This window comes from Amycolatopsis sp. CFH S0740, assembly GCF_004522315.1.
Taxonomy (GTDB): Bacteria; Actinomycetota; Actinomycetes; order Mycobacteriales; family Pseudonocardiaceae; genus Amycolatopsis; species Amycolatopsis nivea.
On record NZ_SDLS01000007.1, the window covers coordinates 286,768 to 344,120 of the forward strand.

A 57,353-nucleotide genomic window follows, 5' to 3' on the forward strand; every position below is an offset into this window, starting at 1 on the left:
TCCTCGCGGGCGATGCGCATGTCGTTGGTGACCCCGCGGAAGATCGTCGGCGCGACGTAGTACCCGCGGTCGAACGGGCGGCTGCCGCCGATCACCAGTTCCGCGCCCTCAGCGCGGCCGAGTTCGATGTAGGACTCCACTCGCTCCCGCTGAGCCGCGTTCACCAGCGGGCCGAAGAACACCGCCGGGTCGAGCGGATCCCCCTGCGGGATCCCGGTCATCGTCGCCGCGAGCATCTCCACGACCTCGTCGTAGCGCGAGGCCGGAGCCAGCACCCGGGTCAGCGCCCGGCAGGTCTGCCCGGTGTTCGGCGCGCAGGCGGAAAGCACCAGCGGCCGGAACGCCTCGAGGTCGACGTCGTCGAGCAGGATGCCCGCCGACTTGCCGCCCAGCTCCAGCGTGACGTGCTTCAGCTGCTTCGCGCATTCGGCGGCGATCGCTTTGCCCGCCACGGTCGAGCCAGTGAATGCTACCTTGTGCACGCCGGGATGCGCGACCAGCGCAGCGCCGGTCTCGCGTCCGCCGGTCACGATGTTCACCACGCCGTCCGGAATGCCCGCCGCCGCAACGATTTCCGCGAAGACGAACGCGTCCAGCGACGTCTCGGGAGCCGGTTTGATCACCGCGGTGCAACCCGCCGCCAGCGCGGGGCCGAGCTTCCACGCGATGAGCGGCTGCGGGCCGTTCCACGGAGTGACGGCCGCGACCACGCCGACCGGTTCGCGCAGCACGATCGCGTCGCCGCTCGCGGTTTCGACGTGTTCCTCGACCGAGAGTTTCTCCGCCAGCGAAGCGAAGTACCGGTAGCAGACCGGCACCTGGCTCTGCATCGCGCGGGTGATGCTGATCGGCGTGCCGTTCTGCCGGGTGACCAGTTCCGAGATCTCGTCGGACCGCTTTTCGGACTCATCCGCCAGCGCGCGCAGGTAACCGGCGCGGGTCGCGGGCGACAACGCCGACCACGGGCCGAGCGCCTCGGCCGCGGCGGACACCGCCGCGTCGACGGCTGCCGGGCCGCTGTCCACAATGGACCCGATCACCTCTTCGGTGGCCGGGTTGATCACCTCGATCATGCCCGCACCTCCGGCTTCAGCTGGTTCAGCAGCTCCGAGACGTCCTGCACGTTCCGCAGGTCGAAAACGGCTTGGACGATCGCATCCGGGTCCACTACCACGCCTTCCACGTTGTGCCGGAACTTGGCGACCAGTTCGTCATCGGTCATATAGCTGGCCGGATCGGGTGACGGGCTGCCCTTCGGATAAGCCCGCTCGCCGCGGTATGTCGTGCCGCGCGCCTGAACCTCGACCCTCGATCGCCGAGCAGCCGGATTGCTCTTCAGCGCCTCGGTGTAGTCCGGGTGGGCCTCGAACGACGCCTTCTTGGTCAGGTCGAGCACTGAGGGGTCCAAGACCGTCTCCGGGGTCTGCCAGTCCTTGCCCGGCGGGACCCGGTGCGCCGCGAGGGCGAGGCCGTGGGTCATGCTGAACTGCGCGTCGCGCGGGTTGCGGATGATTTCGTTCTGCCACACCGGCTGCAGCACGAAACTCTCGCCCCAGGCGGTGATCGCGTCGATCTCGTCCGGCCGGATGTCGTGGGTTTCGACGATCTCGGTCAGCGCGTCGAAGAGCGCGTGCATGACGCGGCAGTGCGGGTACGGCTTGAAGGACTGGAACGGCGTGAACGTCCACTCCGTGCCCAGCCCGGCGGTGATCGGCGCCGGTTCCCAGCGAGAGGTGCCGATGAAGCGCGGGAACCCGTATTCGCGGTCGTCGAGCATCTGCCGGTCGCCCGTGTGGCCGCGTTCGGCGAGGTTCGCGGCCGTGACCGCCGACAGCGCCAGCCCGCCGGCCAGCTGGTATTTGATCGTCGTCGACGGCGCGTGCATCATCCACGCGCGCTGCGTGTTCGTCGGCACCGTCGAACCCATGATGCCGAGTGCGTCGGCGAGGGTTTCCCGCTCCAGTCCTTTCACGACTCCGACCGCGGCGGCCGCGCCGAAGAGCGTGCTGCTGTAGCCGATGACATCCGGGATGGTGACGACACCGTCCTTGATGTCGCGCAGGTAGTCGGTCGCTTTCCCGATCCGGTAAGACATTTCGTGCGCGACCGCGATCGCCTCGAGCAGCTTCGTGCCGGACACCCGCAACGACTCCGCGGTGGCGAGCGCGCCGGGCAGCACGTACGGCGTGACGTGCCCGGGCGGCAGGACCGCGTCCTGGTCGAGCGCGTTGATCAGTTCGGCGTTCGCGAACGCGGCGGCGGGGACCGAAGTCTTCGTGCCGGTGCCGAGGATCGACGCCGGACCTTCAGTACCGCCCATGTATCGCGCGTAGTCGACGCCGCGCTGCGCGCCTTCGTCACCGAGGGACGCCACCGCGCAGCCGAGCGAGTCGAGCAGGATGCGCTGGGATTCGCGGATCACCTCGTCGGGGAATTCCCGGGCGTCCGCGCCCGCGGCGAATCCCGCGAGCTGCTCGATGATCGTCGCCATTCCTGCTCCTCGTCGATGCTGAATCGGCCGCGCATCCGGCAGCGCGCATGAAATATATAATATCTAGATGACAGGCAGGGTCAAGCGCCCGGAGCGCGGGTCCGCGGTCAGCGGATGCGCAAGGCTTTCATCCGGTTGTACAACGTCGAACGGCTGATCCCCAGCGCACGGGCAGCTTCGAGCTTGTTGCCGCCCGCCTCCGCGATCGCCGCGACGATCACCTCGCGCTCGGCCCGGTCGAACGGCGAAGCGAGCGCCGATCCGTTCCGATGCGAAGGCGGAAGGTCGGCCGGGACGACGTCGCCCGCCGAACGCAGCTCCGCCACCGCGCGGACCACCCGGCGCAGTTCGGCCAGATTCCCCGGCCACGGCTGAGCCGCCAGCAACCGCAAAGACTCCGGCGTGAACCGGGCGGCGCACTCCTCGGCGAGCATTCGCTGTGCCAGCGGCGGGATCTCGTGGCGGCGGGACCGCAACGGAGCCAAGTCCCGCCGCTCGCCGCAGCACGCTGTGATCGGCGGGTGCGGTTCGCCCGGGGCGGAGGTCAGCACGAGGTTCCGCCTCGACGTCCGCGCCCGTGCCGCGACCAACGCGGCCAGCCGCCCCGACAGCAGCTGGACGTTCTCGACGATCACGACCGGTCCGTCGCCGTCCAGCAGACGGCTGGCCTGCTCGGCCCATTCCGCCTCGCCGATCCGGACCGTTTCGACCCCGTCCAGTACCACCGCACCCTCACCAGCGGCCTCCCGCGCAAGGGTCGTCTTGCCGGTGCCCGGCTCCCCCACCAGCAGCAACGGCCAGCGCACCGGGGTCGCGGCGCGCGGACGGCGGGGCCGCGTCTCGACAACGAGGTCGACCATGGTCCCGTCAGTGCGGTCCACTGGCGTCCAGGCAAGCCGCACCGACTCGCCGGACGCCAACGTGATCCGCGCGTTGCCGCCGCCGTCTTCGATGCAGGCTTGGACCGCGGCGTGATCGGCCGGCGCCAACAGGTCGAGAGCGGGCTGAGTCGCCAGCACGAGGCCGTGCCCGACCACCAGCACCCGCCGGTCCCGCCTGCGGGCCGCGGATTGGAACGCGGCGAGCAGCCGTTGCTGAGCCTCCGCCGCGTCCGTCCGCAGCCTGCTTTCGATCTCCGCGACCAGATGACGCACCAGCGCCGGGGCGAGCCGTTCGTCCCGGCTGACCGGCACCGCGAAGTCGAGCACCCCGGCGACCCGCCGGGTCCCGGGATGGACGATCGGCTGCCCGAAGCACGTGAACCCGTGGAAGGCGGGCATCGCGTGCTCGGCGCCGCGCAACAGGAGGCTCTTGCGCGTTTCCAGCGGCGTGCCGATCGCGTTCACGCCGACGTCGTCCTCCCCCAGCCGCACCCCCGGCAGCACGCCGAGCGAGGCGACCTCCCTGCCGAAGGAACGCTCGCCGTAGCGGATGTCCACCACCCGGGCCCGGTGGTCGGCCAGCAGCACCGCGACCGGGCTGCCCCGCAGCTCGGCCTGCACGCGGTCGAGCACCGGCCCCGCGGCGCGGGCCAGCGCGCCGCGGGTCGGCACCGCACTCATAGCACATAATATTTCATGCGGCCGTCTGCTGGTCAATGAAACGGCGCCGCTCAGTACAGGGTGTAGCCGCCGTCGACCGGGACCGTCACGCCGGTGACGAACGACGCCGCGTCCGACAGCAGCCACATCGCCGCCTGCGCCTGTTCGGCCGGTTCGCTGCCGCGCCGCAGCGCGTGCGTGGCCGCGACGGTCTTCTCGTACTCCGGATTGAGCTTCAGATATTCCAGGTACATCGGCGTGCGCGCGGTGGACGGGCCGATGGCGTTGACCCGGATGCCGTGCTCGCCGTACTCGGCCGCCGCCGCTTTGGTCAGGCCCATCAGCGCGTGTTTGGACGCGGTGTACTCGGCGGCGAGCGGAATGTAGATGAACGAGCCGACCGACGCGGTGTTGACGATCGACCCGCCGCCCGCCCGCAGCATGGCGGGCACCTCGTGCTTCATGCAGAGGAACGGGCCTGTCACGTTGATCGCGAAGACCCGGTCGAACTCCGCGCGGGTGAGATCGGCCAGCTTCTTGCCGTTGTTCGGCACGCCCGCGTTGTTGAACGCGCCGTCCAGCCTGCCGTACGCGGATTCCGCCGCCGCCACCATCGCCGCCACCTGCGCCTCGTCGGTGACGTCGGTGGCGACGAACTGGGCCTCGTAGCCCTTGCCCGACAGTTCCTCGGCCAGCGCCTCGCCTGCTTCGGTGCTGATGTCCGCGATCGTCACCAGCGCGTCGTTCTCGGCGAAGAGCCGTGCGGCCGTTTCGCCGATCCCGCTGGCGCCGCCGGTGACGATGATCGAGCGTCCTGCGATTGCACTCATCGAAAGTCCGTTTCCCGCCTAGACGGCGATGTCCATCTCGGGGCCGATGTACTCCTCGGCCGAGACCGCCTTGCCGTCCTGCACCGTCACCACCTGGATCAAGTGCACTCGCGCGGCCGCCAGCGTGGCCGAGGTCTGCACGAAGAAACCCTTGTCCGTCAGGGTGTAACGGGAGTTTTCGAACTGCGGCAGGCCACCGCGTTCCTTGACCGCGTCGACCGCTTCCTTGACCGTCATCCACTTGTCGTCGGCGCTGTGCCAGACCTTGCAGTCGTCGGTGCACAGCGAGTAGAAGACGTCGACGTCCGAGAGCGCGCGGATCCAGCCCTTGGCCAGTTCTTCATGAGTCGTCGTTGACATGCGGAGAACGCTAAGCGCGCGCCGGCCGCGCGACTGTCCGGATACTTGGACACTTCAGCTGTCGAAAGCCACCGTCGAGGCGTCCACCGCCGCGCCGCCGCCGTCGGCGACCAGCACGTGCCCGGTGACCATCGAGGCGTCGCCCGAAGCCAGGAACGCACAGCAGGCGGCGATTTCCTCCGGCTCCGCGACCCGGCGCAGCGGAACGTGCGCCGCGCTCAGCGCATAAGCCTCGTCCAGGCTGATGCCTTCGCGCTCGGCGAGGTGCGCCATGCTGCCCGCGGCGAGCGCGGTCCGCACGAAGCCCGGGCACACCGCGTTGACGCGCACGCCTTTCGGCCCGTAATCCCGGGCGAGCCACCGGGTGAGGCCGATGATCGCCGCCTTCGCCGCGGTGTAGCCCGCCGCTCCGGGCGGGCCGGCGATCAGCCCCGCGGTCGAGGCGAACAGGACCAGGGAGCCTTCGGCGGCCGCCAGATGCGGGAGCACTTCCCCGGCCAGGTAGAAGGAGCCGTGCAGGTTGACGTCGAGCGCGCGGTGGTAGGAGTCCACGTGTTTGGGGTTCGCTCCCCCGCCGATCGCCGCGCCCTGTGTCGCGATCACCGTGTCCAGGCCGCCGAGTTCCTCGACCGTTCGCGCGACCACCGCGCGGATCGCTTCGCGGTCGGTGCCGTCAGCCGGGAGCGCGATCGCGCCCGTGTCGTTCGCGACTTTCGCCAGCCGTTCTTCGTCGATGTCGGTGACGACGAGCTTGGCGCCGCCCTCGGCGAGCCGCCGCGCGGTCGCGGAGCCGACGCCGCCCGCCGCGCCGGTGATCAGCGCCAACTCGGGCTTGGCGCGCCGTGGTGGATAGCTCATGAGCAGTTCCCTCTCAGTTCGTGGCCGGGAAGAACAGGCTGACCGGCTTCAGGAACATCGCCGCGAACGGCGGGATCAGGAGGTCCGGCAGCACCATCTCCCCGGACATCAGCTGGCGTTTGACCTCCGCGCGGAATCCCTCCAGGCTCCCGGCGATCTCGTAGATCGCCAGATGACCGAGATCCGGGGTTTCGACGCCGGGCAGCGGCTTGAGCGCCGAGACCTCGAACCGTTGCGCGCGCAGCATTCCCGGCGCGGACATGATCTGCGGAATGTGCTCCTCGTCGTACCACCTCGCGAACGTCGCGTCGTCGCCGGTGTGGCGGCTCCACGCGAAGAACAGGTGCCGGTCGTCCAGGTTCTCCGCCTTCGCGAACTGCTCGGACAGGAACGGTTCGCTCACCGCGTCGAGGAACAACGCCTGGAACGGGCGGTTCATGAAGTCCGGGAGCACCATTTCCCCGGAGATCAGCTTCCGCTTGACCTCCTCGCGGAACGGCTGCGCCGAGCCTTCCATCTCGTAGATCGCGAGGTGCCCGAAATCGAGCGCGCGCACCCCCGGCAGCGGTTTGGTCTCCGAGAGCAGGAACCGTTGCGCGCCCACCATTCCGGGCACGTCCATCACCTGCGGGATGTGCTCGTCGTCGTACCACTTCGCGTAGGTGTCGTAGTCCGTGGTGTAGGTGCTCCACGCGAAGAACAGACTCCGGCTGTCGAAAGTCGGCGCCGCCATGTGTTTTCTCCTTCGGTTCACGCTGAATTCAGACGCGGCGCTGCAGGCCGGTCCACAATTTCTCGCGCAGGATCTGTTTCTGGATCTTGCCGGTGCCGGTCTTCGGCAGGTCCTCGACGAAGACGACCTTCTTCGGCACCTTGTAGCCGCCGAGCCGGGCCCGGCAGTGCGCGAGCACCCCGTCGGCGGACACGGCGTTCCCGGGTTCGGCCGAGACGAACGCGGTGATCGCCTCGCCCCACCGCTCGTCCGGAGCGCCGACGACGGCGACCTCCCGGATCCCGGGCAGTTCGGAGACGACGTTCTCGATCTCCCGGGGATAGACGTTGAACCCGCCGGTGATGATCATGTCCTTGCGCCGGTCGAGGATGAACAAGTACCCGTGCTCGTCGAGGCAGCCGACGTCGCCGGTGTGCACCCAGCCGTCCGAAAAGGTTTCGGCCGTCGCTTCCGGTTTCCGCCAGTACCCGGCGCTCACGTGCGCGCCGCGAGTCCGGATCTCGCCTGTCTCCCCCGGTGGCACCGGACGGCGGTCCGCGTCCACGATCTCGACCTCGACGTGCGCGGTCACCTTGCCCGCCGACGCCAGCCGGGGCAATCCGCGCTCGTTGAGGGTTTCGACGTGGTCCTCCGGGCGGAGCGTCGCGATCGGGAGCTGGGCTTCGCTCGCGCCGTACAACTGCTGCATCGCCTCGCCGAAGTACGCGCGCGCCTTGGCCGCCCGGTCCGGCTGGATGGCCGAACCCGCGTACGGGAGGACGCGCACGGTGCCGACCCGGCCTGCGGGAGCTCCGCGCCGGGCTAGCTCCTCCAGCAGCATCGTGATCATCGTCGGGACCAGCGGAAGCACCGTCACCTCACCGCCCGCGGCGGCGTCCGCGACCTCCGCCGCGTCGAACTTCGGCGCGTAGATGTTCAGGCCGCCGCTCGCCGTGAGCACGTCCGCGATGCCGCCGCTGAAGTGGCTGATCGGCGCAGTGTGCAGGGCGGCGTCGCCCGGGCCGAGCCGAGGCAGTACTTCGCGGGCGTTGCGCACGAGCGCACCGACCGTCCGGTGCGGCACTCGCACGCCCTTGGGCAGCCCGGTCGAGCCGGAGGTGTAGAGCAGCCACGCGTCGTCCTCGGCGTCCGGCAGCGGCAGTTCATCTTCCGAGCCCGACGCGACGAACTCCTCGAACGGGATGCCGCCCTGGGCGCTCTCGCCGAGCACGATGATTTCCTTGACCCGCGGCGGGATCCACGCCGTGCCGTGCTCGGCGAGCCACGCGCCGTCGACGAGCACGAAGGCCGGATCCGCGTCCGCGGCGATCTGGGCCAGTTCGGCGGGGTGCAGCCGGGGCAGCAGCCCGACGCGAACCCCGCCGCCGAGCACGAGCCCGTGGTACGCCTCGGCCCATTCGCAACTGTTCGCGCCGAGCAGCACCGCGCGGGTGCCGCGTTCCGCGCCCAGCGCCCGGAACGCCTGGGCGACGCGCCGGGCCCGGCGGCCGAGTTCGCCGTAGGTCAGCTCGCGCCGGGAGTCCCGGATCGCGGGCCGGTCGGCGAACTCGGCGTACGCCCGCGTGTACAGCCGGGCCAATGGGGTCGGGGACATCCGCGTCACCCCAGCCGCGAGGGCGCCCAGTCGCGCGTCGGCGAACGCCACGCGGGCCAGTTGTCCTCGGGCTCCGGACGGGTCACCGACAGATGCGTGAAACAGTCCTGACACTTCACGACCATGCGCGGGCCGAGGTAGTTGGCCACCGGGTACCGCGCGACGTCGGTGCTTCCGCACGACGGGCAGACGGCATCCACCGGCGTGCGCTCGACGGACACGCGCGGGGTTTCCGGACGGGGGAAGAGAAGTCGGTCGACAGACATGGGTGCTCCTATCCCAGGATCCAGTTGACGGGCGTGGCGACCGGCACCGACCAGGTGCCCGCGGCGCGCCGGGCGGCGAGTTCGGCGCGCCGCTCGGCGGTCGCGGCCTCGTCGATCCGGCCGTCGCGCAAAACGGCGCCGAACGCCTTGGCGGCGAATTCCTCGCTGTACAGACCGTCGGCGAGGTCGCGGCCGAGCCGGTCGAGGTCGCGGGCGAGCGGGTCGCCCCAGCCGCCGCCTCCGCCGATCAGGAAGCGGATCGCGTCGCCCGCCTTGAGCACCAGCCCGGAGAACTTGCCGGTCTGGTACCGGGCGCCGCGGCAGAAGCCGCCGTTGTTCGGGTCCGGGCGGCCGTCGTCGTCGAACATGCCGAAGAGCGGTTCAGTACCGCGCAGATCGAGCGGATCCGCGTGCGTGGCCAGGTCGAAGTTCTCGATGTACCAACCGAAAGCGGGCGCGCCCGGGCCTGCCCCGGCGGCACCCGGTGCACCGACGCGTACCCGGTCGCAGGTGACGGTGACCATCGTGTCCGACTGTGCGGTGAGCGTATACACCGAGCCAAGCCCGCCACGGTATTCGCCCGCGCCCGCGGTGTCGAGCACCATCTCGTGCTGCGCCACGATCAACGGGCTTTCGATCTCGACGTGTTCCTGCACCGAGGTCCGGCAGTTGCCGATCGGCGTGACGCAGAAGGAAATCCCGTCTTCCTTCCACGTTCCGCCCCAGCCTCCGCCGGTGAGCGCGAACGCGCCCCACGGCATGCCCTCGTGCCCGGGCCGGGTGTCGATGCCGCCGAGACTGATCACCAGGGCGGTCCCGGTGTCGCACGCGATCGCGCGATCTCCGACGGCCTGGCTCAGCGCGCTCGCGACGGCGTTGATGCCGCGGGCCCCGATGTCGGCGTGGTTGGAGCAGCTCGACGGCGGCAGCACGCACACCACGCTGCCCTGCGGCAGGAGTGTCTCAATAGGACGGAGGGTGCCGCTGTTGACCGGCGTGCCCGGATCGACCATCAGCTTGACCGCTTCGATGCACCGGACCGCCTCGCACCACGCCGTGCCGCAGTTGCCCAGCGGCTGCCTGCCGGAACCGGAGAAGTCGATCTCCATGCTGTCGCCGCGCACCTTGACCGTCACGCGCACCGGGATCGGTTCGTCGGTGACGCCGTCCTCGTCGAGGAAGTCCTCCACGGTGTAGTCGCCGTCCGGGATGCCCGCGATGCCGCGGCGCATGCTCGCTTCGGTGGCCTCGATCGCGTACCGCCCGGCCGCCTTCACCTTGTCCAGCCCGCCGCGGGCGACGAGCGCCTGCAACTGCCGCTCCCCCACGACCAGGCAGCCGTGCAACGCGCGCAGGTCGCCGAGGACGAGGTGCGGCACCCGGTTGTTCTCCAGGATGAAGTTGAACAGCGGCCGCACCGGCACGTCGTTGGCGTACAGCAGCGACGGCGGCAGCTTGATCTGCTCCTCGAACGACGTCTGCGTGCCGTTGGAGAACCCGCCGGGGATCGGGCCGCCGAGGTCGACCAGGTGCGAGGTCGAGTGCAGCATGAACTCGACCCGGCCGTCCACGAACACCGGCCGGAGCAGGTTCACGTCGGACTGGTGGATGGTGCCGCGCCACGGGTCGTTGACGAAGATGACGTCGCCGGGCTGCAGTGAATCCAGGTCGAACTCGTCCATCACGAAGTTCACGATGTGCGGCGAGGTGAACGCGTGCTGCATGCAGCCTTCCCACTGCGCCGCGGTTTCCCATCCGTCGCCGCTGCGGACGTGGATGGCGGTGGTGCAGTCGAGGATGTCGCGGCACACCGGGGAGAACGCGCTGCGCATCAGCGCCTCGTTCATCTCGCGGGCGACCTCGATCAGGCCGTAGCGCAGGATGTCGAGCTCGAACTCGGCCGTCCCGGCGGCGGGTTCCGCGGAAATAGTCATGGCGGCGCTCCTCAGTCCTGGTTCCCGATGATGTTTTCGATGATCAGGAGACGGTCGGCGTCCACCCGGGCCCGGCGGCCCGGGAGCACCACCGTGGTGGCGAACTTCTCCGAGACGATCGCCGGTCCGTCGACGACCGCGCCCGCGGCGAGCCGTTCCCGGACGTGCACCGGGACCCTCGTGGTTTCCCCGGATCCGGGGACGCGCAGATCGCGTTCGCCGAGCAGGGATTCGCCTCGTTCGGCCGCGGTGGACGGCACCTTGTTCGGCCTCGGGATCACCGCGGTCACTTCGATCGTCGAGACGACGACCGGGATCTCCGCCGCGGAGAAACCGTAGGATTCCTGGTAGAACGCGTGGAAATCGGCGACCACGTCCGGCACGCGTTCCGCGGTCATCGGGCCGGGCGCCAGCGGCAGCCGGTTGTCCCAGGTCTGCCCGCGGTACATGGCGAAGACCGCGCGGTCGAAGGCCAGGCCGTCCAGTTCGACGCCCTGGGCGGCCAGCTCCCGGGTCAGGCTCTGTTCCATCGCGGCGAATTCCGCTTCGACGGTCTCGGCGTTGCCGGCGGCGAGCGGGACCATCAGCGACTGCGCCCGGGTGGTCCGCAGGTCGCTTCGCAGCAGCCCGAGCGCGGAGAACTGGCCCGGTGTCGACGGAACCACGACCGTGTCGAGTCCCAGGATCCGCGCGACGCGGTCGGCGAGCATCGGACCGGCCGAACCGAACGGGAGCAGGGCGAACTCGCGGACGTCCAGCCCCCGGTAGACCGAGATGGTGCGGATCTTCGCCGCGATGTCCTCGCACGCGATCTGGTAGGCGGCCTCGGCCAGCTCGATCGCGGAAAGCCCCCACTGCTCGCCGGTCCGGGCCAGCGCGGTGCGCGCGGCCTCGACGTCCAGGGAGATCCGGCCGTTCGCGAACAGATCGGGCTGCAGGACGCCGAGCAGCAGGCAGGCGTCGGTGAGCGTCGCCTCGGTGCCGCCGCGCCCGTAGCACGCCGGGCCGGGATTCGAGCCCGCCGATTTCGGGCCGACCGCGACCTGCCCGAGCGCGTTCGGCCCGATGACGCTGCCCGCGCCCGAGCCGACGCTCTCCACGTCGACCAGCGGCAACGTCAGCGTGAGGCCGGTTTCCAGCGTCCACAGGTCGGTGAGCGGGGTCTGCGCGTCGACGATGGCCGCGACGTCGGTGCTCGTGCCGCCGACGTCCATGGTCAGCAGGTTCCGCTTGCCCGATTCCCTGGCCAGCTGCAGGCTCCCGGTCACGCCGCCGACCGGCCCGGACACGAGCTGGAACACCGGGGCCTTGCCCGCGTCCTGCACGGTCGCGACGCCGCCGTTGGTCGTCATGATCCAGAGCGTGCCGCCGAACTTCCGCTGCTCCAGCGCGACGGTGAGCCGCTGAAGGTAACCGACGACGGCCGGGCCGACGTACGCGTCCAGCGCGACAGTCGTGGTCCGCTCGTGCTCCTTCGTGACCGGGTACAGGTCCGAGGTCTGCACGTAGGCGTGCGGGATCTCCTCCGCGAGGATTTCCGCCGCACGCCGCTCGTGGCCGCGTTCCCGGTACGAATTCATGAAGCACACCGCGACCGCCTGGACACCCTGCGCGGCGAAACCGCGGGCCGCCGCGCGGACGGCGTCCTCGTCCAGCGCCAGCAGTTCCGTGCCGTCGTAGCCGATCCGCTCCGGGACGCCGATCCGGTCGCGCCGGTGCACGATCGGCCGTTCCTGGTGCGGCCGCAGCCAGGTCGGGTCGTAGAACCGGTCGCCGAACTCGCGGTGCATCCGGCCGATGTCGAGCAGGTCCCGGTGCCCGCGCGTGGCCAGCAGCGCGGTCTTCGCGCCCGCGCGGCTCAGCAGCGCGTTGATGCCGACGGTGTGCCCGTGCACGATCTCCGCGACCTCGGGCGGCTCGACGCCGATCGCGGCGAGCGCCTCCAAGACGCCGTGTTCCTGTTCCTTCGTGGACAGCACCTTGCCGTCCCGGATCTCCCCGGTGGTCCGGTCCAGGCCGATGATGTCGGTGAAGGTCCCGCCGACGTCGATGCCGACCAGCCAGCCTGCCGAGCCTCGTTGCTCAGTCACCTCATGCCTCCACGGGTCGTGGTGTGTGAGGCGATTCTGCGGCCGGTGCGACCGCGGTCACATCGGCCAAGAGTCCGAGCCGGACTGGGACCTTAGGACAGTGCCCCGCCGCGCAGCCAGAGCGCGATCGCCTCGGTGCGGCTGGCGACGCCGAGCTTGCGCAGGATCTGCGTGACGTGCGACTTGGCGGTGCGCTCGGTGATCAGGAGCTCACGCGCGATATGCCGGTTCGACCGGCCCGCCGCCAGGAGCTCCATCACCTCGTTTTCCCTTGCTGTCAGCGGAATCTGCGGGCTCGACGGCGGCGGCGCGACCGGTGCGGGCAGAGTCGCCGGACGGGTCATCAGGCCGTCGGCGGTGTCGCGCAGGAAGGCCAGCCCTTCCAGCATCGTCAGGCGGCCGAGGGAATGGCTGAGCGCTTCGGCCATGAGCGTGAGCAGCGCACGGTCGGTTTCGTCGACGTCGCGGCGCTGGTGGTAGCGGTCGCCGTGCAACAGCCCGACGACCTGGCCCTGCACTGTCAGCGGGGCGATTCCGTACGAAGTGGACCTCGTGACCCGGATCAGGTCGCGGTCCACGCGTTCGCTGTGCTGGGTGTCGAAGATGAGGCGGGTTTCGGCCCGGTCGACCACGTCCGCTTCGATCAGTCCGCCGCGCAAGGCAGGCGGCGACGCTTTCCCGACGGCGACGATCTCGTCCGCCCACCGCGGCTCGCGCACGACGCACATCGTGTGCAGCCGCCACACCGAGTCCACCACGCGGGAGACCAACACTCGGTCGAATCCGAGCCGGCAGCCCGCTTCGGGAACCCGGCCGAGGAATTCGTCCACGGACTTCGCGTCCCGGACCGACGCCAGCGAGACGGCCACGCGGCGCAACAGGAGGTGCTGGTCGGCGAGCCGCGCTTCCGCCAGTTCGGCCTCGACCGCGCGGATCCGGGCCAGCAACTCGGCCAACTCTCTCCGCCGCGCGGCGGTGACGCTGGTTTCGTCCGCGCTGTGCAGGGTTTCGGCCAGCACCGCGTTCCACAACCGGCCCAGCGCCCCGGCCGCCTCGTCGGCCCACGGACCGTCAAGCGTCGGCACGGGCACGTCGAGACCGAGCGTGGCCCCGACGTCCGCGCACAGGTCCCGGTACCGCCCGCCCAGCCCAGCGGCGGCCGAGACGGTGCTGTCCACGTCCATCGGTCACCTCTGGTGCTTCCTCGCTGCCGCGCTGAAGCACAATATATGCGCTGATGAGCCCTGGTTCAAACGAGGCGGGGCCTTCCGGTCGGTTCGCCGTGGTCGGGGCGGGATTCTCCCGGGAGAGCCGCTCAGGCTGTCCGAGAAGATGGACAGTCCGGCTCCCGGAACCCGCCTAACGTCGTTTCCCGGCCGCCAATGCGAATTCGGCGGCGACTGATCGCCCTTGCGGACACTCTGTTCCGGCGGAAGGAAACCAGCGATGCAGACCGGCAACGCCCCACTGGCAGGACGCAACCGCACGGCTCGCAGGCGGCGGACCGCCGGCTGTGTCGCGATGGCCTCGGTGCTGATGCTGGGGCTCTCGGCGCCGCCGTCGCAAGCGGACACTCCCCTCCCCCTGCACCATTACCTCCTCGTCGGCGGATTCGCCTCGCCCGGCATCAGCTCGGTCAGCGTGACCCGGGACAGCGCGATGACCACCGTGCCCGGCTCCCCGTTCGCCGGAGGCCTCGGTTCGCTGGGCATGGCGATCACGCCCGACGCGCAGAAGGTCTACTCCGTCGACAGCGGATCGGGCACCATCATCGGCTACCGCATCGGCACGGACGGCACGCTGAGCCCGTTCGAAGGCGGCACCGTCCTGGTGGGCCTGCCCGTCGTCGGGGCGGCGATAACTCCAGACGGCTCGCGGTTGTTCGTCACCCTGGGCGCCGGCGCGGGATCAGTGCGCTCGTATGCGATCTCCCCGTCGGGCACACTCAGCCGGACAGGCGCGCCCGACGCACCGATCGACAGCGCGATCAGCCAGGTCGCGATCTCGCCAGACGCCGGCCACCTCATCGTCACGAACTACCTCGCGAACAGCGTGACATCCTTCGCGATCGCCCCCGACGCGACACTGACCCAGGTCGGCACACCCGTAGCCGCCGGGAACAAGCCGGTCATCCCCGCGTTCACACCGGACGGGAAATACCTCTACGTCAGCAACGAAGGCAGCGGCGACCTCTCGGGTTACGCGGTCGGCCGGGACGGTGCCCTGACAGCGATCCCCGGATCGCCGTACCCCAGCGGCGGAAACACGCACGGTGTCGTCATCACACCCGACTCGCACCGGCTCTACGTGCCCAACACGACCTCGAACACCGTCACCGGATGGACCATCGGAGCCGGCGGCCACCTGACCCCGCTGCCCGGCTCGCCGTACCCAATGCCAGCGATGCCGGGCCGGGTCACGCTCAGCGCGGACGGCAAGTACCTGTTCGTCATCCAGGCGATCGCGGTGGACAACCCGACGTTGCACAGTCAGGTGTACAGCTATGTGCTGCAACCAGACGGCCAGCCAGTCCCCAGCGGCCTCCCGCCCGCCGACACGGGCTTGGTCTGGCACGACGGCTCGAACGCCTTTCTCACCCCGAACCAAGGCCCACTCGCCGCACTGACCGCAACCGAGCCCACGTCCGGCGGCACGCGCGGATTCTCCGCCGCGGGCTCGACAGACCCGGACGGCACAGTCTCCCAGTACGCCTGGGATTTCGGCGACGGACAGCGGCTGTTGACCACTACGCCCGACGTCTCGCACACGTACGCCAAGCCCGGAACCTGGACCGTTACGGTGAGGGTCACCGATGACGAAGGCTGTTCCACCGACCTGATCTACGAGGGAACGACGGTCACCTGCGGCGGCGGCCCGCGCGCACAGGCGCGGACGACGGTCACGACCTAGCGCTCGGGGCTGGAGCGGAGTGCTTACCGGCTGACCCGCCGTCGCTGGCTCGATTCGTTCGCGTTCCGGCCTCGGCACCGCGAGCAGGAAGCCTTGCACCTCTTGACCTTCCCGGCGCGGTGACCGTCCAATTTAGCCGGTTTGGACGGCTCGCCGTTGTCCGGTCAGCCGTCCTGTTTCGGCACTGTGTCCCGCAGCTGAGCAAGCCGTTCCGCCGACTCCGAACCAGGCTCGGCCGACCAGATCACCAGATGCTGCTCGCCGTTCCCGGCCTGGTGGAAGCTGTCCCAGTCCAGCGACATCTCCCCCACCTTGGGATGCGCGACGGTCTTCGTGCCGAAATTCTGGTGCGCCACCCGGCGTTCGGCCCACCAGCGGCGGAAATCTGGGCTCGTCAAGGACAGATCCCCCACCAGCCGCGACAACGCCGGATCCGTCGGGTTGTCCGCCGCGTTCATCCGCAACACCGCGACACACGTGCGCGCGACCTGCTCCCACTCCGGATACAGCGCCCGCATCTGCGGATTCGCGAAGACCAGGCGGATGTAGTTGCGGTCCCGCTCCGGAATCTCGGCGAAATCGAGCAGCAGCGCGGCGGCGAGGTCGTTCCACGCCAGGATGTCCAGATACCGGCTGAACACCAGCGCAGGCACCCGGTCCAGCTGCCCCAGCAACCGCTCCAACTGCGGACGCACCGCACGCTTGCGCCGGGCCGGTTCCCGCGGCACGGAAGCCGGGCCCGACCGGGTGAGCAGCGTGCGAACGTAGTCGCGTTGCTCGTCGTCCAACCGCAAGACACGCTCCAACGCGGCCTGCACCGGCTCGGACGGAGCGAGGCGGCCCTGTTCGATCCGCGTGTAGTAGTCCGTGCTGATCGAGACCAGCTGCGCCACTTCCTCGCGGCGCAGCCCCGGGACGCGACGGCGCTCCCCCGCCGGAACGTCAAGGCCAACCTCGCGCGGCTGCAGCTCAGCGCGGCGATGCTGGAAGAACTGTCCCAGCTCGCGCAGCTCCGTTGGGGTGTCGGCCATGCGTTCCACCATACGGCGAATGCTGCTTTCGATCCTGGGAAGAATCCTTCCCAGGAAAGTCTCTCTCTTCCTGCGCGTGCGAACCACCGAGGTCCCGGCGACGGAGCTGACACCATGACGGAAGTCCGGTCTCCCAGCGACGGCAAGGAACAGGCGTCCGCCGACTACGCGCCGCGGCTCGCTGAGGACGGATACCTCGTTCTCCCCTTCGACGCGGCCTACTCCCCCGTGGCCCGGAAGACCCGGTGCAGCGTGCCGACGACCTCTTCGGCAACGCAGTGTCTTATCTGGCCAGGTCTTATCTGGCCAGCCCGGACGGTCCCGTCTGGAAGCCGTGGACGAGTCGACGCCCGCGACGAACTGAAAGCGTTCTTCGGAGAACACCTGAAGGCGTGAGCCGGTCCCGTCCGCGCACTCAGCCCACCGGCCGAGCCATTCGAGTCCGCAGCGCTTCTTCCGGACCGCCACGCAATACAGTGCGCGTGGTCCCAGATGCCGACGCGAACCTGCCGGTGAACCGCTCGTCCCACTCCAGGCAGGCCCGCAGCAACACCTCGGTGTCGAACCGGGTCCGGAACACCTGCCCGCCGCGCGACAGCTCAGCTGGTCCCGTACATGAAGTCGGCTCCCGCCCCTGCCGCCTCCAGCCGACTTGAGGTCAAGCGCGCAGCTCAGCCCTGAGCCTCCTCGCGAAGGAGCCGCACCGCCTTCGGACCCACGCCGTGCAGGGCGAGCAACTCCGCGTCGGTCCACTCGGCGGTCTGTGCCAGCGTCGTGATCCCCGCACCGTGCAGGGCCCGGGTGGCTGGGCTGCCGATCGCCTTCGGCAAGTCCCCCACCTCCCCTGCCACGGCGGTCCCGGCCGCAGCCACCGGGGCCGCCAGGCGCTTCGGTGCCCGGGCCAGCCACGCGCGGCGCACCCAGTGGTTGAGCTGCTGCCCGTTGAGGTCCCCGATCGGCAACCGGGCCCCCGCCCTGGCGACGCGGCGGGCGGTCGGGTGGGCGGCGCGCAGTTCGTCCACATCGGACGGGGTCATCCGGAGCACGACCTGCCGATCCGGTCGCAGGGCGGCGAATTCCTTGCCCTGCACCGTGAACGCGACCGTGCCGTCAACGGCCAGCTCGGCCGTTTCCGGGTAGGACAGGGCGGTTCTGCGGAGCTGCGCCGGTGTCGTCATGGCCCCAGGCTGGCACGACTGGGCCGCTCAGGCCATTTCGGCGCCTCAGCCGGCCTCGGCCCCGAGGAAGTCGAACACCGCCTCCCGCAGCTCGACCCCCACCAACGCACCGCGGTGATCCCCCGCGACCTGCCGCAGCCGCGCACCCGGCACCCGCGCCACGAGCTGCTCGATCCCGTGCGCCATGAAGTCCTGCCACCCGGCGAGGAACAACGTCGGCACCTGCGGAACCCCCGCCCCCGGATCGAACGGTTCGCTCGCCAACCCCTCGACGAGATTCAGCAGCGACTCCGCGTCCCCCGCCGCCGCCATCGCCGTGATCGCCCCAGTAAGCGGATCGTCCGGCACCGGCCCGCCCCGGACGGCCAGCCGCGCCGCCCTGAGATCAACCGCCGCGAACGGTTCCTGCGGACTCAACCCGCCCAGCACCAACCGCCGCACCGACACCTTGGGATGCGCCGCGAGATCCCACGCAAGCCGCGCCCCGAGCGAATACCCGACGACGTCGACCTCTTCCGCACCAGCACATTCCGCCAACGCGTCGACCACCCGGGTCGAGGTCACCTCCTCGGCCTTCGCGACCTTGGGCCCGCCAGGATGCCCCGGCAAATGCACCACAACCGTCTCCCGCCCGGCAGCCGCCAGCGGATCGGCCCAGTACTCCGCAGGCCAATCACACGCGGCCGAGGACGCGAACCCATGGATCAACACGACCGGAGGCCCGGTGACAGGACGACGGGAAAGCGTACGGGTGACCGGAAACGCGGAAGTCATTCTACAATCGTAGACAAAACCCGTCACCTGGTCCAGCTTTGCGTGAGGGCCACCCTCATTGACTCTGATTCCCCCAGGGTTCCCCTCACGACCCGCCCGCCGCCGTACGTCAGGGACCCCTTCACGGAACCAGATTCCCTCAAGGAGCCCTTCACGGACCGCGCCGCCCCGCCCCCGCCGGGATGCGCCCCCAATGCGGCATTGGTTGCATGCGACGCACCGAACGCCACATTGGGTGCATCTAACGCACCCAATGCCACATTGGGACGCTAACCCCACCCCAACCGCCGCCCGCCGAATCCAACCCAGCCACGCACCCACCCCACGCGCCCGAAACTGCAGCCAATGCACCCAACGCATCGAGGCACCCAGCCCTCGAAAACCGCAGCCAATACACCCAACAATCGAGGCACCCAGCCCTCCCCCGCACCCCGATACGAAGCCAAAATGCGGTCCGGGGGTGCTTGTCAAGGCATCTTTCCCGCCTTGACAAGCACCCCCGGACCGTCATCACAATCAAGCTTCGGGGTGCCCCACGCAACCGACCGGGCGCAATGTCGCCGCCAGGCGACGAGCCAAAAAGAAGAGAACTCAATCCCCAATCCGAGCCATCAACCCGTCCACATACCCCCGATACCGCTCCGCAACCTCCCCCACCGGATGCATCAAACTAGTCACATTAGCCCCGATGGAAACCGCGATAATCTCATCCGCCAGCACCCCGATAACCGGAGCCTCCGAAGCCTCCCCCTTCCCCCGAGCAGCAGCGATCCGAACCGTCAACTCCCCCCGCCAGCTATTGAGCAAATCCCGATACTGCCGAGCAAGCTCCGGATTGGCCACGGAATGCTCCCACAACACCAGCAAAACCCGAGCCGACGCGATCTGATGCTCGTCGAACGGAATCGCCGCCTCGACAAACCCCCGCAGCGACTCCACAGGCCCGAGCGAAGGATCCAGTTCGGACATCCGCTGCGAAGTCTCCTGCAGCACGCTCTCGAACGTCGCCGCGATGATGCTGTCCTTGCTGGGGAAGTAATGCTTGAGGGCACCGTTCGCGAACCCGGCCGCGGTCACGATGCTGCGCATCGTGGCAGCCTCGAACCCGCCCTCGATGATCAGCTTTTTGGCGACCTCGACGATCTCCCGTCGTCGCTGATCGTGATCGATGACCTTCGGCATGGTTACAGACTCTAACCCGTATTCTCCCGCGACGGATGTGACCCTGCTCGACCGTCCGCGGGAGCGGCGAGCCCGGGAATGCGGACGCACAAGCCATGGCCCGAAAATCGTTCACCCGAGTCCCAGCCGGGCCGCTCGTCTCTGCGCCTGCCGTGCCGGGTCCGCCACCGGAGCGGCCAGCAGCAGCCGCTGGGTGTAGGGATGCTCGGGAGCCCGCGTCACCGTCGCCGTCGGGCCCGATTCCACGATCTCTCCCTGGTACAGCACCGAAACCCGGTGACAGATCCGGTGCACCACGCCCAGGTCGTGCGACACGAACAGGTACGACACGCCGGTCTCGCGCTGCAGTTCCAGGAACAGGTCGAGGATCGTCGCCTGGGTGGTCAGGTCGAGCGCGCTCACCGGCTCGTCGCACACGATCAGCCGCGGCCGGCGGACCAGTGCCCGCGCGATCGCGATGCGCTGCCGCTGGCCGCCGGAGAACTCGCCCGGATACCGGTGCACCGCGTCGGCGGGCAGGCGCACGCGGTCGAGCATGTCCGCGACCACCGTCCGGGCGTCCGCACGCGAAGTCCCGGCCACCACTAGCGGTTCGGCAAGCACTTCGCCGACGGTCATGGTGGGGTCCAGCGAGCCGTACGGGTCCTGGAACACCACCTGGATGTCGCTGGCCAGCCGGCGTCGCGTCGCGCCCCGGGCGTGGGTGATGTCCTCGCCGTCGAAGGTGATCCGGCCGGACTCCGGCGCGGCGAGGCCCAGCACCGCTTTGCCCAAAGTGGACTTTCCCGACCCGCTTTCGCCGACCAGCCCGACGCATTCGCCCGGCCGCACGTCCAGCGAAATCCCTTTGAGCGCCCGGAACCGGACCCGGCGGCTGAGCCGGTAGTCGACGACGAGGTCCTCGATCGCGAGCAACGGAGCGGTCATCGCCCGGCCTCCTCTCCGGCCGCGTGGGCAAGACCGCGCCGTTCCCAGGCTTCGTCCAACTCGTCCCGTCCTTCGGTGTCGTCCAGCGACGCGCTGATCAGCTCGGCGGTGTAGGGGTCCTCCGGCGCGCGGAAGATCCGTTCCACCGGGCCGGTTTCCACGATCCGGCCGTCCTTCATCACCACGACGCGGTCGCAGATGTCCGCGACGACGCCGAAGTTGTGCGTGACGATCACCAGCGCCATCCCGTACTCGGCCTGCAGTTCGCGCAGCAGCTCCAGCACCTCGGCCTGCACCGTCACGTCCAGCGCGGTCGTCGGCTCGTCCGCCACCAGCAGCGACGGCCGCCCGGCCACCGCGCCGGCGATCAGCACGCGCTGCGCCATGCCGCCGGAGATCTGGTGCGGATAGCTCGCCATGACGCGATCCGGGTCGGTGAGGCCTACCCGCTCCAGCACTTCGCGCGCCCGCTTCTTCGCCGCGGCCCTGTCGAGCCCGTGCACGCGACGCAGCGGCTCGACGAGCTGGTGCCCGATGGGATAGCACGGGTCGAGGTTCGTCATGGGCTCCTGCGGCACGTACCCGATCTCGCGGCCGAGCAGTTTTGCCCGCTCCGCCGCGTTCCCGACCTCGCGCCCGCCGACCCAGATCCCGTCGGCGACCGCGGTACCGCCGGGCGGCAGGAGGTCGAGCACGGAGAACACCGTCTGTGTCTTGCCCGACCCGGATTCGCCGACGATCCCCAGCACCTCGCCGGGCGCCGCGTCCAGCGACACCCCGCGCACGACCTCCTTGACGCCCTTGTCCGTCGCGTACCCGACCCGCAGGTTCTCGATCCGCAGCGCGCAATCGGCCGCCGCGTGCTCGTGCTCGCCGGAAACCGGTCCGCACGGCAAATCGGCGGGAGCGGCCAATGCTTCCCGCACCCGAGCCCGGCCCCGGCGCGTCGGCTGTTCCCCGCGGACGCTGACCAGGTCGGCGAGCGTCGAGCCCATGAACGCCAGCGCGGCGATCGTCACGCCCAGCGCGATCGACGGCCACAGCAGGATCAGCGGGTACGTCAGCATGTTCAGGAAGCCGTCGTTCATCGTCTGGCCCCAGCTGGGCGTCGACGCCGAGCCGATGCCGAGGAACTGCAGACCGGCCTGCATGCCGATGGCGAGCCCGGCGGTGAGCGCGGTCTGCACGATGATCGGCGCGTACACCGCGCGCAGCAGGTGCGTGCGCAGGATGCGCGGCGTGCCGACCCCGGCCACGCGGGCGGCGTCGATGTACGGCTCCCGGCGCACGGTGAGAGCGCGGGCGCGGGTGATCCGGTAGTAGCCGGGCGAGAGGAACACGCCGAGCGCGATCATCAGCACGGTGAAGTCCTGTCCGGTGCCGGCCGCGACGACCAGCAGCACGATCATCCCGGGCACCGACTGCAGCGCGTCGCTGATCCACGAGCAGATCCGGTCGGTCGCGCCGCCGAAGTACCCGGCGACCACCCCGGTCGGGACGCCGAGCACGACGCCGGTGACGCAGGTGATCGCGCCGCCGTACAGCGTGGTCCGCGCGCCGTAGAGCAGGCGGCTGAAGAGGTCGCGTCCGGCGGAGTCGCCGCCGAGCAGGTGCCCGTTGCCGGGTTCGGCGTGGGTGAGCGCGAAGTCGACGTGGTTCGGGTCGTAGGGGGCCAGCCACGGCGCGCACACCGCGGCGAGCACGACGAGCGCGAACACGACCAGCGCGACGACGCCGACCGGACGGCGGAAGTACCGGCGCAGCAAGGAAATCCGCTTCACCGGGGCGAGCGTGGCGGGGAACGGGGCAGCGGTCATCGGTCGCGCACCTTCGGGTTGACCCACCCGAGCACGAGGTCGAGCAGGAAGTTGACGATCACGACGAACACGACGGTCACCGCGGTCAGGCCGAGCAGCACCGGGATGTCCCCGATCTGCGACGCCGACTGCGTCAGGCTGCCGATCCCCGGCAGGTTGAACACGATCTCCACGACCACTGCGCCGCCGAGCAGCCCGACGAACATCAGCGCCAGCACGGTCAGCGCGGACGGCGAGGCGTTGCGCAGCACGTGGGTCGTGACCCGCCGCGACGACAGGCCGCGCGCCCGCAGCGTGCGGACGAAGTCCTGGTTGGCGACCTGGAGGAAGCCGTTGCGCAGCTGTTCGGCGATCATCACGATCGCGCCGAGCGACAGCGAGATCGACGGCAGCGCGATCGACCGCAGCCAGCCGACGAACGACTGGTCCGGCGACACGTAGCCGACGGCGGGGAACCACTGGAGCTGGATCGCGAACCAGGTGACGAGCACGAGGCTGACCCAGAACCCGGGCAGCGCGAACAGCACCACCGAGGCGAGCTTCAGCACGCGGTCGACCACTCCGCCGGGGCGCAGGCCGCAGATGACCCCGACGAGCACGCCGAGGACCGCCGCGAGCAGCGTCGCGGCGACGACGACCGACAGCGTCACCGGCACGCGCAGCGCGATCTGTTCGCCGACCGGCTGGAAATTCCGCCAGGAGGTCCCGAAATCGCCGGTGGCCGCGTGCGACAGCCAGTCCCAGAACTGGACGAGCAGCGGCCGGTCGTACCCGATCTGGGCGCGCAGCGCCGCCTGCTGCGCGGGGGTCGCGCTGTTGCCGAGCAGCCCGGCGGTCGGGTCCCCCACCGCCGTGTGCGCCAGGAAGAACGTGCCGCTCGTGACCAGCACGAGCAGCAGGATCCCGGACACCAGGCGTTTGACGATGAATGTGAGCATGTCGTTCGGCTCCTCCCCCGGAGCCGTCCACAGTGGAATCTTCGGACGGCTCCGGGGACGACGGGCGCGTCAGCCGCGCTGGATGAACCGCAGCGTCGGGAACATCATGCCGGTGATCGGCGTGACGGTGATGCCCTTGACGCTGAAGTAGAGGTTGTCGGCCTGGTACCAGACGTTCCACCAGGCGAGGTCCACGAGCTTCGTGTTGAGCTCCTTGAGCGCTGCGGTCTGGTCCGCGCCCGGCTGGGCCTGTTCCGCCTTCTGCACGAGCGCCTTCACCTCCGGGAAGGCGTCCACCGACGGCTTCGGGTTGTACCACTGCGACGACGTGACCTGGTCGGTCAGCGTGGCCATGTCGTTGCCGTCCATCGCGATCACCGCGAGGAACATCGGGTACGTCGGCGCGTTCTTCTGGTAGTCCGGCATCGACATGTTCTGCCAGTCGACCTTGATGCCCAGCTGCCCGAAGGTCTGCTCGGCGGCGGGTTGCCACGCCTGGAAGATCGTGGACATCGGCATCTTGAGGCTGAAGCCGCCGCCATAGCCCGCCTCAGCGAGCAGTTGCTTGGCTTTGCCGAGGTCCGTCTTGTACTTGTCGTTGCCCGCCGGGTCGTAGACCTGGCTGCCGCTCGGCCACAGCTGGTCGGTGACCGTTCCGGCGTCGTTGCCGACCGCCTTGAGGATCCCCGCCGCGTCGAACGCGTAGGAGATCGCCTGCCGCACGCGCTGGTCGCCGAGCGCCTTCACCTGGCTGCCGGTGCGGTCGGCGAACTGCACGCCGACCCACGAAGCCGGCTTCTTCGCGACATTCCAGCCGTTCTGCTGCGCCTTCGGCAGGTTCGCCGCGTTGGCGAACTGGACGTTCAGCTGACCGGACAGCATCGCGTTGAAGCTCGCCGCCTGGTCGGTGATCGGGAACAGCCGCACCGTCGGGAACGGGTAGGTGGCGCTGTCCCAGTGCTTCGCGCGCTTCTTGAAGACGTACTGCGACTGCGGCTGCGAGGACGCCTTGTCGAAGGTGTACGGGCCGGAGCCGTCCGGGCCGTTGGCGAGCGACTTGGCCTTGATCGCCTTGGGCGAGGCCATCCAGCTGCGCCCGAGGCCCATGAAGTACAGCAGCGCGTCGTCGCGTTCGGACAGATGGAGCACGACGGTCGAGGGGTCCTTCGCCTCGACGCTCTTCACGTCGATGTAGGCCTGTCCGGAACGGGTGCCCGCCTTGAGGTGGTTGAGGTTCTCGACCGCCGCGGCGGAGTCGAACTTCTGCCCGTCGTCGAACGCGACGTCGTCGCGCAGGTGCATGGTCAGGGTCAGCCGGTCGGCCGACCAGTCCCACGACTTCGCGAGCGCGGGGATCGGCTTGGCGTCCTTGTCCAAGGCGACCAGCGGGTCGTAGACCGCGGACAGGTACGGGCCGTCGAAGCCGATGTCGGCGTTGGCCGGGTCCCACGACGTCACGTCGAGGAACACGCCCGCCTTCAGCTCGTCGGTGCCCGCGCCCGCCCCGGCGGCGCCCGAGCCGGTGCATCCGGCGATGCCGAGCAGCGCCGCGGCGGCCGCCGCGAACAACGCCGCTGTCCTTGTCCTCGTCATTGAGTCCCTCTCTCAGGGTGCTGGACCGCCGGCGGGGTCGCTCGGCGCCCCGCCGGGAACGGCGGGCCTGCGAGTGCGGCCCGGCTCGCCGTGGTGCGGGATAGTCTACGATTGTCGGCTAAAAAATCAACGGGCCGGATGCGTTTGTTATCTCCCGGCCCGGCGGCCGTTTTCAGACGGCGTCGGCGACCAGAACGCGAGGGCTTCCGGGCAGTGCGAGAACATCGCATACGCGCCATCCTGCACCGTCCAGCCATTCGCGGACTTCCGCCTCCGGATAGACGACGGTCCCGTCGATCACGAAGTACTCCCCCGCGTGCAGCGCGTCGATCGGGCGCTGCCGTTCGCCGTCGTCGAGGAAGAAGTCCAGCAGCAGCAACGTCGCTCCGTCCCCGGCGGCCGCGCGCGCGTTGGCCAGGATCTTCCGGTTCTGCTCCGCGGTGAACCGGTGCACCACGTGGTTCACCATCACCAGATCGTGCTCCCCGCCCGGTTCCGCGGATTCCGTGGGCGCGGGGTCGATGCTCGTGCGATCCGCGTACCCGGCCGCATTCACCGCGTCGGTGATCCCTTGCGTGGACTCGGGTCCGAAAACGAAGCGAGCGGTCAGTGCGGGATTCGCCCGCAGCGCGCCGATCGCGAATTCCGGCGACAATCCGCCCAGATCGAGCATCGAACGGTAGGGCGAGAAATCGAATGCGCGCGCGAGCATCGACGCGTGCAGCGCGTTGTAGCGCATCACGCCCGCCATGAACGTCGCCCAGCGGCCCTCGTCCATCTGGAGGTCGCCCGGTTTGCCACTGTCCACAGTGGTGTCGAACTGGAGCCAGTGCCCGTAGCTGATTTCGTTGAGGAAGGTCAGGAACGGCGCCAGATCCGTAGCGCCGTCCCCGCCCAGGTACTCCCGCGCGTCGGCGGCCAGCTCGTAGCGGCCGTCGGTGCGCCCCAGCAGGCCGCGCGCGTTCATCGCGTCGGCGAGGATCCTGGTCAACTGCTCGCCCTTGCCGGTGGCGGCGGCGAGTTCCGGCGCCGTGCGCGGACCGTCGGCGAGCGCGCGGAACAAGCCGATCCGCGAGGCGGCGAACAACTGCTTCGCGCCCATGTACCCGATGGCGATGTCGACGATGCGGTCCGGCGCTGGTTTCGTCATGTGGCGGCTCCTCACGGCGTCGGGGGTGCCTCTCCGGGCACCCCGGGGAGCTTTAGTCTACGCACGTCGACAAAAAACACCAGCCCCTTCACCAGGTTCCGTCGGCGGCGACTGCGCGATCGAGCCACAACTCCTTGGTCAGCTCGCGAATCCGGTCCGCGCCGACGCGTTCCAACAGTGCGAGCGCGCCCGCATTGTCCTCCAGTTGCGCCAGTCGCGATACGCCCACGAGGACGTTCGCGGTCACGGGATTGGCCAGGCAGAAGGCAATTCCCAGCTGTGCGGGCGAAGCTTCCAGCTCGGCGGCGATCCGTTGCACCGCAGGCCAAGCGGCGGCGATCTTCTCCCGGATTCCTCCGACATCCGCGCCGATCTTGCGATTCGGCTGCAGATTCCCCACGAGCAGCCCGCCTTCGAAAATGTCCGACGCCTGCAGCGTCAGCTCGCCGGAAGCGAAGAGCGGCGCGTAAAACTCGCCCTCGGCCATCGAACGGCGCGCGAGTCCGTACTTCAGCTGCACGAAGACCGGGGGCTCCACACCACGTTTGCGCGCAATGGCAACAGCTTTGCGCAGATCGTCAATGCGCCAATTGTTCACGCCCCACGCGCGGAACCGGCCAGCTTCCATCTGCTCCGCGACGTCCGCGACGACCCGTTCGAGGTCGACTTCCCCGAAGTAGTCGCCGACCACGACCAGATCGGCCGACTCCACTCCGACGCGTTCGAGGGCGGTGTTCATCTGCTGCGCGAAGCCGACGTTCGGGTAGTCCCAGAGCCAGAGTTTCCCGCAGTAGAGCCAGTCTTCGCGGGCGAGACCGGCCTCGCGCACCGCGCGGCCGAAGATCCGGTCGGTCGTGGAACCCTCGGCGTGCGGGCCCATGTCGTAGTGCGCGACGTCGAAGAAGGCGAGCCCGAGTTCGGCCGCGCGGGCGATCAGCGCCACCGCGTCGCCGAACTCCATCCGGTCCCAGGTGTTCCACGAGCCGAGCGACAACGCCGGCACGCGCGGGAACGCCGGGCCCAGTCCAGGTCGATCCGTCGCCACGATTCCTCCTGCGGTTCAAGGGATTTATTTTCTACGCTTGTATACTATAAGCCCGCGAACCTCGCTCCCGGCGAAAGGAAACGACGATGCCCGCTGCCCGTACCGTGCTGATCACCGGAGGTGCCGGCGGCATCGGCCGCGCGATCGGCGCCGCCTTCGCCCAGGCAGGCGATTCCGTGGTGCTCGCCGACCTCGACGGCGCCGAAGAAGCCGCCAAACCGGTTGGCGGGCGCGGAATCCGGCTCGACATCACCGACGAGACCGCGATCTCGGCGGCGCTCGACGAGATCGGCCCGGTCGACGTCCTGGTCAACAACGCCGGTCTGCTCAGCGTCCACGGCCGGTTGCTGGACCTGCCCGGCCCGGACCTGCTGCGCATTCTCTCGACCAACGTGCACGGCACGTTCCTGATGACGCAGCTGGTCGCCCGCAGGATGGTCGCGCGCGGCGAGCCGGGCGTCGTGGTGAACCTGTCCTCGATCGGCGGGCGGCAGCCGACCCCGGGAATGGGCGGTTACGAAAGCAGCAAAGCCGCGGTCGACGCGCTGACCCGGTGGGCGGCGATCGAGCTGGCGGAGCACAAGATCCGGGTGAACGCGGTCGCGCCCGGCCCGGTCGCGACGCCGATGCTCGCCGCCGCGATGCCGCCCGGATCGCCCGCGCACGACGCGTGGGTGGCGCGGATCCCGGACGGCCGGATGGCGGCGGTCGAGGACGTCGCCGCCGCGGTGGTGTTCCTGGCGAGCCCGGCCGCCGCCCACATCACCGGCACGAGCCTCCCGGTGGACGGCGGCCAGCTGCTCACCTGACCCAGCTGTCCGTGAAGGGCTCCTTGAGGGAATCAGATTCCCTCAAGGAGCCCTTCACGGCCGTTAGGCGATGGCCGAGCGGTCGAAGACGATCTGTCCACCTAGGACGGTCAGGTCCACCTCGACGTCGGGCAGCTCGGCGGGGGTCACCGTGAACGGATCCGCGGACAGCACGCACAGATCGGCCGCCATCCCCGGTTCCAGCGTGCCTTTCCACGACGCGGCGCCGTCCTGCTGGGCCGGGTGCACGGTGTAGCAACGGAGCAGCGTTTCCATCCGCTGCCGCACGTCCTCGGCGGGCCCCATCCACTGGTCCGCGGCGGCGATTTCCTTGCGCCAGTCCGGCGGCAGCACCGGCGCGTCGGACGTCAGGCACAGCGGGACCCCGGCGTCCAGCGCCTCCTGCAGCGGCCACGCGGCGGCCGAACTGCCCGCGCCGAGCGCCGCGTCGACCACTCCGGCGGTGCGCACCGCGATCCCGGCCTGGGCGGACAGCCCGACCCCCAGCCGGGCCATCCGCTTCAGCTGCGCCGCGTTCACCAGGTCGCCGTGGATGACGTAGTGGCCGAGGTCGACGTCGCGTTCCTCCCGGGCCCGTTCGACGGCGTCCAGCATCAGCTCGATCGCCCGGTCGCCGGTCGCGTGCACGCCGACCTGCAGTCCGGCTTCGTGCGCAGTGCGGACCATCCGGGTGAAGTTTTCCTCGCGCTCCGGGTCGTCCGCGCCGCCGACGAGGAGGTGGGCGTGGCTGCCGTCGGCGTAGCAGTGGTGGGTGTAGGCGGAGCGCATCGGCGGGATGCCGTCGGCGAAGATCTTGACCCCGCGGAAGTTCAGCCGGCGCGGGTCGGCACCCGGTCCGTCCACTGTGGCCAGTCCGGCGCGGAAGCGGTCGAAGGTGCTCGGGCCGTCGAGTTCGCCGTACAGCCAGAGTGCGGTCACCCGTGCCCGCAGCAGTCCTTCGGCGGCCAGTTCCCGGTACTGCTCGACGACGGACATGCCGAACGCGCCGATGTGCCCGTCGTCCTCGCCCGGGCCGAGGCCGGGTTCGGTGTAGCTCGTAATGCCCAGCGCGGCAAGGATTTCGCCCGCGCGCAGGATGGCCGCGCGGCGTTCGGCGGCGGTGCGCAGGGGCTTTTCCGGACCGGGTCCGGGCGCGCCGTCGTCGGCGAACAGGGTGTCCGGCCAGAGCGCGCCGAGCCAGGCGCCGTGCAGGTGCGCGTCGTTGATGCCCGGCAGCACCGCGCGGTCGCCGAGGTCGAGCACTCTCGTGCCGGGGCCGATCAGCTCCCGCAGGTCGGCGTCGGTTCCGGCGCGCAGCACGCGTCCGTCCCGCACCGCCAGCGCGGTCGCGGGCGCGGGACCGGCCATGGTGTGCACCGCCGCTGCCCGCAAGACGAGGTCCGCAACTGAGGTCGGCACAGGCGCTCCTGGAGGGATTCGGGGACTCGACATTTTTGTCGACGTCCGTAGACTAACCCATCGTCCGGCCCCGCAGGGCCCGCCAGTCCCCGGAAAGGTTTCCCATGACCGTCCCGACTTCCACCCGCGCCGCGGTGCTGACCGAGCACGGCGCGCCGCTGAAGCTGACCGAACTCCCGCTGCCCGCCGGGCTCGAAGCGGGCGCGGCGCTGGTCCGCGTTTCGTGCGCGACGCTGTGCGGCACGGACGTGGAGATCTGGTCCGGGAAGATGAGTTTCCCGGGCATGCTGCCGATGGTGCTGGGCCACGAAATGGTCGGCGAAGTGGTGGCGGCCGGACCGGACACGCGCGACGCGCTCGGCCGCGCGATCGGGGCCGGGTCCCGGATCGGCTGGTCGGAATCCACCTGCGGCGAGTGTTACGGCTGCACGGTGCTGCGCGAACCGGTCGCGTGCTCGCGGCGCGGCTACGGCTTCCTGCAGCGGTCGGACGTCGCGCCGTTCGCGACCGCCGGACTGTGCGAATACGCCTACGTCGTCCCGGGCGCGGCGAAGCTGCTGCTGCCCGCCGAGGTGCCCGACACCTGGGCCGCGATGGCCGGATGCGCGGCGAAAACCGTGCTGCGCGCGTTCGACCGCGTCGGCGGCGTCCGGCCCGGATCGCGCGTGGTGGTGCAGGGATCCGGCGCGCTGGGCCTCTTCGCGACCGCGGTCGCGCACCTGAGCGGGGCGGGCAGCGTCATCACCGTCGGCGCGCCCGCGTCGCGGCTGGAGCTGGCGAAGGAATTCGGGGCCGACGAGGTGGTCGAGGTCGCGGGCGGTTCGGACGCGATCGTCGAGCGCGTCACCGAGCTGACCGGCGGCCACGGCGGCGACCTCGTGCTGGACTTCGCCGGTGCGCCGTCGATCGGCCGCGAGGCGGTCGCGATGGCGGCGCAGCGCGGGCGGGTCGTGATCGTCGGGAGCACCGGACCGGAGCCGACGCCGGTCCCGCTCGGCACGGTGATGGGCAAGGAACTGACCGTCGTCGGCTCCCTCAACGGCGACATCGCCGATTACCACCACGCGATCGAGTTCTTCGGTTCGTTCGCCTCCCGGATGCCGTGGGACCGGCTGTTCGGCACCCCGGTCGGGCTCAGCGGCGCGAGCGAGCGGATCGAGGCCATGCACCGCCTCGACGAGACGAAAGCCGTCGTCGACCCCCGTCTTCCCTGATCCCTTTCCCGTTACGAGCCAAGGAGGTCTCGTGTCCGCATCCTCGCCCCTGCCCCACCGCAAGATCGGCACGTCCGGTCTGGACGTTTCACTGCTCTCGCTCGGTTCGTGGCACACCTACGACCGGATGGATTTCGCCGACGCCGTCGCGATGATCCGCGCCGCGGTCGAGGCCGGCGTGAACCTGTTCGACGTCGGCGTCTACGGCATGCCCGGCCACCCGCCGGTGTTCACCGACGTGCTCTGGAGCGCGATCATCCGCGCCGCCCGCATCCCGCGCGACGACTACCTGGTCTCGGCGAAGCTGTGGATCGAAGGCTTCGGCGACCAGGGATTCCGGCCGCAGCTGGAAAACGCGTTCCTGCGCGGCGGATTCGACGTCGCGGACCTGGTGATCCTCGGCGACCTGCGCCGAGACGACGTCGCGCTGGAGGACCTGGTCGAGGACCTCGCCGGGCTCACCCGCTCCGGGCTGATCCGGGCGTGGGGCGTCAACAACTGGTCGGCCGGGAACATCGCGCGGCTGCGCGAAATCGCCGAAGCGCTGCAGGTTCCGGGTCCCCAGATCGCGCAGCTGAAGTACAGCATCGGCCGCCGGTCCATTCCGGACGGCGAGCCGTTCGCCCGGCTGTTCGCCGACGGGTTCGTCATGCAGGCGTCGGACGTCCTCGAGGGCGGCATCCTCGCCGGGCGCACCAAGCTGACCCGCGAGATCGGCCGCGACCCCGGCGATGTCCGCAAGCGGATCACGCGCGACGCCCCCAAGGTCGTGCAAGCCGCGGAAGAACTCGGCACGAGCGCGGCGCGGCTCGCGGTCGCTTTCACGCTGACGCATCCGGCGAACGTCACGACGCTTTTCGGCGCGACCCGGATGGAGCAACTGGAGGACAACCTCGCCGCGGTCGACCTGGTCGAGCAGGTCGGGGCCGAGCAGATCCGCGCGCTGGTGGAGCCGTTCTGGGCCGACCGCGACGCCGTCGATCCCGAAGGTCCCTGAGCCCGCCGACCTCCCCGCTCCCTAACCCCGCCCTCGCCGAGGAGACTGCCTTGACCTATCCCCCTGTCCCGTTCGACCCGGAGATCGAGCCCGCGCTCGCCGAGATCGTCCCGGCCGACGCGCCGCCGTTCACCCCGGAGACGATCCCCGGCCTGCGCCGCGCGATGGCCGAGATGTTCCCGCCCGCCGCCGAAGTCGTCGGCGACGCCCCGGTGACCGTCGTCGAGCAGACCATTCCCGGCCCGGACGGCGCGCCGGACCTGGAAATCACCATTCTGTCCCCGCATCAGAGCGACGGCGCGCTTCCCGTCCTCTACAACATCCACGGCGGCGGCATGATGGTCGGCCACCGCAACATGGACGTCGGCCGGTTGCTGGCACTGGTGCTGGAATTGAACGTCGTCGCGGTGAACGTCGAGTACCGGCTCGCCCCCGAGCACCCGCACCCCGCGCCGGTCGAGGACTGCTACGCCGGTCTGGTGTGGACAGTCGAGCACGCCGACGAGCTCGGCATCGACCCGTCGCGCGTCGTGGTGATGGGCGGCAGCGCGGGCGGCGGTCTAGCCGCGGCGGTCTCGCTGCTCGCGCGCGACCTGAATGGCCCCGCCATCGCGGGCCAGCTGCTGCTGTGCCCGATGATCGACGACCGCAACACCACTGTCGCGAGCCAGCAGTACCCCGGCTTGGGCACGTGGACGAGGGAATCCAACCTCGCCGGCTGGCAGTCGCTGCTGGGCGACGCGGTCGGCACCGACGACGTCTCCCCCTACGCCGCACCGGCCCGCGCGACCGACCTGTCCGGGCTGCCCCCGGCGTTCATCGAGGTCGGCAGCGCGGAACCGTTCCGCGACGAGGACACCGAGTACGCGCTGCGCATCTGGGCGACCGGCGGACAGGCCGAACTGCACGTGTGGGCGGGCGCCTTCCACGGGTTCGACATGTATGTTCCGGATTGGCCGATCAGCAAGGCGGCTCTCGAAACCCGGAACTCGTGGCTGCGCCGGATCTTCGGGAAGGCCGGGAAATGAGCGTCCCTCCGGTGCCCTACGACCCGGAACTGGAGCCCGGTCTCGCCGCGTTCCTCGACCTGGTCGAGCGGATCCCGCTGCGCGCGGACACGATCCTGGCCAACCGCGCGCATTTCGCGACGATCATCCCGCCCGCCGAGCAGATCGTCGGCGACCTCCCGGTCGAGCTGACCGAGCACACCGTCCCCGGCCCCGAGGGCGCGCCGGACATCGTGCTCACCGTCGTCCGTCCCGCCGCGGGCGTCGTCAACGCACCCGCCCTGTACAGCATCCACGGCGGCGGAATGGTGCTGGGCAACCGATTCTTCGGTCTCGACGGCCTGATCGACGACGTCCTGCGGTTCGGCGCGGTCGGCATCTCGGTGGAATACCGGCTGGCACCGGAAAACCCGGCCCCGGCCGCCGTCGAGGACTGCTACGCCGGTCTCTTGTGGACAGTCGAGCACGCCGACGAACTCGGCATCGACCCGTCGCGCATCGTCGTCACCGGCGCCAGCGCGGGCGGTGGCTTGGCGGCGGGCGTCGCGCTGCTTGCGCGGGACCGCAGCGGCCCAGCCATCGCCGGACAACTGCTGGCGTGCCCGATGCTCGACGACCGCAACGAGTCCGTGTCCACCCGGCAGTACAACGGAATCGGCGCCTGGGACCGCAACAACAACGACACCGGCTGGGACGCACTGCTCGGCCCGGCGCGCGGCACCGACGCAGCTTCCCCGTACGCGGTCCCGGCCCGGATGACCGATCTGTCCGGTCTCCCGCCCGCGTACCTGGACGTCGGCGCCGCGGAGATCTTCCGCGACGAGACGACCGAGTACGCGCTGCGGATCTGGGCTACCGGAGGGCAGGCGGAACTGCACGTCTGGGCGGGCGGCTACCACGGCTTCGCCGGTTTCTCCCCGGACGCGGAAGTCTCCCGCTCCGCCGTCGCGACCCGCCTTTCGTGGCTGCGCCGGATCCTGCGTGCCGGATGAAGCCGCTCCACACCGAAGCGAGCCTGGTCGACGCGGTGTGGCCGAAAAAACGGCCGGGCGCGCTCCGGATGGCCGTCGTGCTGGGGTTGCTGGAGGTCTTCGGCCCGATCTCCATGGACCTTTACCTGCCGGCACTCCCCCAGCTCGCCGACGATCTCCGGGCCGGGCAGAGCCTCGCGCAGGCGACCATGTCGGTGTGCATGCTCGGTCTCGCCTTCGGCCAGCTGGTCGTGGGCCCGCTGAGCGACCGGTTCGGCAGGCGGCGTCCGCTGCTGGCCGGGATCGGGTTGTTCACCGTGCTGTCGGTGGTGTGCGCGTTCGCGCCGTCGATCGAGGTGCTGCTCGCGGCCAGGTTCCTCCAAGGGCTGTGCGGTTCGGCCGGAATCGTGCTTTCGCTGGCCGTCGCGCGAGACCTCGCCGAGGGCGTCGAACTGGTGCGGCTGCTGGCGTTGCTGACCACCGTCGGGGCGCTGGCGCCGATCGTCGCCCCGGTGATCGGCGGGCAGCTGGCAGCCGTCATCGGATGGCGCGGCATTTTCGGTGTCCTCGCCGGGATCGGCGCGGCGTTGCTGCTCGTCGCAGCGACCGCGCTGCCGGAGAGCCTGCCGCCGGAGGCACGACATCCGCGCAAGGGCCGCGGCGAGTTCCGGATCCTGCTGAAAGACCCGCTGTTCTTGGGTTTCCTGCTGGTGAGCACCTGCGGCGGAGCGGCGTTCTTCACCTACCTGGCGTCGATCAGTTTCGTGCTGCAGGACGGATTCTCGTTGTCGCCGCAGCTGTTCAGCGCGTGTTTCGCGGCGAACGCGGTGATGTCGGTCCTCGGCGCACAGGTGAACCGCGCGGCGGTGCGGCGCGCGGGACCGGTCCGGATGTACGTGCTGGGCACGACCTTCACCGCGGCGGCGGCCGTGGCGATGCTGGGCGCAGTGGTGTTCGGGGCCGGGCTGGCGGCGTTGCTGATCCCGTTGGCGCTGCTGATGTTCGCGGGCGGGACCACGCAGGCGAACGGCAACGCGCTTGCCCTCGCCGATCACGGCGGGCGGGCCGGGACCGCGGCGGCGCTGCTCGGGACGTCGTCGTTCGCGGTCGGGCCGATCGTCGCGCCGCTGGTGTCGCTGGGCGGGACGACGCCGTTGTCGATGAGCCTGACGATGACGGTGGCGTACGGGGTCGCGACCGTGCTGCTGTGGCTGGCGGTGCTGCCTAGGCTGCGCCGATCAGCCTGACTCGAAGACGAGCTGGCCGTCCTCCTCGCCGACCGCCCGGAAGCCCGCTTTCTCGAGCACCCGGCAGCTGGCCGCGTTGCCGGGCAGCACATACGCCCGCAGCTCGGGTGCGAGAGCGGGCTCCGGGTGGTCCTCGTGCCACTGCCGCAGCGCCCGCGTCAGCTCAGTGGCCAGTCCCGCGCCCCACGCCGCGCGGGCCAGCAGGTAGCCGACTTCCCGATGCCCGCTGCGATGGGCGACGCCGAACCCGGCCCGGCCGAGAAATCCCGACGCGCCTTCAACCCGCCACTTCGACCAGCCGCGCGCCCGGTGTTCGGCGATGAACCGCTCCAGCCGTGCCCGGGTCGCCTCGCGGGTCTGCGGGCCGCTCGTCATGTGCTGCATGACCTCGCGGTCGGCGTGCAGGGCGGCGAGATCGGCCACATCCTCAGGAAACCAGGTGGTCAGGCGCAGCCGAGCCGTGCGGAGGATTTCCTCCCGGCCGGTCACCAGCCGGGGTGGTACGGCATCGGCGGGGTTTTCGGCAGCAGCCACGCGCCGGTCGCCCGGTGCGCCGCCAGCACGAGCGCGGCGACCGGGACGATCAGCCACAGGAACCCGCTCGGGAAGGTCATCTGCAGGGTCGGCGGCGCGCTCTTCCGGACGAAGCTGGAACCGAGGCCGACGATCATGAAGACGACGATGTCCAGCACCGCCAGGCTGCTGCCGACGAGCACGCAGACCCGGCCCGCCGGGGAACGCTTGAACAGCCCGATCGCGCCGGCGACGCTCAGTGCCGCGATCGCCAGGTCCGCGGCGCCGACGATGCCGCTGGAAAGCAGCCTGCTCGAGGAGGGATGGCCGACCATCCGGAGCACCGCCACGACGAAGCCGATCGTGCCCACCAGTCCGATGACCGAGGCCAAGGTCGCCGCGGCGACCGCGGTAGCCCCGAAGTACGCGGTCGGCGGCGGCTGCTGCGGCGGGAGCTGCGCGCCGTAAGCGGGCGGCAGCGGCGAGTACGGCTGCGGCTCCATGCCGGGATAAGGCCCTGGGGTCACGACGGCGGTTCCTCCGAGGTCAGGAAGACATTTTCGGCTCATCCTGCCAGGTCAGCGGCCTTTCCCCGGCCCGATTGCCCGAACGGACGACACGCGGTTCGCCGGCGCCTCTCGCGATACGGCCAGATAGGTGTTACCTTAGGTAACAGTGAATCGCGGTAACGCCTAATCAATGTCGCTCAGGGAGGACCGAATGACCAGCGCAGACGTGCAACGAGCACCGGAAGCAGCCCCGTCCGGCCGGCACGAGACCGCGCAGCGGCTGCTCGACTCCTCCGCGACCCTGTCGTACGACCCGGCCACCGAGGTCGACTGGGAAACCCCGCTGGACAAGGACTTCCACGGGGCCAGCCCGGAGTGGAGCACGCTCTACGGCACGAGCTACTGGGCCGAGATGACCCCGGAGCAGCAGAAGGAGCTGACCCGCCAGGAGGCGGCGTCGGTCGCGAGCACCGGGATCTGGTTCGAGATGATCCTGCAGCAGATGGTGCTGCGCGACTTCTACGCCAAGGACCCGACCGACCCGGCGTTCCAGTGGGCGCTCACCGAGATCGCCGACGAATGCCGCCACTCGATCATGTTCGCCCGCGGCGCGCAGAAGCTGGGCGCTCCCCCGTACCGGCCGCGCAAGCTCGCCGTCGAACTGGGCCGCGTCTTCAAAGCGGTCGCCGGCGGCGAAGCGGCGTACGCGGCGATCCTGGTCGCCGAAGAGGTCCTCGACGTGATGCAGCGCGACTGGATGCGCGACGAGCGCGTGGTCCCGTTCGTGCGCACCATCAACAACATCCACGTCGTGGAAGAGTCGCGGCACATGAAGTTCGCCCGCGAGGAGACGCGCGAGCAACTGGAGGGCGCGGGAGCCGTGCGCCGCCAGATCAACGCGCTGGTCATCGCGATCGCGTCGTACTTCATCGTCAGCAGCATGGTCAACCGCGACGTGTACAAGAACGCCGGGCTGGACGCCGAGCGCGCGCTGCGCGAGGCGAAGAACAACGAGCACCACAAGTCGATGATGCGCTCGAGCTGTGCCGGGCTGATGGAGTTCCTCGGCTCGTGCGGGCTGCTCACGAAGCCGGCGCTGGTGTTCTACAAGCGGGCGAATCTGATCTGACATGGCCTTCGCGATCACCCAGACCTGCTGCAACGACGCGACGTGCGTGTCGGTCTGCCCGGTCAACTGCATCCACCCGACGCCGGACGAGCCGGACTTCGGCACCACCGAGATGCTCTACGTCGACCCGGCCACGTGCATCGACTGCGGTGCGTGCGCCGACGCGTGCCCGGTCGACGCGATCTTCCCGGTGGACCTGCTGACCGATTCGATGAAGGTCTACGCGGGGATCAACGCGGACTTCTTCGCCGACCGCCCGCCGGTCGCCGCGAACCCGGCGCCGAACTTCCACCGCTGGGGCCCGCCGACGTTCGACCGGGAGATCCCGAGCGACCTCGAGCCCGCGGACGTGGCCGTCGTCGGCACCGGCCCGGCCGGGATGTACGCGGTGGAAGACCTGTTGCTGCACACCAACGCGCGCGTCACGCTGATCGACCGGCTGCCGGTCGCGGGCGGTCTCGTGCGCTTCGGCGTCGCCCCGGACCACCCGGACACCAAGCGGATCGGCGAGACGTTCTCCCGGTTCCACGACCACCCGCGGCTGAAGCTGAAGCTCGGCGTCGAGGTCGGCCGTCACGTGACGGCGGACGAATTGGCCGAGCGGCACGACGCGGTGATCTACGCGGTCGGCGCTTCTTCCGCGCGCGCCCTCGGCCTCTCCGGCGAGGACCTGCCCGGCAGCCTCGCAGCGACGACGGTCGTCGCCTGGTACAACGGCCACCCGGACGTCCCCGCGCACGCGGTCGACCTCTCCGCGGAGCGGGTCGTGCTGATCGGCACCGGCAACGTCGCGCTCGACGTGGCCCGGATCCTCACCGCCGACCCGGACGATCTCGACGGCACGACCATCGCCCCGCACGCGCTGGAACGGTTGCGCTCCAGCAAGGTCCGCGAGGTAGTGCTGCTCGCGCGGCGCGGCCCGGAAGACGCCGCGTACACCTCGCCCGAGCTGATCGCGTTGGCGCAGCGGGAGAACGTGCCGCTCGTCGTCGACACCGAAGACCCACGCACCGCGGCTGCGATCGACGCGGGCACCGGAAAAGCCGCGCTGCTAAAGGACTTGGCGCGCGAAACCGTCGACTGGACCGCCCCTCCCTCGGACGGTCCGCGCCGGATCGTGCTGCGCTTCCACTCGGCCCCGGTCGAGATCACCGGCGACCGGCAGGTGCGCGGGCTGCGCGTCGAGGGACCTTCCGAACCGGTCGAGATCGCCGCCGGCCAGGTGGTGCGCGCCGTGGGCTACCGCGGCCGCCCGGTGCCCGGTCTCCCGTTCGACGACGCCACCGGCACGATCCCGAACACCGCGGGCCGCGTCGAGGGCCGAACCGGTACGTACGTGGTCGGCTGGATCAAGCGCGGCCCGTCGGGCGGAATCGGCGCGAACCGCACGTGCGCGAAGGAAACTGTGGCGACGCTGCTGGCGGACATCACCTCCGGCGAGGTTCCGCTGCGGGGCCGCCGATCGCCGATCGCCGCGCTGGCGGCGCGGTTCAGGGGTCGCTGACCCAGTTCGTCCCGGAAGTCCCGGCCGCAGTTCGCGGCCGGGACTTTTCGTATGCGTCGAGTCTTGCCCAATTGTCGGACAATCTGGCAATCTAGTGCTCACGCCGAGCCAGGCAGGGGGACTGATGACGATCGAAGGCCTGGGTGCGAACATCCAGCGGCGCAGCACCGCCGAGCAGGCGGCCGAAGCCGTCCGGCAGGCGATCCTGTCCCTCCGGCTGCCGCCCGGCACTCCGCTGCGCGAGGCCGCGCTCGCCGCCGAACTCGGGGTCTCCCGCAGCACCCTCCGCGAGGCCGCGCGGACTCTCGAAAGCGAGGGACTGGTCCGGTACCGGATGAACCGCGGCATCGTCGTCGCGGACGTCACCGGTCCGGACGTCGCCGACATCTACGCCGCCCGCAAGTCCGTCGAACTCACCGCGGCCGACGCTCTCACCGACCACCGCGACCCGGAGATCTACCGGCAGCTGGCCGACCTAGTGGACCGGATCGAGCAAGCCTTCGACCAGGACGACACCGCCACCGCGCTCGACAGCGACCGGCTCTTCCACGCCACCCTTGTCAGCGCCACCGGCAGTCCCCGGCTGTGCCGCTTCCACGCGCAGCTCCAGCAAGAACAACGCCTCGCCCTCGCACTGGCCGAACGCTCGCGCCGCGAACTCGGCCGCGCCACCGACGACCACCGCCAGCTGCTGGACGCCCTGCACGGCACCCGGAGCGAAGCCAGAGCCGGAATCACCGCACATCTGCAAGCAGGCGCCGCCGAATTGGGGCGGTTGCTCGACTTGCTCGCCCACCACGACGAAAGCGAGAAACCTCGTGGCTGACCCCGACGGCCTGTGGGACCTGATCGTCACGCCCTGGCACCTCGACCAGCACCTCCCGGACTTCCCCGTGCCCGCCTCCGCGACCCAGGTCGTACCGCCGGTCCTGCCCGCGGAGTCCGTACCCGCCCGAATGAACCTGCTGCACCAGGCGACAGCCGACGCAGTGGCCCGGGCCGCCAAACCCCTGGTGCTCTCCGGTGACTGCCCCACGAGCCGCGCCGCGGTGGCCGCGCTGCAGCGACGCCACCACGACCTCGCCGTCCTGTGGCTCGACGCGCACGGCGACTTCAACACCCCCGAGATCTCCACCAGCGGCTACGTCGGCGGCATGGCACTGGCGATGCTCACCGGCCGCACCGAGGGCCTGTTCGACGACCCGCTCGGCCTGCGCCCCGTCCCCGACACCAGTGTCGTGCTCGCCGACGCCCGCGACCTCGACCCCGCCGAACGCAACGCGCTCGCCGCCAGCCGCGTCCGCCGCGTGCCTGCCGACCCCGCCGCCATCACCACCGCCCTCGCCGAGCTGGGCCCGATTCCCGTCTACGTCCACCTCGACATCGACGTGATCGACAGCGCCGAACTCCCCGGGGCGCGCTTCCCGTCCGGTCCCGGCCCTTCCGTCGCCCGGATCGAAGAATGCCTCGCCGCTGCGTGCGCGTCCGCCGACGTCGTTGGCGCTTACCTCGCCTGCGCCTGGCTTCCCGAGCACGCCAACGACCAGAGCACCCGCGAGACCATCTCCCGGCTCACTGCTGCGCTCGGCGCCAACGTCGCCTGGCACGAAGCCGTCGTCACTCCGCCTTCTGCCTAGCCGCCAGGGTCTCCTCCACCTCCGGCACCCAGAAACTCAGCTCCAGCGTCTTCACACTCGCCCAATACGACAGCAATCTCCCCTGCGCGACCAGCGCCGGAAACGCCGCCGCGAACAGGACCGCCGCGCACGCCGCGAACACCGGATGCGGCCCGACGATCAGCTCGACCACCGCGGCCACGAACCCGAAGGCCATCGCCGGGCTGGAATTGCGCAGCATCAGCCCGGCGGTGCGCAGCCGGGTCGCCTCCAGTGCCGCGTCGGCGTCGTGCAGTTGCAGGGCCGAAAGCAGCAGGAACGGATCCGCCTCGACGAATGCTTGGCCGCGCGCGGAAGGGTTGCGGCGCAGGAACTCCTCCCGTGGGTTCCGCTTCCGCCGCCGCGGCAGCCACCGTCCGGCCCGTGCGCCGAGCGGGTACGCCAGGTATCCGAGCAGGTAGCTGGCCACCGCGATCCCGATCACCAGCACCACGCCCGGTCCGCCCGAGACGGCGGCGAGGTCGATCCAGTGCAGCCGTCCGGCGAGGTAGGCCAGGACCGCCAGGTGCAGGGCGCCCGGGATCGCGTAGGCGAAGAGGTCGAAGAGTCCGATCGCGAAAGTCACCCGGTGATCCAACACCGGCCGCACCCCCGCCGGTACGGCTTTTCAGGCGATCACGCCGACGAACCGCCTCCCCTGGCGAGCGCCTGCACCCGGTTCATCGGGCCGTTGTAGTAGTTCTGGTCGCCGGGCAGGCTGCCGGTGCGCGAGAACTGCCAGATGCTCTGCTTGTCCCAGCCCGCCGGGAGTTCGCCGATCTGCGGGGCGTACCGGGCGAGCCACAGCGGGTTGGTGTCGCCGAACCCGCCCGCGTTGCCGGTGCAGAGCTTCCACCACGACGTCGAGGTGTAGATGATCGCGCTGCGGCGCTGTTTCGCCAGGTACCGGTGGGTGAAGTCGGCGATCCACGCGGTCATGTCGGCCTGGCTCTTGCCGTAGCAAGCGTCGCCGTAGGGGTTGTATTCGATGTCCAGCGCGCCCGGCAGGGTCGTGCCGTCGCCGCGCCACGCGCCGCCGTGGGCGATGAAGTAGTCGGCTTGCTGTGCGCCGCTGGAGACGTCCGGGCGGGCGAAGTGGTACGCACCGCGGATCAGGCCCGCGTTGTGCGCGCCGTGGTACTGCTGGTCGAACTGCGGGCTCACGAATCCGGTGCCCTCGGTCGCCTTGACGTAGGCGAACCGCGCGCCCGCGCCGGCGGCCTGGCCCCAGTCGACCGCGCCCTGGTGTCCGCTCACGTCGTGGCCGAGGGTCTGTCCGGTCGCCGGGTCGAACCGCGGGCTCCCGCTTTGCACGCCCTCGTGCCGCAGAATTTGTGAACCGGCAACGTTCTCGCCGGCCTTCGAGTAGTCCGCGGCGGCGGCCGGTCCGGCAGTCGCGACGCCGCACGCCAGCGCCACGACCGACACGACGGCGGCCAAGCCGAGCCGCCAGGGGTTGTCCGTTGCTGTCCGGGTCACCGAGACTCCGATCTTCACGGCGGCAGGTCCACGCCCCATCGTGGGGCACAACGCGGCGCGAGGCTGGCTGCGTCACCCGGACGTGAACGAGTTTCCGATAGCCGGAATCCCGCCAGTGGTCCAGACAACTGTGACCGAGTTGTGACCGGCGGCGCCGAGCTGGGCGTTTAATTTGTTGTGGCCGACCACAAACTGGTTGGCAATTTCCCTACCGGCGGAGGTGTCCCCACGTGAACCGGACTCATCGACCACCCGGGCGGCCGTCCCGATCCCGCGGACCAGCACTGATCGCCCTGGCGCTGCTCGCCGCGGCCGGGATCGCCGTCCCCGCCGCCGCGGCCCCAGCGTCCGGGCAGGCGGGCTGCACCGGCCAGTCCGATCAGCCGGACTTCGGGCCGAACGTGCACATTTTCGACCCGGGAATGCCCTCCGCGACGATCCAGGCCCAGCTGGACAAGGACTTCGAGGCGCAGAAGGACACCCAGACCGCGCAGTTCGGCTCGGGCCGCGTCGCGCACCTGTTCAAGCCGGGCGCCTACGCGGTGCACGACAACGTCGGCTTCTACACCTCCGTCGCCGGGCTCGGGCAGAACCCGGACGACGTCCAGATCAACGGCGACATCACCGTGGACGCCTTCAACGAGTCCGACCAGGGCTCCGCGCTGCAGAACTTCTGGCGTTCGGCGGAGAACATGGCCGTCACGCCTTCCAGCGGCAGCGACCGGTGGGCGGTGTCGCAGGCCGCGCCGTTCCGCCGGATGGACATCAAGGGCGGGCTGCAGCTGTTCCCGGCCAGCTACGGCTACGCGAGCGGCGGCTACGTCGCCGACACCCGCGTGTCCGGGCAGGCCGCGTCGGTGTCGCAACAGCAGTGGTACACGCGGGATTCGGCGCTGGGAAGCTGGGACGGCGGCGTGTGGAACATGGTCTTCTCCGGGACCACCGGCGCGCCCGCCAATTCGTTCCCGAACCCGCCGGAAACGACGCTCGACACCACTCCGGTCTCGCGCGACGTGCCGTACCTGTACGTGGACAACGGCGGCAACTACCGCGTCTTCCTGCCGTCCCTGCGCACGAACGCGTCCGGGCCGAGCTGGGCGAACGGCGGCACGCCCGGCGATTCCGTCCCGATGAGCCAGTTCCGCGTCGTCAAGCCCGGCGACACCGCGGAGAGCATCAACAGCTCCCTCGACGCCGGCTGCAACCTGTTCTTCACCCCCGGCGCGTACCACCTCGACCAGACGCTGAACGTGACCCGCCCGGGCACGACGGTGCTCGGCATCGGTTACCCGACGCTGATCCCGGACAACGGCGTCGACGCGATGCACGTGTCCGATGTGGACGGTGTGCGGGTGAAGGGCTTGCTGTTCGACGCGGGCACGCCGAATTCGCGAGCGCTGCTGACCGTCGGCGAAAGCGGGAAGCACACAAGCCACGCGGCGAATCCGACGTCGCTGCAGGACGTGTTCTTCCGCGTCGGCGGCGATCTGGCCGGCAAGGCGACCAACAGTCTCGTGGTGAACAGCGACAACACCATCGTCGACCACGTCTGGGCGTGGCGCGCCGACCACGGCAACAGCGGCACGGTCGGCTGGACCACGAACACCGCCGACACCGGAGTGCTCGTCAACGGCGACAACGTGACCGCGACCGGGCTGTTCGTGGAGCATTACCAGAAGTTCCAGGTGGTGTGGAACGGCCAGAACGGGAAGACGATCTTCTTCCAGAACGAAATGCCTTACGACGTCCCGGATCAGGCCTCGTGGAACTCCGCGCCCGGCACCGCCGGGTACGCCGCGTACAAGGTCGGCCCGGACGTGACGTCGCACGAGGCGTGGGGCTTGGGCAGTTACTGCTTCTTCGACACCAACCCGGCGGTTTCGAGCTATCACGCGTTCGAGGTGCCGCAGAACGGCGGGGTGAAGCTGCACAGCCTGCTCACGGTGTCGCTGAACCACCGCGGCACGATCACCCACGTCGTGAACGACACGGGCGACGTGACCCCGGACGGCACCAAGCCGGTCAACGTCCCGAATTATCCGTGACTCGACCTGGTCCCTGCGGCCGTGAAGGGCTCCTTGCGGGAATCTGATTCCCGCAAGGAGCCCTTCACGGACCGAAACCCCGCGCCTCAGTCCAGCGCGGTGGCTCGGCTGGCCTTCTCCCAGGAGTCGAGATCCTGAGTCAGCGCACCGATTTTGCCGCGGATCGCGTCCACCGCGTCGCCGCCGAGCGCGAGCCGCAGCGGCGCGTCGGGCGCGTCCACCGCCTGCAAGATCGCTGCTGCCGCCTTCGCCGGATCACCGGGCTGCGTCCCGTCCATCCCCTCGATCGCGGCGCGGGTGGCGGCGGTCGATTCGGCGTAGGCGTCGATCTTGCGGGAGCGGTGCATCGCGGTGCCGCCGAACGACGTCCGGAACGCGCCCGGCTCCACGATCAGCACCTTGACCCCGAGCGGTTCGACCTCCGCCGCGAGCGCCTCGGACAGGCCCTCCAGGGCGAATTTCGCGGCGCAGTAGGCCCCGAACGCGGGCGGCGCGAGCAGTCCGCCCATCGAACTCATCTGCACGATCGTGCCGCTCCCCTGTTCCCGCAGCAGCGGGACGACAGCCTTGGTCATCGCGACCGCGCCGAAGAACATCACCTCCAGCACCGCGCGCAGTTCGGGCATCGTCAGCTCCTCGACGGCACCGACCGAACCGTGGCCGGCGTTGTTGACCAGCACGTCGATCCGGCCGAACTCGTCGAGCGCGGTCCGCACGGCGGCGTCGATCCGGGCCGGGTCGGTGACGTCCAGCGCGGCGGTGCGCACCCGGTCCCCGCCCGCCTCGGCGAGGTCGGCGAGCGTTTCCGGGTCGCGTGCGGTCGCGAGAACCCGGTCTCCCGCGGCCAGCGCGGCCTGGGCGAGTTCGCGGCCGAAGCCGCTCGAGCACCCGGTGATCAGCCAGACGCGGCCGTCGGTTTCCTCGGTCATTGAGCAGTCCCTCCAGTGGTTCTTCCGCCTCCGATCGTGGCGTGTGCCTGCCGGGGTCCGCCAACACCGGTTCGCTGGCGGGCTACAGTCTCAGCCTGTGACCCCTGAGCTGCGGCAGCTGCGCTACTTCGTCGCCGTCGCCGAGACGACGAGCTTCACGCGTGCGGCCGCGGCTCTGCACATCGCGCAGCAGTCGCTGTCGCAGCAGATTTCCGTGCTGGAACGCCAGCTCGGCGCGCAGCTCTTCGACCGCGACGCCCGCGGCACCCGGCTCACCCCGGTCGGCGAACTGTTCCTGCCCGAAGCGCGCGCGGTGCTCGCCCGCGCCGACGCCGCGGTGGCGACGGTCGCTCGCGCGGTCCGCGGCGAGATCGGCGCGCTGCGGCTGGCTTTCCTTGCCAGCACGGCGAATTACCTGCTCCCGCCGGTCGTGCGCGCGGTGCGGGAGCAGTTCCCGGAGCTGACCGTCACGACCGCGGAAGTCTCGATCGCGGAGCTCGTCGAGGGTGTCCTCGACGGCCGCTTCGACGCCGGTTTCACCCGTCCGCCGCTGGTCGACGGTCTGGCGACGCACGTCCTGCTGACCGAGCAGGTCTGCGCGGTCCTGCCCTCGGGCCATCGGCTGGCCGACCGTCCGACGCTGCGCCTGGCCGACCTCGCGGACGAGCCGTGGGTGCTGACGCCGCGGGCGTCGTGGGATCCCTGGCACCGCAAGTACGACGCCGATTTCGCCGCGGCCGGGTTCACTCCGGACGTCGTGCAGCGCACCGCGACCGTGCAGGGCCTGCTGGGGCTGGTCGCGGCCGGGGTCGGCGTGACGCGGCTGGCGGGCTCAGCGCACAGCCTGCGCCGCACCGGGGTGGTGTTCGTGCCGCTGGAGGGCGAAACCGCGCACACGGTCGTGGTGTGGCGCGCGGACGGCCCGCGCCCGGCCGCGCTGCTGGACGTGGCGACCCGGCTGGCCGAGACGACGGATCTTTCCGGCGCGGGCTGATCCCCGCGCCGGAAAACGCGTCAGCTCCTGCCCTCGCTCCGGTCCAGGTCCAGGGTCCGCATCCGCTGCGCGATCGCCCTTTCCTCCATTTCCTTCATCTCCGCGCGCTTCTCGGCGGAAATGGGTGTCTCGCCGTCGTATTTGCGCAGCTCCGGCGGGTCGTAATCGCCGTTCTGCCACCGCTGCCACGTCGGGTCGTTCTTGTCCTTCGGAGCCTGGAATCCCCATTTGTCGAGCAGTTCGTCGGCGGTTCCCTGGGGGTATTGGCCGGTCTGGCGCTGTTCGTAGGCCAGATGCGCCTCGGCCCGGCCGCCCGCGGTGAGCGGGTCGGTGCGCGCGAAGGACTCCCCGTTCTTGACCATGTCGTCGTACTCCTTGGTGCCCGGAGCGGGGTTGTACGGCATGCCCTTGCCGGTGCCGTACATCTCGTCGACCATGTGCTGGTAGGAGTCCTTCGACCCGCGCAGGTACTTCTGCTCCTCGTCGAAGTCGCTGAGGTCCTTTTTGAGCTTGGCGTCGTTGCCGTTTTCGATTTCGCTGCGGTGCTCGGTGAGGTAGTCGCGGCGTTCCTGTTCGGCCTTCGCGTCCTCGGCCCGCTGTTTGTAGGCGGCGGCCGAATCCTCCCGTTGCTTGTCGGTGTTCTCGATCCGGTGCCGCACTTCCGAACCGTCCGGGTAATGCTCGCCGGGGACCGGTTTGGTTTTGTTCCCGTAGGTGTGGATGCCGTGTTTCGGGTCGTGGAAATCCGGATGGTGGACGTGGTTCGGGTCGTCGCCGTGGTAGACCTTTTCCTGCGGGCTCAGATAGGTGTTGTGCGGCTGGCGGCCCGGCACCTGATAGGTCGGCCGGGTGTACTTGCCGTCCATGTGCGCATAGCCCATCTGGTTGAGCTGCAGCAGGTCCGACGTGTCCTTGCGCTCGTAGGCCCGCCGCTGCGCGTAGGCGTAGCTCAGCTGGTGTTCGTCGTGCGCTTTCCCGCTGGTGAAACCGGATGTGTGCATCCGGTTGCCGCTCCCGGTGCCCGGGTGCTTGCGGTGCAGGTCGTGGGTTTCGGTGTAGCTGTAGGCCGCGTGCTCGAGGTCCGTTTCGTCGGAACGCTTCCGCGGCAGGCCGCTGCCGTTGTCCGCGGCGGCCTGGTGGACGCCGACATGCTCGTGCTGGTTGGTCCGGTGCCCGTCGAACTGGTAGCCGTGGTTCTTCCCCACGCGGGCCGCCTCGGGATTGCGGTCGCCGTAGGTGCCGGGCGGATTCGACGGTTCGGTGGACGCCTTCTTGGCCGGGGGCGCGTCGGGCGTGGCGTCGTCGTCGCGTTTGCGCTTGTTGCCGGCCTGCTGTTCCTCCATTTCCTTCAGCTTCTTGGGGCACGGCCCGGTCGGCAGCGGGTTGAGGCCGAGCGGGTCGATCATCGCGGTCGGGTTGTCCACGTAGGCCAGCGAGTCCGGGGACGGGTTGAGGCCGAGCGGGTCGTGCGAGAGGTAGCGGCCGGTTTCCGGGTCATAGTAGCGGTGCATGTTGTAGTGCAGCCCGGTTTCCGGGTCGTAGTACTGGCCGGGGAAACGCAGCGGCGTGCGCGCGTTCCCGCCTTCGGACACGACCGCGCCCCACAGCGTGGTGCGCTGGTGCCCGGCGAGCGCACCGGCGCTGTCGACCAGTTCGGCGGGCGCGCCGACCAGGTCGGTGACGATGGCGTGGAAGCGTTCGTCGACGCGTTCGCCGAGCTTCCGCTCGGTCTGCGCGAGCACCCGGTCGGAGTCGGGCAGCCAGTCCCACACGGTCGCGACCTGCGGGCGGCCGGGCGCGCTGTGCACCTGCTCGGCGGGCCGGTAGTGGTCCCAGGCGAATTCGATCTGCTCGGCCACCGCGCCCGCCGGGTCGAGGCGCTGCTTGGCGACGCGCCTGCCGAGCGCGTCGTAGCGGTAGCGCCAGACCGTGCCGTCCGGGGTGCGCACGCCGGTCAGCCTGCTCGCCGAGTTCCACTGGTATTCCCACCGCTGCCCGCGGCGTTCCCGCGTCACGACGCGGCCCTCGGCGTCGTGGGTGTAGCGGGTTTCGCCGGCGGACTCGATGAGCGTGCCGCGGTAGGTGCGGGGGCCCGCGGCGGCCGGGTCGCCCGGCCAGCCGGCCTCGGCGACCGCGCCGGCCGCGTCGTAGCGGTAGCTCTCCTGCCATTTCGGGCCGCGGACCGCGGTGACCCGTCCGCCCGCGCCGACCTCGAACGCGCGCGGCCCGGACAGCAGGTCTCCGGTCGTGTACAGGTTTCCGTCCGGCAGGTAGCGGTAGTCGCGCTGCTGCACGGTGGCCGCGCCGCGCAGCACGGTCTGCCCGCGCAGCCGCCCGGTCGAGGTCCAGTCCTGCCGCAGCTCCGCCACCGGCGCGGTCCCGGCGAAGAGGCGGCGCACCGTTTCCTGTCCGGCGGCGTCGTATTCGAACCGCAGGGTGCGGCCCGCGGTGGTGACCGCGGTCGGGCGGTCCGCGGAGTCGTAGCCGAACGACGATTCCGCGCCGGTGGGCGTGCGACGGCCGACCCGCCTGCCGAGCGCGTCGAATTCCGACCGCACGACGCGGCCGTTGATCGACTCGGACACGAGCTGTCCGAGCGCGTCGTACTCGAAGCGGACCTCGGTCTCGCCGTTGCGCGCCAGCACCATCCGGCCGTCGTGGTCGTAGGCGAATTCGGCGACGTCGTCGGCGGCGGCGCGCCGCACGAGCCGGCCGAGCGCGTCGTACTCGATGTCGATCGCCTGCCCGGCCGCGTTGACCCGGCGCACGAGCCGGCCCGCCGCGTCGTAGCCATAGCGCAAAACCCGGCCGTTGTAGTCGGTTTCCGCCACGACGCGACCCGCCTGGTCGTACTCGTAGCGCCAGACCAGGCCGCGTTCGTTCGTCACCGTGGTCAGCCGCAGTTCGGTGTCGTAGCCGAACCGCCGGACGCCGCCGTCGGGGTCCTGCGCGGACAGCGGAAGGCCGAATGCGCCGTACTCGACGCGGTGCACGCCGCCGCGCGGGTCGACCGACTCCTCGACGTTGCCCGCGGCTTTGAAGCCGAACTTGCTGACCGTGCCGTCGGCGTTGCGCTGCTGCACCAGATTGCCCGCCGCGTCGCGCACCCGTTCCACGGACGCGCCGGTCGGGCCGGTGATCGAGGTGATCGCGCCGAGCGCGTCGTAGGAGTAGCGGGTCACCGCGCCGTCGGGGGCGGTGATCTTCGTGGGCAGGCCGGCCGCGTCGGACTCGAACCGGGTGACGCCGCCGAGCGCGTCGGTCCGCGTCGCGATCGCGCCGGTGTCCGGGTGGTAGGTGTAGGCGGTGACCCCGCCCGCCGGGTCGGTTTCCTTGACCAGGCTGCCTTGTTCGTCGTATTCGTAACGCCAGACGTCGCCCGCGGGACCGGTGGTGGAGACCGGCAGGCCCCGCTCGTCGTACTCGTTGACCAGCCGCGAGCCGTCCGGGCGCGTCACCGCGGCGACATTGCCGACCTCGTCGAACTCCCAGCGGGTGACGTGGCCGAGCGCGTCGGTCCTGGCGACGACCCGGCCGAACTCGTCGTACTCGGTGGTCGAGGTGTTGCCGAGCGGATCGGTTTCGGCGACGACCTTCAGCTGCTCGTTAAGCTGGTAGCGGGTGACCGCGCCGAGCGAGTCGGTGACCGTGGTGACGAGGTTTTCGTAGGACAGTTCGGTGTCGAGGTAGCCGCCGTCGCCCTGGGCGCGCACGCACCGGCCGTCGCTGTCGTAGTGGTAGCTGTACCAGCGGCCGTTGACGTCGTCCCAGCGCACCATCCGGCCGTCGGCGTCGTAGCGGAATTTGTGCGAGGTGCCGACCGCGTCGACGACCTCGGTCAGCCGCCGGGCGGAGTCGTAGCGGTATTCCCGGACCGCCACCGGCGCGTCCGGCACGCGCAGCGCGGTGACCAGGCCGTCCGCCGATTCGACCGTCACGCGGTAGCCGCCGGAGTGCTCCATGGCGACCGGCACGCCGTCCTCGTAGCGGAAGTCGATCCGGTTGCCCGAGCTGTCGGCCAGGGCGTGCAGCCGCAGGACGCGGTCGCCGGGTTCGCCGGTGAAGTGGCGGATGACGCTGCTCTGCGGGTCGCCGACGATGAACCCGGTGGTCACCCGGCGCAGCGCGAGGTAAGGCCCGTCGTCGGTGGCGACGGCCTCGATGCCTTGCGGGAAGGGGAAGCGCACGAGCACGCCGTTCGGGGCGGCGTAGTGCAGGCCGTCGTCGCCGACCTCCAGGCGTTCGTCCAGCGTCGAGGGCCAGGTGGGGCCGAAGAATCCGCCGGAGCGGTAGGTCGAGCGGTGGGTGCGTTCGACGGTCAGGGGCAGCACTCCGGGCAGGTTCAGGTCTTCCTGGACCAGGTACACCGCGCCGGTGGCGACGTCGATCGGGTCGCCGCAGCCCTTGATCTCGTTGGGGTCCGTGTGGTGTTCGGCCGGGTTCTGGCTCTGGTTGCCCCTGGGCTGCGTCGAGGAGGGGTGCACCTCGTTGCCGCCGGACTCGTGCGACCCGCCGCCGCCTTGGCCGCCTTCGTGGCCGCCGCCGCCTTCCGAGCCGCTGGTGTGGGTGTTGCCGGTGTTGCCCTGGTGTCCGCCGCCTCCCGCTCCGGACGTGTGCGTGCTGTCGTCGCCGCCGGGATGCGACCGGGTGCCGCCGCCCTCGGATTTGACGTTGATGTCCTTGGGCTTCGGCGCCGGGGCGTTCTTGCCGCCCTTGAGCCCCTTCAGCGCCTTGCCCGCGTCTTCGAACAGCGTCCCGGCCTTCTTCAGCAGCGGGATGAGCGCCTTGAGAGCCTTGACCAGCTTGGTGGTGATCTGGGTGATCCGGGACGCGGTCTTCGCGACGGCCGCGGCGACCTGCGGGCCGACCCAGGCCATCCCGATCCCCGCGGTGAGCAGGACCTGCAGCGCCCACGAGATGAGGTGCCCGACGAGGTCGGCGATGGTGTCGCGCACCAGCGACCGCACCGCCGCGACCACCTCGCCCGCGGTCTTGACCCCGCTCGCCGCGCCCTCGGACCCTTTCTGGGCGCTGGCGATCAGCGCGGAGGTGTCCTCGGCCCGCTTGCGGTAGCTGTCGGCGGCGTCGCCCTGCCAGCTCTCGAGGTCTTTCTTGACCAGCTCGCCGAGTTCGGCGGAGACGCCTTCGAGTTCCTTGGCGACGTTGGTCCAGGTCTGGGCTTGGGAACTGATCTGGTCGGCGTTGCCGGTGAGCGCGTCGAGAGCGTCCTTGAGCGGGCCGACGTGCTCCATCAGCCAGCCGACGCCCGCGGCGAAGATCGCGCCGAACGGGTCCATGACCGCGGTGAGCACGTCGATCGCGGTGCCGACGGCCCCGATCGCGACCGCGGCCCAGTTCTTGCTCTCGATCGCCTCCTTGAGCCCGGTGGCGTCCTCCAGCAACGGGACCCCGGCCACCGCCGAGGTCTCCTTCACCGGCGCGACCAATGGATTGCTCACTTAGTTCCCCTCTTCCCGCTGCTGCGGTGATCACGGTACCTATCCGGCCCCGCGACCGCCCGCGGCACGCGGCGGCCTGGCCGGGAGGGCAAGAGCGGTAGTCCAGAGAGGCACTGAGCACGGACTTCTTCGGGATACTTGTGCCGTGACGCACACCGAGTGGCTGGTCGAGCGGGCGCAGGATTTCGATTCGCTGCGCGGCAGGAGCATCGAGTCGTGGGCCGGCGTGGAAATGGCGTTGTGGGAGGAGGGACCGGACGGCGACCCCCAGTTCACCGACCCCTCGGTGCCCTGTCTGCAGTTGTGGGGCGCGCAGGCGCACTTGGACGACGGCCGCGCGCTGATGATCGGCACCTACCAAGACGACGACCTTTTCGGGCTGTGGCCGCACCGCCGGGCGGACCCCCGCTTCGCGAACCGCGAGTTGTGGGACGGCATCTACCGCTGGACGGCGCTGAGCGAACTGCCGACCGGCCCGGTCGAGGACGTCGTGGTCTTCGCTGAAGGAGGCGTGCTCGCCGAAGTCGGTCTGCGCGTCGGCGGCAGGCCGCTGGTGCTGGTCGCGGGCGAACTGGTGGAGTACGCAGCAAGGCTGCGGTTCTGCCGGTTCGACGAGTCGGTCCTGGTGTTCACCGATCCGGACGCGGCCGAGCGCGTCGGGTGGTCGACGCCGCGGTTCGGCCGCGTCCGGATCGATCCGTGGCCGAAAATCAGCTTTCGCTGACCTTCACCGAGAACGCGTCGATGCTCATCCCCGCCCCCGGCGTGATGTCCGCTCCCGGGCTGGTGCATCCGCACACCTTGTTCGGATAGGACCCGCCGATCGCCACGTCGAAGATCGCGAAGAACCCGTGGTCCACCGCGGCCTTCCAGGTGGCGTCGGACACCTGGTTCTGCTTCACCGCGAAAGTTTCCTTGCCGTCCAAGGAAAACCGCAGTTCCTCCGCGGCCGCGTCCCGGCGGTCCACCACCACCGAATACGTGTGGTAACCGGTCTTGCAGCCGGCGCAGTCCTGCAGGTCGCTGCTGATCCCGTCCGGGTCGTGGCACTCCCCCGCCCACTGTCCACAGTGGAACGTGCTGGAATGCTTGTCCAGCGCGTTCACGTTCTCCATGATGTCCAGTTCGCCGATGCTCGGCCAGTTCGTCGCGCCGACCGGCCGCGCGTCCGCGCCCATCGCCCAGAACGCGGGCCAGTAGCCGAGACCGTGCTCCGGATTCGGCTGCTGGATCGTCGCGCTCATTTCCATCTGCCCGCCCGCCGGCGCGCCGAAGTCGGTGCGCTGGGTTTCGATCCGGCCGGACGTCCACGCGCCGTTCGCGTCGCGCAGCGGCTTGATCACCAGGTGCCCGGCCCCGTCGTGGTAGACGTTGTCGGTCGAGTCGGTGGACGTTTCGATCTCGCCGGTGCCCCAGTTCGCGGCGCCGCCGGGGTAGCCGGTTCCCTTGTCGTAGAGCCAGTTCTGCGGGTCGAGACCGGTGCCTGCCGGGCCGTCGAAGGTGTCCTCGAACACCGTGGTCCAGGTTTCGGCTGCCTGCGCGGGCGCGGCGGCCATCGACACGGCGGCGACGGCGGCGAGGATCAGCGGGGTTCGGCGCATGGGTTCGCCTTTCCGGTGGAGGGGGTGGTCTCAGCAGGCTCCGCTCGCGCCGTTGACCAGTCAAAACAGTTTGCCTGCCGGTTCCGCGGCGGCGGTGCGCGCGGGCAGAGCGCAGCCGGAAAGGTTTGAACCACTGCGCCGAGGGGTACCGCACAGGGTGGGAGAACCACACCCCCTTTCCGTGCCCCGCGGCCGCCGCGCGCGATCTAGCCTGGGTGCATGAGCGACAGCAACCTCCTCGGCGAGTTCCTGCGGGCCCGGCGCGGCACCACCGTCCCGGCGGACGCGGATCTGCTCGCCGACACCCGGCGCCGGGTCAGCGGCCTGCGCCGGGAGGAGGTCGCGCAGCTGGCCGGGGTGAGCACCGATTACTACGTGCGGCTTGAGCAGGGCCGCGAGCGCACCCCGTCCGCGCAGGTCGTCGACGCGCTCGGCCGGGCGCTGCAACTCGACGACGAGGCGCTCGCCCACCTGCATTCGCTGGCCCGGCCGAAGCGGCCTAAGCGACGGCCCGCCAAGGAACGCGTCAGTCCGCGGCTGGTGCAGCTGATGGACGCGTGGCCGCAGACGCCCGCAGTCGTGCTCGGGCGGTGCATGACCGTGCTCGCGTCGAATCTGCTCGGCGAAGCGCTGTTCGCCGGGCACGAGCACAGCGGCGACCTGCTGCGGCTGGCGTTCCTCGACCCCGACGCCCGCGATTTCTATCCGGATTGGGAGCGGGTCGCGGTGAACACGGTCGGCGGGCTGCGGTCGGCGGCGGGCACCGATCTGGACGATCCGCTCTTGATCGAGGCGGTCGGCGAACTGTCGCTCAAGAGCGCCGATTTCCGCCGGCTGTGGGCGCGCCACGAACTCCGGCAGAAAACGCACGAATCGAAACGGTTCCGACATCCGCTGGTCGGAATGCTCACCCTGCACTACGAATCGATGACCGTGAACAGCGCGCCCGGTCAGCAACTCGTGGTGTACCAAGCGGATCCGGGCAGTCCGTCGGAGGCCGCGCTGGGGCTGCTCGGCAGTCTCGCCGCCGGCGACCGCCCGCACCGCTGACGCATTTTCCGCAATTATCGAATTCCTTCAGGGGCAGAGCCATGTCTGAAAACAATGCACCCGTCTGGTTGATCACCGGGTGTTCCACCGGCCTCGGCCGCGCACTCGCGACCGCCGTTCTCGAACGCGGCCTGCGCGCGGTCGTCACGGCCCGCGATCCCGAACGCGTCGCGGACCTCGTCGCCGCGCATCCGGGACGTGCGCTGGCGGTCGCGCTCGACGTGACCGACCAGCAGCAGATCACCGAAGCGGTCGCCGAGGCACACCGCGTCTTCGGCCGGATCGACGTCCTCGTCAACAACGCCGGCTACGGCTACCTCGCCGCCGTCGAAGAGGGCGAAGACGCCGAGATCCGCGCGTTGTTCGAGGCGAACGTATTCGGCCTGATGGCGCTGACCCGCGCTGTCCTGCCCGGAATGCGGGCCCGGCGCAGCGGGCACATCGTCTCGGTCTCGTCGCTCGGCGGGCTGGCCGCCTTCGGCGCGACCGGCTACTACCACGCGACCAAGTTCGCCGTCGAAGGCTTCAGCGAATCGCTCGCCGCCGAGGTCGGTCCGCTCGGCATCGGCGTCACGATCGTCGAACCGGCCGCGTTCCGCACCAACTGGTCGGGCCCGTCCATGCGGGAATCCGCGATCCGCATCGACGACTACGCCGGCACCGCGGGCGCGCGCCGCACCTCGACGCTCGCCACCTACGGCAAGCAACCCGGCGACCCGGACCGCGCCGCGACGGCGGTCATCGACGCCGTCGCCTCCGCCGAACCGCCGCTGCGCCTGCTGCTCGGCCAAGCCGCCTACGACATCGCCACCGCGCGCCTCGACACCCTCCGCAAGACGTTCGACGACTGGCGCGACGTCACGTTGTCCGCCGACTTCCCGAAGGAATCTGTATGAGCAAGACCGTCCTGATCACCGGTGCCAGCAGCGGAATCGGCGAGGCCACCGCCCGCAGGCTCGCCACGGACGGCTGGCGCGTGATCGCCGGCGCGCGCCGCGAAGACCGGCTCGCGCGGCTCGCGGCCAGCGCGGACGGGATCGAGGTCCACCGCCTCGACGTGACCGACCGGGCCGACGTCGCCGAGTTCGTCGACCGCGCGGTGCGCGACCACGGCGAGATCGACGCGTTCGTCGCGAACGCCGGGGTGATGCCGTTGTCCCGGCTGGACGCCGGCCTGGTCGAGGAGTGGGACCGGATGATCGACGTCAACGTCCGGGGCCTGCTGCACAGCATCGCCGCGGCATTGCCGCACTTCACCCGCCAGCGCCGAGGCCACTTCGTCACCATCGCGTCGATCGGCGCGTACCAGGTCACGCCGACCGCCGCGGTGTACTGCGGCACGAAATACGCGGCGCGGGCGATCACCGAGGGCCTGCGGCTGGAATGCGACCCGTCGATCCGTGTCACCACGGTCTCCCCCGGTGTCGTGACCTCGGAGCTGGCGGACACGATCAGCGACCCGGAAACGCAGGAGTTCATGCGGATCTACCGCAAGGACGCCATCGACCCGAAAGCGATCGGCGACGCCATCGCCTACGCTCTCGACCAGCCGGCCGACGTGGACGTCAGCGAGATGATCGTGCGGCCGGCCCGGCAACGCTGAGCCGAGGAGGAGCCGTGCCGCAGTACCTGCTCGGGATCTGCCAGCCCGACGACGGAACCCCCGATCCCGAAGTGCTGGCGGACATCGCGGCGCGCCTCGAAGCGGTGACCGACGAGATGAAGGCGAAAGGCGTCTGGGTGTTCTCGGGCGGGCTGCGTCCGGCGGCCGCGGCGAAGGTGGTCCGGGCGTCCGGCGGCGATGTCCTGTGCACCGACGGCCCGTTCGCCGAAGGCAAGGAACACCTGGGCGGCTTCACCATCGTGACCGCGCCCGGCCCGGAGGCCGCGACCGAGTGGGCGCGGCGGATCTCGGAGATCACCACGCTGCCGGTGGAAGTCCGGGAGTTCCAGTGATCCCGGCGGCCGTGCTCGAGCGGGTCTTCCGCGCCGAGCACGGCCGCGCGGTCGCCGTGCTGGCCCGGGTCCTCGGCGATCTCGACCTCGCCGAGGACTCCGTCCAGGAGGCCTGCGCGATCGCCACCGTGAAATGGCGCGCGGAAGGCCTGCCGCCGAGTCCCGCCGGCTGGCTCGTCACCACCGCCCGCAACCGCGGCATCGACCGCCTCCGCCGCGAATCCACCCGCGCCGACCGCCACGCGCAGGCCGCTCTCCTGCACGCGAGCGAACCGTTCGACGAAGGCGCGGTGCCCGACGAACGGCTGCGGCTGATTTTCACCTGCTGCCACCCCGCTCTCGGCCCCGCCGCCCGGGTCGCCCTCACCCTCCGCCTGCTGGGCGGCCTCACCACCCAGGAGATCGCGCACGCGTTCCTGGTCCCGGAATCGACGCTGGCGCAACGGCTTGTGCGCGCGAAAGCCAAAATCCGCGCCGCCCGAATCCCCTACCGGGTACCCGACGCGGCCGACCTCCCGGCCCGGCTCGACGCCGTCCTCGCCGTGCTCTACCTGATCTTCACCGAAGGCCACACCGCCAGCAGCGGCACCGACCTCACCCGCCCGGACCTGGCGTCCGAAGCGATCCGCCTGACCCGGGTCCTGGCCGCCCTGCTGCCCGGCGAACCCGAGGTGCTGGGCCTGCTCGCGTTGCAGCTGCTCACCGAATCACGCCGCGCGGCCCGGGTCGACGCCGACGGAATCCCCGTGCTGCTGCCCGAGCAGGACCGCGCTCGCTGGGACTGGACGCTGATCGCCGAAGGCCAGGACCTCGTCCGCCGCTGCCTGCGGCTCGACCGCCCGGGCCCGTACCAGATCCAGGCCGCGATCAACGCCGTGCACAGCGACGGCACCGACTGGGTGCAGATCCTCGCCCTCTACGACCAGCTGCTCGCCCTGACGCCGACCCCCGTCGTCGCGCTGAACCGCGCCGTCGCGGTCGCCGAGGTCGACGGCCCGGCCGCCGCACTGACCATCGTGGACGGTCTGGACCTCGGCGACCGGCACCTTTTCCACGCCGTCCGAGCCGATCTGCTGGCCCGCTCGGGCCGGACCGGCGAAGCCGTCGAGTCCTACGACGCCGCCCTCCGCCTGGTCGCGAACGAAGCGGAACGCCTTCTGCTGCACCGAAAACGCGCCGCTCTCAGCCCGGCTTCCCGCGACTGATCACGCCCTCGACGATCTTCGTCAGGTGCGCGCCGACGTTCTCGACGCCGCCGTTCTGCACCGCGATCTGCGCGCCCTCCATCGCGAACGTCAGCTCCGCCGCGCCGAGCTCCGGGTCGGGCAGCCCGAGCCCCGCGCACATCGCCCGGAGCCGGGCGAACTGGCGGGTCTTGTGCTCGCTGATCAGCCGCCGCGCGGGATGATCCGGATCGGGCAGCTCGGCGACCGAGTTCGTGAACGGGCAGCCGCGATGGGAAAAGTCGGGCAGCCCGTCGACGATGAACCGCCCCACCGCGCGGATCTGCTCCGCGTAATCGTCCGGATGCGCCTGTTCGGCCGCGTCGAACGCGGCCGAGTAGTCGTGCACGACAATCCGCAGCCATTCCGCGATCAGCGCGTCCTTGGTGCCGAAGTGCCGG

50 protein-coding genes (2 of these 50 only partly in view) are annotated in these 57,353 nt (G+C 70.3%); 19 read left to right on the forward strand and 31 right to left on the reverse strand.

Annotated elements, in window-relative coordinates; genetic code table 11:
- The 12 genes from EIZ45_RS15355 to EIZ45_RS46825 all read right to left on the reverse strand — a co-directional run.
- Positions 1-1,073, reverse strand: the 5' portion of a protein-coding gene (locus EIZ45_RS15355; RefSeq protein ID WP_134662913.1) for an aldehyde dehydrogenase. It extends 286 nt beyond the left edge of the window; only the first 1,073 of its 1,359 coding nucleotides appear in the window; it begins with the start codon at positions 1,071-1,073; its stop codon lies beyond the left edge, outside the window.
- Positions 1,070-2,491, reverse strand: a complete 1,422-nt coding sequence (locus tag EIZ45_RS15360; RefSeq protein WP_134662914.1) for an MmgE/PrpD family protein — start codon at positions 2,489-2,491, stop codon at positions 1,070-1,072. Before EIZ45_RS15360 ends, EIZ45_RS15355 begins: the two co-directional genes overlap by 4 nt.
- Positions 2,492-2,598: 107 nt before the next feature.
- Positions 2,599-4,053, reverse strand: coding sequence for a helix-turn-helix domain-containing protein (locus tag EIZ45_RS15365; protein ID WP_134662915.1), 1,455 nt, complete (start codon positions 4,051-4,053; stop codon positions 2,599-2,601).
- Between the two features lie 50 nt (positions 4,054-4,103).
- Positions 4,104-4,862, reverse strand: coding sequence for an SDR family NAD(P)-dependent oxidoreductase (locus tag EIZ45_RS15370; protein WP_205669901.1), 759 nt, complete (start codon positions 4,860-4,862; stop codon positions 4,104-4,106).
- Positions 4,863-4,880: 18 nt separating this feature from the next.
- Positions 4,881-5,222 carry a hypothetical protein gene (locus tag EIZ45_RS15375; protein WP_134662916.1) on the reverse strand — a complete coding sequence of 114 codons (342 nt, stop codon included), beginning with the start codon at positions 5,220-5,222 and terminating at the stop codon, positions 4,881-4,883.
- 54 nt (positions 5,223-5,276) lie between these two features.
- Positions 5,277-6,080: an SDR family NAD(P)-dependent oxidoreductase gene (locus EIZ45_RS15380; protein ID WP_134662917.1), complete on the reverse strand. Its 804-nt coding sequence runs from the start codon at positions 6,078-6,080 to the stop codon at positions 5,277-5,279.
- Positions 6,081-6,093: 13 nt separating this feature from the next.
- Positions 6,094-6,813: a hypothetical protein gene (locus EIZ45_RS15385; protein ID WP_134662918.1), complete on the reverse strand. Its 720-nt coding sequence runs from the start codon at positions 6,811-6,813 to the stop codon at positions 6,094-6,096.
- A 28-nt stretch (positions 6,814-6,841) separates the two neighbouring features.
- Positions 6,842-8,407 (reverse strand): class I adenylate-forming enzyme family protein, encoded by a 1,566-nt coding sequence (locus EIZ45_RS15390; protein WP_134662919.1) that lies wholly within the window; start codon positions 8,405-8,407, stop codon positions 6,842-6,844.
- Between the two features lie 5 nt (positions 8,408-8,412).
- Positions 8,413-8,673, reverse strand: coding sequence for a hypothetical protein (locus tag EIZ45_RS15395; RefSeq protein WP_134662920.1), 261 nt, complete (start codon positions 8,671-8,673; stop codon positions 8,413-8,415).
- Between the two features lie 8 nt (positions 8,674-8,681).
- Positions 8,682-10,607, reverse strand: a complete 1,926-nt coding sequence (locus EIZ45_RS15400; protein WP_134662921.1) for a hydantoinase B/oxoprolinase family protein — start codon at positions 10,605-10,607, stop codon at positions 8,682-8,684.
- Between the two features lie 11 nt (positions 10,608-10,618).
- Positions 10,619-12,697 (reverse strand): hydantoinase/oxoprolinase family protein, encoded by a 2,079-nt coding sequence (locus EIZ45_RS15405; protein WP_134662922.1) that lies wholly within the window; start codon positions 12,695-12,697, stop codon positions 10,619-10,621.
- Between the two features lie 92 nt (positions 12,698-12,789).
- On the reverse strand, positions 12,790-13,881 hold the full coding sequence (locus EIZ45_RS46825; protein WP_134662923.1) for a LuxR C-terminal-related transcriptional regulator: 1,092 nt from the start codon (positions 13,879-13,881) through the stop codon (positions 12,790-12,792).
- Positions 13,882-14,143: 262 nt separating this feature from the next.
- On the opposite strand from EIZ45_RS46825, the gene EIZ45_RS15415 reads away from it, so the two are divergent.
- The gene (locus EIZ45_RS15415; RefSeq protein ID WP_134662924.1) at positions 14,144-15,607 is read left to right on the forward strand and encodes a PKD domain-containing protein; all 1,464 of its coding nucleotides are present in this window, start codon (positions 14,144-14,146) and stop codon (positions 15,605-15,607) included.
- Positions 15,608-15,771: 164 nt separating this feature from the next.
- Here EIZ45_RS15415 and EIZ45_RS15420 read toward each other — a convergent pair whose 3' ends face one another.
- The 10 genes from EIZ45_RS15420 to EIZ45_RS15470 all read right to left on the reverse strand — a co-directional run bounded on the left by EIZ45_RS15420 (position 15,772) and on the right by EIZ45_RS15470 (position 27,242).
- Positions 15,772-16,638, reverse strand: a complete 867-nt coding sequence (locus EIZ45_RS15420; protein ID WP_134662925.1) for a helix-turn-helix transcriptional regulator — start codon at positions 16,636-16,638, stop codon at positions 15,772-15,774.
- A gap of 671 nt (positions 16,639-17,309) precedes the next feature.
- Entirely contained in the window at positions 17,310-17,816 is a 507-nt protein-coding gene (locus tag EIZ45_RS15425; RefSeq protein WP_134662926.1) for a hypothetical protein, read from the reverse strand.
- Positions 17,817-17,861: 45 nt separating this feature from the next.
- Positions 17,862-18,590 carry an alpha/beta fold hydrolase gene (locus EIZ45_RS15430; RefSeq protein ID WP_134662927.1) on the reverse strand — a complete coding sequence of 243 codons (729 nt, stop codon included), beginning with the start codon at positions 18,588-18,590 and terminating at the stop codon, positions 17,862-17,864.
- Between the two features lie 591 nt (positions 18,591-19,181).
- Complete coding sequence (locus tag EIZ45_RS15440) at positions 19,182-19,772, reverse strand: TetR/AcrR family transcriptional regulator (protein ID WP_037806411.1); 591 nt, start codon at positions 19,770-19,772, stop codon at positions 19,182-19,184.
- A gap of 111 nt (positions 19,773-19,883) precedes the next feature.
- Positions 19,884-20,699, reverse strand: coding sequence for an ABC transporter ATP-binding protein (locus tag EIZ45_RS15445; RefSeq protein ID WP_134662929.1), 816 nt, complete (start codon positions 20,697-20,699; stop codon positions 19,884-19,886).
- On the reverse strand, positions 20,696-22,516 hold the full coding sequence (locus EIZ45_RS15450; RefSeq protein WP_134662930.1) for a dipeptide/oligopeptide/nickel ABC transporter permease/ATP-binding protein: 1,821 nt from the start codon (positions 22,514-22,516) through the stop codon (positions 20,696-20,698). Before EIZ45_RS15450 ends, EIZ45_RS15445 begins: the two co-directional genes overlap by 4 nt.
- Positions 22,513-23,454: an ABC transporter permease gene (locus EIZ45_RS15455; protein ID WP_037806414.1), complete on the reverse strand. Its 942-nt coding sequence runs from the start codon at positions 23,452-23,454 to the stop codon at positions 22,513-22,515. Before EIZ45_RS15455 ends, EIZ45_RS15450 begins: the two co-directional genes overlap by 4 nt.
- A gap of 69 nt (positions 23,455-23,523) precedes the next feature.
- On the reverse strand, positions 23,524-25,047 hold the full coding sequence (locus tag EIZ45_RS15460) for an ABC transporter substrate-binding protein (protein WP_134662931.1): 1,524 nt from the start codon (positions 25,045-25,047) through the stop codon (positions 23,524-23,526).
- A gap of 172 nt (positions 25,048-25,219) precedes the next feature.
- Positions 25,220-26,197, reverse strand: coding sequence for a methyltransferase dimerization domain-containing protein (locus EIZ45_RS15465; protein WP_134662932.1), 978 nt, complete (start codon positions 26,195-26,197; stop codon positions 25,220-25,222).
- A gap of 88 nt (positions 26,198-26,285) precedes the next feature.
- Entirely contained in the window at positions 26,286-27,242 is a 957-nt protein-coding gene (locus EIZ45_RS15470) for an aldo/keto reductase (RefSeq protein ID WP_134662933.1), read from the reverse strand.
- Between the two features lie 86 nt (positions 27,243-27,328).
- Here EIZ45_RS15470 and EIZ45_RS15475 point away from each other — a divergent pair, with 86 nt between their 5' ends.
- Complete coding sequence (locus EIZ45_RS15475) at positions 27,329-28,051, forward strand: SDR family NAD(P)-dependent oxidoreductase (RefSeq protein WP_134662934.1); 723 nt, start codon at positions 27,329-27,331, stop codon at positions 28,049-28,051.
- 63 nt (positions 28,052-28,114) lie between these two features.
- Here the strand turns inward: EIZ45_RS15475 and EIZ45_RS15480 are convergent, their stop codons facing one another.
- Positions 28,115-29,470 (reverse strand): amidohydrolase, encoded by a 1,356-nt coding sequence (locus tag EIZ45_RS15480; RefSeq protein ID WP_240690622.1) that lies wholly within the window; start codon positions 29,468-29,470, stop codon positions 28,115-28,117.
- Positions 29,471-29,574: 104 nt separating this feature from the next.
- Here EIZ45_RS15480 and EIZ45_RS15485 point away from each other — a divergent pair, with 104 nt between their 5' ends.
- Genes EIZ45_RS15485 through EIZ45_RS15505 form a run of 5 tightly spaced genes read left to right on the forward strand, consistent with a single transcriptional unit; the run spans position 29,575 to position 34,906 of the window.
- Positions 29,575-30,684: a zinc-binding dehydrogenase gene (locus EIZ45_RS15485; protein WP_134662936.1), complete on the forward strand. Its 1,110-nt coding sequence runs from the start codon at positions 29,575-29,577 to the stop codon at positions 30,682-30,684.
- 31 nt (positions 30,685-30,715) lie between these two features.
- Positions 30,716-31,681, forward strand: a complete 966-nt coding sequence (locus tag EIZ45_RS15490) for an aldo/keto reductase (protein WP_134662937.1) — start codon at positions 30,716-30,718, stop codon at positions 31,679-31,681.
- Positions 31,682-31,731: 50 nt separating this feature from the next.
- Positions 31,732-32,709, forward strand: coding sequence for an alpha/beta hydrolase (locus EIZ45_RS15495; protein ID WP_134662938.1), 978 nt, complete (start codon positions 31,732-31,734; stop codon positions 32,707-32,709).
- Positions 32,706-33,680, forward strand: a complete 975-nt coding sequence (locus EIZ45_RS15500) for an alpha/beta hydrolase (RefSeq protein WP_134662939.1) — start codon at positions 32,706-32,708, stop codon at positions 33,678-33,680. The genes EIZ45_RS15495 and EIZ45_RS15500 overlap by 4 nt, the downstream gene beginning before the upstream one ends.
- A complete protein-coding gene (locus tag EIZ45_RS15505) occupies positions 33,677-34,906 on the forward strand; it encodes a multidrug effflux MFS transporter (RefSeq protein WP_134662940.1) in 1,230 nt (409 codons plus the stop codon). Before EIZ45_RS15500 ends, EIZ45_RS15505 begins: the two co-directional genes overlap by 4 nt.
- On the opposite strand, the gene EIZ45_RS15510 is transcribed toward EIZ45_RS15505, so the two are convergent.
- Positions 34,898-35,395 carry a GNAT family N-acetyltransferase gene (locus tag EIZ45_RS15510; RefSeq protein ID WP_205669902.1) on the reverse strand — a complete coding sequence of 166 codons (498 nt, stop codon included), beginning with the start codon at positions 35,393-35,395 and terminating at the stop codon, positions 34,898-34,900. The two genes, EIZ45_RS15505 and EIZ45_RS15510, sit on opposite strands and share 9 nt — an antisense overlap.
- Positions 35,392-35,946, reverse strand: coding sequence for a hypothetical protein (locus EIZ45_RS15515; protein WP_134662942.1), 555 nt, complete (start codon positions 35,944-35,946; stop codon positions 35,392-35,394). The genes EIZ45_RS15510 and EIZ45_RS15515 overlap by 4 nt, the downstream gene beginning before the upstream one ends.
- A 193-nt stretch (positions 35,947-36,139) precedes the next feature.
- Between EIZ45_RS15515 and EIZ45_RS15520 the strand changes: the two genes are divergently transcribed.
- The 4 genes from EIZ45_RS15520 (at position 36,140) to EIZ45_RS15535 (ending at position 40,198) form a co-directional block, all read left to right on the forward strand.
- Positions 36,140-37,057, forward strand: a complete 918-nt coding sequence (locus tag EIZ45_RS15520; protein ID WP_134662943.1) for a diiron oxygenase — start codon at positions 36,140-36,142, stop codon at positions 37,055-37,057.
- Between the two features lies 1 nt (position 37,058).
- The gene (locus tag EIZ45_RS15525; RefSeq protein ID WP_134662944.1) at positions 37,059-38,561 is read left to right on the forward strand and encodes an FAD-dependent oxidoreductase; all 1,503 of its coding nucleotides are present in this window, start codon (positions 37,059-37,061) and stop codon (positions 38,559-38,561) included.
- A 124-nt stretch (positions 38,562-38,685) separates the two neighbouring features.
- Positions 38,686-39,387, forward strand: a complete 702-nt coding sequence (locus EIZ45_RS15530) for a GntR family transcriptional regulator (protein ID WP_134662945.1) — start codon at positions 38,686-38,688, stop codon at positions 39,385-39,387.
- A complete protein-coding gene (locus EIZ45_RS15535; protein ID WP_134662946.1) occupies positions 39,380-40,198 on the forward strand; it encodes an arginase family protein in 819 nt (272 codons plus the stop codon). The genes EIZ45_RS15530 and EIZ45_RS15535 overlap by 8 nt, the downstream gene beginning before the upstream one ends.
- Here EIZ45_RS15535 and EIZ45_RS15540 read toward each other — a convergent pair.
- On the reverse strand, positions 40,179-40,802 hold the full coding sequence (locus EIZ45_RS15540; protein ID WP_167756456.1) for a hypothetical protein: 624 nt from the start codon (positions 40,800-40,802) through the stop codon (positions 40,179-40,181). The two genes, EIZ45_RS15535 and EIZ45_RS15540, sit on opposite strands and share 20 nt — an antisense overlap.
- 50 nt (positions 40,803-40,852) lie before the next feature.
- The gene (locus EIZ45_RS15545; protein WP_051728577.1) at positions 40,853-41,695 is read right to left on the reverse strand and encodes a lysozyme; all 843 of its coding nucleotides are present in this window, start codon (positions 41,693-41,695) and stop codon (positions 40,853-40,855) included.
- Positions 41,696-41,925: 230 nt separating this feature from the next.
- Here EIZ45_RS15545 and EIZ45_RS15550 point away from each other — a divergent pair, with 230 nt between their 5' ends.
- The gene (locus EIZ45_RS15550; protein WP_134662947.1) at positions 41,926-43,740 is read left to right on the forward strand and encodes a hypothetical protein; all 1,815 of its coding nucleotides are present in this window, start codon (positions 41,926-41,928) and stop codon (positions 43,738-43,740) included.
- Between the two features lie 86 nt (positions 43,741-43,826).
- Here the strand turns inward: EIZ45_RS15550 and EIZ45_RS15555 are convergent, their stop codons facing one another.
- Positions 43,827-44,669, reverse strand: coding sequence for an oxidoreductase (locus EIZ45_RS15555; RefSeq protein WP_134662948.1), 843 nt, complete (start codon positions 44,667-44,669; stop codon positions 43,827-43,829).
- A gap of 97 nt (positions 44,670-44,766) precedes the next feature.
- On the opposite strand from EIZ45_RS15555, the gene EIZ45_RS15560 reads away from it, so the two are divergent.
- Positions 44,767-45,663 (forward strand): LysR family transcriptional regulator, encoded by an 897-nt coding sequence (locus EIZ45_RS15560; RefSeq protein ID WP_134662949.1) that lies wholly within the window; start codon positions 44,767-44,769, stop codon positions 45,661-45,663.
- A 20-nt stretch (positions 45,664-45,683) separates the two neighbouring features.
- Here the strand turns inward: EIZ45_RS15560 and EIZ45_RS15565 are convergent, their stop codons facing one another.
- A complete protein-coding gene (locus EIZ45_RS15565) occupies positions 45,684-51,122 on the reverse strand; it encodes an RHS repeat-associated core domain-containing protein (RefSeq protein WP_134662950.1) in 5,439 nt (1,812 codons plus the stop codon).
- Between the two features lie 145 nt (positions 51,123-51,267).
- Here EIZ45_RS15565 and EIZ45_RS15570 point away from each other — a divergent pair, with 145 nt between their 5' ends.
- Complete coding sequence (locus EIZ45_RS15570) at positions 51,268-51,846, forward strand: hypothetical protein (RefSeq protein WP_134662951.1); 579 nt, start codon at positions 51,268-51,270, stop codon at positions 51,844-51,846.
- Here EIZ45_RS15570 and EIZ45_RS15575 read toward each other — a convergent pair.
- Positions 51,833-52,723 (reverse strand): glycoside hydrolase family 16 protein, encoded by an 891-nt coding sequence (locus EIZ45_RS15575; protein WP_051171934.1) that lies wholly within the window; start codon positions 52,721-52,723, stop codon positions 51,833-51,835. The two genes, EIZ45_RS15570 and EIZ45_RS15575, sit on opposite strands and share 14 nt — an antisense overlap.
- A 219-nt stretch (positions 52,724-52,942) precedes the next feature.
- Here EIZ45_RS15575 and EIZ45_RS15580 point away from each other — a divergent pair, with 219 nt between their 5' ends.
- The 5 genes from EIZ45_RS15580 to EIZ45_RS15600 are packed head-to-tail and all read left to right on the forward strand — an operon-like array spanning position 52,943 to position 56,934.
- Positions 52,943-53,773, forward strand: a complete 831-nt coding sequence (locus tag EIZ45_RS15580) for a helix-turn-helix transcriptional regulator (protein WP_134662952.1) — start codon at positions 52,943-52,945, stop codon at positions 53,771-53,773.
- A 41-nt stretch (positions 53,774-53,814) separates the two neighbouring features.
- Positions 53,815-54,669 (forward strand): oxidoreductase, encoded by an 855-nt coding sequence (locus tag EIZ45_RS15585; protein WP_134662953.1) that lies wholly within the window; start codon positions 53,815-53,817, stop codon positions 54,667-54,669.
- Entirely contained in the window at positions 54,666-55,376 is a 711-nt protein-coding gene (locus tag EIZ45_RS15590) for an SDR family oxidoreductase (protein ID WP_134662954.1), read from the forward strand. The genes EIZ45_RS15585 and EIZ45_RS15590 overlap by 4 nt, the downstream gene beginning before the upstream one ends.
- A gap of 14 nt (positions 55,377-55,390) precedes the next feature.
- A complete protein-coding gene (locus EIZ45_RS15595) occupies positions 55,391-55,729 on the forward strand; it encodes a YciI family protein (protein ID WP_134662955.1) in 339 nt (112 codons plus the stop codon).
- Entirely contained in the window at positions 55,726-56,934 is a 1,209-nt protein-coding gene (locus EIZ45_RS15600; protein ID WP_134662956.1) for an RNA polymerase sigma factor, read from the forward strand. The genes EIZ45_RS15595 and EIZ45_RS15600 overlap by 4 nt, the downstream gene beginning before the upstream one ends.
- Here the strand turns inward: EIZ45_RS15600 and EIZ45_RS15605 are convergent.
- Positions 56,912-57,353 carry the 3' portion of a TetR/AcrR family transcriptional regulator gene (locus EIZ45_RS15605; RefSeq protein ID WP_134662957.1) on the reverse strand. 161 nt of this gene lie beyond the right edge of the window, so the window shows 442 of its 603 coding nt (coding positions 162-603); the start codon falls outside the window, past its right edge; its stop codon occupies positions 56,912-56,914. The two genes, EIZ45_RS15600 and EIZ45_RS15605, sit on opposite strands and share 23 nt — an antisense overlap.

Bases quoted from the DNA above. Each gene is read 5' to 3' on its own strand.
- EIZ45_RS15380 (WP_134662917.1), bottom strand. From the start codon at position 6,080: ATGAGCTATCCACCACGGCGCGCCAAGCCCGAGTTGGCGCTGATCACC.
- EIZ45_RS15525 (WP_134662944.1), top strand. From the start codon at position 37,059: ATGGCCTTCGCGATCACCCAGACCTGCTGCAACGACGCGACGTGCGTG.
- EIZ45_RS15420 (WP_134662925.1), bottom strand. From the start codon at position 16,638: ATGGCCGACACCCCAACGGAGCTGCGCGAGCTGGGACAGTTCTTCCAG.
- EIZ45_RS15445 (WP_134662929.1), bottom strand. From the start codon at position 20,699: ATGACCGCTCCGTTGCTCGCGATCGAGGACCTCGTCGTCGACTACCGG.
- EIZ45_RS15555 (WP_134662948.1), bottom strand. From the start codon at position 44,669: ATGACCGAGGAAACCGACGGCCGCGTCTGGCTGATCACCGGGTGCTCG.
- EIZ45_RS15395 (WP_134662920.1), bottom strand. From the start codon at position 8,673: ATGTCTGTCGACCGACTTCTCTTCCCCCGTCCGGAAACCCCGCGCGTG.
- EIZ45_RS15460 (WP_134662931.1), bottom strand. From the start codon at position 25,047: ATGACGAGGACAAGGACAGCGGCGTTGTTCGCGGCGGCCGCCGCGGCG.
- EIZ45_RS15485 (WP_134662936.1), top strand. From the start codon at position 29,575: ATGACCGTCCCGACTTCCACCCGCGCCGCGGTGCTGACCGAGCACGGC.
- EIZ45_RS15520 (WP_134662943.1), top strand. From the start codon at position 36,140: ATGACCAGCGCAGACGTGCAACGAGCACCGGAAGCAGCCCCGTCCGGC.
- EIZ45_RS15455 (WP_037806414.1), bottom strand. From the start codon at position 23,454: ATGCTCACATTCATCGTCAAACGCCTGGTGTCCGGGATCCTGCTGCTC.
- EIZ45_RS15385 (WP_134662918.1), bottom strand. From the start codon at position 6,813: ATGGCGGCGCCGACTTTCGACAGCCGGAGTCTGTTCTTCGCGTGGAGC.
- EIZ45_RS15475 (WP_134662934.1), top strand. From the start codon at position 27,329: ATGCCCGCTGCCCGTACCGTGCTGATCACCGGAGGTGCCGGCGGCATC.
- EIZ45_RS15390 (WP_134662919.1), bottom strand. From the start codon at position 8,407: ATGTCCCCGACCCCATTGGCCCGGCTGTACACGCGGGCGTACGCCGAG.
- EIZ45_RS15450 (WP_134662930.1), bottom strand. From the start codon at position 22,516: ATGACCGCTGCCCCGTTCCCCGCCACGCTCGCCCCGGTGAAGCGGATT.
- EIZ45_RS15360 (WP_134662914.1), bottom strand. From the start codon at position 2,491: ATGGCGACGATCATCGAGCAGCTCGCGGGATTCGCCGCGGGCGCGGAC.
- EIZ45_RS15530 (WP_134662945.1), top strand. From the start codon at position 38,686: ATGACGATCGAAGGCCTGGGTGCGAACATCCAGCGGCGCAGCACCGCC.
- EIZ45_RS15365 (WP_134662915.1), bottom strand. From the start codon at position 4,053: ATGAGTGCGGTGCCGACCCGCGGCGCGCTGGCCCGCGCCGCGGGGCCG.
- EIZ45_RS15415 (WP_134662924.1), top strand. From the start codon at position 14,144: ATGCAGACCGGCAACGCCCCACTGGCAGGACGCAACCGCACGGCTCGC.
- EIZ45_RS15500 (WP_134662939.1), top strand. From the start codon at position 32,706: ATGAGCGTCCCTCCGGTGCCCTACGACCCGGAACTGGAGCCCGGTCTC.
- EIZ45_RS15505 (WP_134662940.1), top strand. From the start codon at position 33,677: ATGAAGCCGCTCCACACCGAAGCGAGCCTGGTCGACGCGGTGTGGCCG.
- EIZ45_RS15575 (WP_051171934.1), bottom strand. From the start codon at position 52,723: ATGCGCCGAACCCCGCTGATCCTCGCCGCCGTCGCCGCCGTGTCGATG.
- EIZ45_RS46825 (WP_134662923.1), bottom strand. From the start codon at position 13,881: ATGGACGTGGACAGCACCGTCTCGGCCGCCGCTGGGCTGGGCGGGCGG.
- EIZ45_RS15375 (WP_134662916.1), bottom strand. From the start codon at position 5,222: ATGTCAACGACGACTCATGAAGAACTGGCCAAGGGCTGGATCCGCGCG.
- EIZ45_RS15440 (WP_037806411.1), bottom strand. From the start codon at position 19,772: ATGCCGAAGGTCATCGATCACGATCAGCGACGACGGGAGATCGTCGAG.
- EIZ45_RS15465 (WP_134662932.1), bottom strand. From the start codon at position 26,197: ATGACGAAACCAGCGCCGGACCGCATCGTCGACATCGCCATCGGGTAC.
- EIZ45_RS15430 (WP_134662927.1), bottom strand. From the start codon at position 18,590: ATGACTTCCGCGTTTCCGGTCACCCGTACGCTTTCCCGTCGTCCTGTC.
- EIZ45_RS15370 (WP_205669901.1), bottom strand. From the start codon at position 4,862: ATGAGTGCAATCGCAGGACGCTCGATCATCGTCACCGGCGGCGCCAGC.
- EIZ45_RS15590 (WP_134662954.1), top strand. From the start codon at position 54,666: ATGAGCAAGACCGTCCTGATCACCGGTGCCAGCAGCGGAATCGGCGAG.
- EIZ45_RS15585 (WP_134662953.1), top strand. From the start codon at position 53,815: ATGTCTGAAAACAATGCACCCGTCTGGTTGATCACCGGGTGTTCCACC.
- EIZ45_RS15425 (WP_134662926.1), bottom strand. From the start codon at position 17,816: ATGACGACACCGGCGCAGCTCCGCAGAACCGCCCTGTCCTACCCGGAA.
- EIZ45_RS15400 (WP_134662921.1), bottom strand. From the start codon at position 10,607: ATGACTATTTCCGCGGAACCCGCCGCCGGGACGGCCGAGTTCGAGCTC.
- EIZ45_RS15580 (WP_134662952.1), top strand. From the start codon at position 52,943: ATGAGCGACAGCAACCTCCTCGGCGAGTTCCTGCGGGCCCGGCGCGGC.